The following is a 56,032-nucleotide window of genomic DNA, read 5'->3' on the forward strand; positions in this document are numbered from 1 at the left end:
AAACCGTTCGGGCGCCACTCCACGGAGTACTGCGGAACAACGGGATTTCTGCGTTCCGCGAAGCTGTCGTGATGAATCCACGCAAAATGCGCGACGTCGATAAAGCCTTCGGTTTGCCGCCCGGCGGAGGCGTGGATATCGATAGAAGGCGGGAGGATTTGCTGATACCCCTCGGTGTTCCACGCAGGGAACTCGGGCAGCGGCAGCTCGCCGCCACCAAGCGACACCCACACGAGCCCATACGCTTCTTGCGCGGCGTATGTCGTCAGGCACAGGCGCTCGGGAATCGGGCCTTCCGGCTGCGAGGGAATGAAGCTGCATTTGCCGCTCGCGCCATATTCGAGCCCATGATAGGGACAAACGAGATTCGCGCCGTTCATCCAGCCACGGCTCAGCGGCGCGCCACGGTGAGGACACACATCGCGCGCCGCGACGATCCGCCCTTCCGAGCGGAACAGAACGAGCGGTTCGTCGAGCAACGTGACACCGAGCGGCTTATCGCTCAGGTCGTGCGCGAAGGCAACGGGGTGCCAGTAGCGGTGCAAGATTTCCCAGTCGCGGGAATCGAAAGTGCAGTTGCGGGGCATGACGGCCGACCCTGCACGGGTCAGCGCCACCACTTGGGGTTTGCTCATGCGTGTCTCCTGAATCGTGTGAATTCGTCGCGGCGTGCTGACCGCTCTGCCGGTCACGCCGTGTACACAACGATATTCAGTTGAGCGCGTCTCTCCCATCCCTCGCCGGCGATGTAGTCCATGCTCCGATCAACATGGACTCACCGCCATCCAGACTCCCGGGACCGCAGCCGAAGCGTGCGTACCGATGTAAAGCTCGTCAAGGCGCGGCGTCACTTGCCGTCTTTCACCGGTGCGTCGTGAATCGCCTCGAGCGGCTTATGCTGCTCGTCGCCAACGCCAGGAAAGAACGCATTCCACACCGCGCGTACGCCGACCGCTGCCGTCGCTGCCGCGTCAATTGTCTCGACGTCGGCAGACCTGGCCGGATCTGAACTCAGGCCGCGCCAGTGCGTGAAGACGAGTAGCGGCTTTTCGGTCCATTCGCCAGCGGCGAAATTCGCGAATGCCGTATCCCCGCTTACAAGGCGGACCTCATACCATCCCTCGCGAACCGGCGCATACCGGGCCAACGGAAACCATCGGGTCGATTGAATTTGCATGAGCTCCTCCCCCAATCGCGTAGATCGTCACGAATCAATCCGCATTCCACGTGCCTGAATGTTGGGCCCTTCGTTCTCTGGATAGCGTCTTGCGGGGCGGCACACCCTCCACGGCGTCAACGTCATTTCGCAGCGCGGCAACAATCAGACCGTTAGTCGCAAAAGCCATCAACGGATCGCAAGCAGTGAATGCGCTGAGGAATCGGAAGTCATCCGCGACGGCTTCACGAAAGGCGCGTGGCATGCCCAGTCGTCGCCGTCAATCCACTCCCCCACCACGTCACGCCCACGCAGCAACATGTTCGACGCTGTCGAACGATTTCATCCACCAGTTCGAACGGCAATCGCGCGTTGCTCGCCCACCATTACGTCAGTGAGACGCGCTCAGTCTCGCAGTGCGCGCGACCCACGCGGGTTTGAACTACTGCTTCATCTCCGATCGACCTTCTCTTCTGCTTTACAAAGGAAACCTCAATGATCAAGTTTTACTTCCACCCGTCGCCGAATCCCATGAAAGCGGCCCTTCTGCTCGAAGAGCTGGAATTGCCGTTCGAGCTGATCGCCGTCGACACGTTCAAGGGCGAGCAACATCTGCCGGCATTCCGCAACGTCAATCCGAACGGCAAGGTGCCCGCCATCACCGACGAGGACGCGACCGTTTTCGATTCGCATGCCATCTTGCTGCACCTCGCCACGAAGCACGGCAAGTTCGTTCCCGCCGATGCTGCCGGGCGCGGCGAAATGCTCTCGTGGCTGATGTTCGTGGCAACGGGGCTCTCGCCGTTCTCCGGTCAGGCCGTGCATTTCCAGCACCACACGCCGGAGCCCTTGCCCTATGCGCGCAACCGCTACCTGAAGGAAGTCGAGCGTCACTATCGCGTGCTCGACGAACGGCTCGCCAGAACACGGTATCTGGCAGGTGAGCACTACTCGATTGCGGATATGGCGCTGTGGGGCTGGGCCATGTTCGCCGGCTACATTCTTGGCGAAAAAGGACTGAGTGACTACGCCAACGTCAAACGCCTCGTCGACGAAATCGGCAACCGCCCCGCCGCCGCACGTGCGCTCGCACTGAAGGAACGGCTCACGCTGAAGACCGACTTCGACGAAGAAACGCGTCGCGCGCTGTTCCCCCAAAACGTCTGACGCTTTCCAGACGCATCGCGGCGCTGCCCGCGATGCGTCTCTCTAACGAGGAGCCCGGCTCATGAGTACCGCACAATCGCCGCAGCCAACGGCTGCACCCGCACTACGTCTAAACAATTTCGCGCTCGCCGTTGCGAATCTCGACGCCATGGTTGCCTGGTATGTCGACGTACTTGGCCTCGCCATCGCAGCGAAGGGGCACTTCGATGCCGTAGGCGCGGACTACGCCATGCTCGACGGCATGGGCTTCCGGCTCGAACTCGTTTCGCGAATTGGCACGCCCAAGGTCGCGGCAAAGCGCACACCGCCGCCGCAGCACCTGGACGAAACGGGTTGGAAAGCGCTGGTGCTGGAGAGCGCCGATCTTGCGGGTACGACTGCCACACTCGCGAAGCGCGACGTGGAAATCGTCTGGGCGCACGCGCCACTCACGCCCGCCATTTCCTCGACGATGATCCGCGACCCCGAAGGGAACCTCATTCACATTCTGGGCCAAAGGCAATAGCGCACCATGATCACTCGGAGTAGTCCTCAGGATTTTCTCTGGCCGGGCTCTGATAAAGAATCATCACGATCGGAATGCGGGGCTCGGCCGTGGCATCGTTGCGCCGCCCTGTCACCTCGCCTGCAACCGAGGTCGTGTACTCCGCAACCACTTCGCCAAACGTGTTGCGCTGAATCGCCACCTTCTGCCCCACCTTGACCTTCTCGTTGAGCTTGACCAGCAGTTCGACGAAGCCGCCGTGCGTCGTCAGGATCGTATGAGCGCTATTGCCCACAAAGATCCCGGAGTCGCGCCCGGTGCGTCCCATTGCACCGGGAACGACGCCATAACGCTTGAGCACATTCATCGTGCCTTCGACAAACAATGGAATCAGGTCGAAATCGAACACGCGCGCAGCGCCAATCTCGGGCGTAATAGCCGGGATCCCCACATCGATCAGCGCGTTGGCCAGCAACGTGGGATACGCAGGATTGTCGAAAATCTGGGCGATGGGAAAAAGCTCCGCCATTGCGCGCGGCTCGGTGAGTTCCATTCTGGCCAGATTGAATGAAGTCAGGTCCATGCCCGTCGTGCCAGTATGAAAATCCAATGCGTAGTCGGCGTTCGGCCGCAGGAGCCGGTTGAACAGCAGGCCCGCGTGACGGCTCGGCGCGCTGGCGCCATTCTCATTGCCAGGCCATTCGCGGTTGATGTCGATGAGGTCGACGCCTCTGCCCGAATTGGGCCATCTGCGCTCCATCGCTTCTAGCGCGGGGCGCGATACGTCGAGCACAGCCAGTACGGTCCCGGACATTTGCGCCGGATCGAGCTGGCCAATCACGGTTTGTATCATATGCACCGGACTCATTTCGTCGCCATGCACGCCGCTAATCAGCGCGACGCGCTTGCCCGGCTTCGCGCCGCAAACGACGATGACCGACACATACCAGTCCTGCCCGGTCGGCATCTGCACGCCCTGGAAATAGAACATATGCTTCTTGCCGCGTTCCAGGTCACTGACGTCGAGCGCGCTGATGACCTTCTTTCCCTGGATCACATCCCCGGTGTAACGCGTCCCACCGCTGCGGCCGGGCGGCGAAGTCGTGCCTTGGGCGTTCGCGACGCCGCTTTGCCCGGCCAGTGCAGTCGTTGCGCCAACCAGCGCAACCGCTGTCTTGATGAAATCGCGCCGGGCAATACCATCCTTCGATTCACTCTGCATGGCATGGACTCCGTACATTGCAAGTGGAGAGAAGCGCAATCCATCTCTTGTCGATTGCGCTTCCTGGACATGACGAATCCAAACGTTCTGAAGTGGCTCTTTTCGCAACTACGCTGTTCCCAACATCAGCGTAATCCAGTCCGCGAAGACTTGCACTGACGGCTGGACTGGATGCCTGCCGTACGCAATCAGGCAGCAAGAATCGGAGTGCCGGCGTCGAGGCGCCGCCCTATCGTGTCCACACAAGCGCACCGTAGACGAGATCGTGGGACGAAGCAGGGTGCGCTCGAATCGCTTCATTGACTGGAGTCCTATCATGTTGCCGTTTCTCTCGCTTCACGCACTCGCGGCTCAACGCGGCGATGGACTGCGCCCTGAGCTCAGGGCCTTGTTTGAACGCCATGTGCGGGCAGCGACGGGTCTTGCCGCTGCCATCGAGCCTGTCGAAACAGAGTCGTGTGCTCACGCAGCAAACGCGGTCGCCGGCGCTCCTGTGACGGCGTGCGAGGCTGATGGGTCATCGGCGAGCGTCGCAGCGTAGCGTTAAACGCATGGCACGCGGCATCATCCGGCGTTTCACGCGTCGCGATGCCATGCGTGCCTATTTCGTGTGAATCGTGTGATCTTCGAATGCGGCGACGATATGCTCGATCATCGCTGTGATGCGCGCGGTATGCCGAAGGTCTTGATGCGTGACGAGCCAGATTTCATAGACAGCCCCACGTGGGGGCTCCGGCCATAGCTGCACGAGTCCGTCATGTTCGGCCAGATGGATCGGAAGCTCGCCAATGCCGATGCCGGCCTTGACCGCGCTGCGCAGCATGAGGCTCGTATTGAAGGTCGAGACGATGCGCCCCGCGTGTATCGGTTCGCCTGCCAGAGTCTGCAATCGATGACCCGTCCAGTTTCCCTGATAGACGACGAGATCGTGACCCGCGAATGCGGAGCCCGCAACAGGCGTGCCGTGCTGCTCGATGTACGCATGCGAGGCAAAGAGCGCCATCGGCCACCGGGCGAGGCGCCGCGCGACCAGATCGGGGTTATCCGGGCGCACTGAGCGGACCGCGATATCGGCTTCACGCTTTGCCAGGCTAAGCATGCGTGTGGACGTGTCCAGCAGCACGCGCACTTCCGGATGAACAGCATGCAACCGCTCGATGGCGGGAAGCAGGAATTCCAGCGCGATAGAGTCGGTGCTCGTGACGCGTACGTCTCCCGCAAGCCGCGTATCGGTGCCTTGAGTTCGTCTGACGAGTTCGTGCGCGGCGTGCTCCATTTTTTCCGCCGATTTCAGCGCGGCCTCGCCGGCCGTGGTCAACGCATATCCGTCGGAGGTGCGCAGAAAGAGCGTGGCGCGCAGCGCGTGCTCCAGTGCCGCGATTCGTCTGCCGACCGTCGCCTGATCGAGATTGAGCGTTCTGGCCGCCCCACGAAGCGTTTTTTCGCGCTCGACCGCAAGAAACACGCGCGCGTCGTCCCAGTTCATCGCCTCACCCTCCTGATGCAAATTTGCATCCCACGGTGCGAATAATGCTGCGCGAATTCATCAAAGTCGAGCCCTATACTGGCTTCAAGAGTTGCTCGTTCACTGGTCCGCCCGGATCAAACGAGCCTCATCCATAGAAGGGGTCGTATCCATGTCTGCGTCAACTTTTCGCGTCCCGTCGTCGATGACGGCCATCGAGATCAAACAACCCGGCGGCCCTGAGGTGCTGGTGCCGACTACGCGCCCGGTGCCGGTGCCGGCCGCCGACGAGGTTCTCATTCGCATCCATGCCGCAGCCGTCAACGGTCCGGACGTGTTCCAGCGCAAGGGGCTGTATGATCCGCCCCCCGGCGCGTCGGACATTCCGGGGCTCGAAGTGGCGGGTCAAGTGGTTGCCATTGGCGCGGACGTGACTGAATTGCGCATCGGCGAACTGGTCTGTGCGTTGATTCCCGGCGGGGGCTATGCGGAGTATGCAGTCGCGCACGCCTGCAATACCATGCGCATTCCTAACGGTCTGACGCTGGTGGAAGCGGGAGCCATGCCGGAAACGTTCATGACGGTATGGCTGAACCTGTTCCAGCGCGGCAAGTTCGCTGCTGGCGAAACCGTGCTGATCCACGGCGGCGCATCAGGAATCGGTACGACGGCGACCATGTTGGCCAAGGCGTTTGGCGCTTCGAAAATCATCACGACCGTGGGCTCGCAGGCGCACCGTGAGGCCAGCCTCGCGTTGGGCGCGGACGTAGCGATTGACTATCGCGAGAGCGATTTCGTGGCCGAAACGAAACGGTCGACCGATGAGCGAGGCGTCGACGTGATCCTCGACATCATTGCGGGCGACTACGTGGGCAGAAACTATGAAGCCGCCGCCATGGACGGCCGGATCGTCCAGGTAGGCGTGATCAAGGGACCGGCGAAGGAACTCAACCTCGTGCCGATGCTGACAAAGCGCCTCACGCATATGGGCTCGACCTTGCGCTCGCGCACAGCCGCGGACAAGGCGACCATCATCAGCGAACTGGAAAGGCACGTCTGGCCGCTCATCGAGCGCGGCACCGTCAAGCCGGTCGTCTACCAGACGTTTGCGCTTGCCGATGCTCGCGGCGCGCATGAGCTGATCGACTCCGGCACGCACTTTGGCAAGATCGTGCTCACGACAGGCGCCGACCTCATCGGTTGAAACCTCGATGACCGGCGAACCGGACGTGCTGCGAGCCAATTGACTTCAGATGCTGGCCTGGTTGACTCGCTTCATCAGCTCCTCGGCGCTTTCCTTGCGCTCGCTGTAGCGATCAACCAGATACGGACCGATATCACGCGTGAGCAGCGTGAACTTCACCAGCTCTTCCATGACGTCCACGACGCGGTCGAAATACGCCGAGGGTTTCATGCGGCCGGCGTCGTCGAATTCCATGAACGCCTTCGCCACCGACGACTGGTTCGGGATGGTCAGCATGCGCATCCAGCGCCCGAGCACGCGCATCTGGTTGACCGCATTGAACGACTGCGAGCCGCCGCTGACCTGCATCACCGCGAGCGTCTTGCCCTGCGTCGGCCGCACTGCCCCGACAGACAGCGGAATCCAGTCTATCTGCGACTTCATGATGCCGGTCATCGCACCGTGACGCTCCGGCGAGCACCAGACCATGCCTTCCGACCACAGCGCCAGGTCTCGCAGTTCGGCCACCTTGGGGTGCGTGTCCGGCGCATCGTCCGGCAGCGGCAGGCCGCTCGGATTGAACGTGCGGACTTCGGCGCCCATCGCCGTAAGCAGTCGTGCGGCCTCCTCGCTCAGCAGGCGGCTGAACGAGCGCTCGCGCAGCGAGCCGTAGAGCAGCAGGATGCGCGGCGCATGCACAGAGGCTTTCGCGGCCTGCAGCCGCTTGATATCGGGGACGCGGAACAGCACCGGATCGACCTGCGGGAGGTCGGTCGTCAGGTCACTCGCCAGCTCAGACACACTTGTTCTCCTTGAATCTTCAGGCGCACTCGTACCAGTGCTTCGACCGGTTGACAATGCGCACGACGAGCAGCATGACCGGCACTTCGATCAGCACGCCCACGACGGTCGCGAGCGCGGCGCCCGAGTTGAAACCAAACAGGCCGATTGCCGTGGCGACGGCCAGTTCGAAGAAGTTCGACGCGCCGATCAGTGCAGACGGGCAGGCAATGTTGTGCTTTTCGCCGACCGCGCGATTGAGCCCGTACGCCAGCGCCGAATTGAAGAACACCTGGATCAGGATCGGCACCGCGAGCAGCACGATGACGAGCGGCTGCTTCAGAATGGCCTCGCCCTGGAACGCGAACAGCAGCACGAGCGTTGCGAGCAGCGCGGTGATCGACCACGGACCGATCTTCGCCATGGCGGCGTCGAAGGCCGCCTGCCCTTTGGCGAGCAGCGCGTGGCGCACGATCTGCGCGAGGATCACGGGAATGACGATGTAAAGCACGACCGAGGTGAGCAGCGTCGCCCACGGCACCGTGATCGCCGACATGCCGAGCAGGAGGCCGACGAGCGGCGCAAACGCGACGACCATGATGCTGTCGTTCAGCGCCACCTGCGAGAGCGTGAAGAGCGGATCGCCGCCGGTGAGCCGGCTCCAGACAAAGACCATCGCCGTACACGGGGCCGCCGCAAGCAGGATCAGACCGGCGACGTAACTGTCGAGCTGCCCGGCGGGCAGCAGCGGCGCGAACAGGTGCTTGATGAAGAGCCATGCGAGCAGTGCCATCGTGAATGGCTTGACCAGCCAGTTCACGAAAAGCGTGACGCCAATGCCCTTCACGTGCTGACGCACTTCATGCAGCGCGCCGAAATCGACCTTGACGAGCATCGGGACGATCATCACCCAGATCAGCAGGCCGACCGGCAGATTGACGTGCGCATACTCCATCCGGCCGATCGTCTGGAAGACGCCGGGCAGCACCTGGCCGAGCAGAATGCCCGCGATAATGCACAGCGCGACCCATACACTCAGGTAACGCTCGAAGAAACTGATGGCCGGCTTCGGAGCCGTCTTGCGCGAAGCGGCGACGTTGGGGGCGCTCATGGGACAACTCGATAAAGAAGTGATTAGCTCTGCAGGATGTCGTCGAGCGCCTGCTGAAGCTCGACATTGTCCAGGCGCTCGAGGGGAAGCTCGAGCAACTGCAACATGCGATAGCCGATGGCCTGGCGCGTAAGCTCGAACGCCTGGCGCTTGCCTTCATCGCCGCCCGGTGCATTCGACGGATCGGCGTAGCCCCAGTGCACCTTGACCGGGCTGCCGGGCCAGAACGGGCACGCCTCGGCGGCCGCGCTGTCGCACACCGTAATGACGATACGCATGGGCGGCGCGCCGTCCTGCGCGAACTCGTCCCAGCTCTTGCTGCGATAGCCCTGTGTGTCGATGCCCGCGCGCGTCAATGCTTCGAGCGCGAACGGATTGATGCGGCCGCTCGGCGCGCTGCCCGCGCTGAACGCACGCACGTCCTTGCCGAGTTTGCGCGCCCAGTGGTTCAGCATGCCCTCCGAGAGCACGCTGCGCGCGGAATTGTGCGTGCAGAGAATGAGTACGTTCTTGGTCATGGCGAATTGCCTGTGCAAATCAACAGCAGGTTGTCAATCGTGTCGGCCGCGATGCGCATTCAGCAGCAGGCCGAACCAGCGGGCTTCACGGGAACACCAACGGGCTTGCCACGCGGGCCGCAGCACGCCGGCGCGCTTGACGGTTGCGCGCCCTGGCGGCTCTCGCCGTAGACCGCGGCGCTGTCGAGCGTATGAAAGTGCTCCCAGGCGATCCCTTGCGGATCGACGATCCAGTGCTTGTCGCTGCGCGCATAGCAGCAGGTGGTTTCGCCCTGGTCGAGCAGCGCCATGTCCGCGGCCTGCGCACGCTGGGCGAGTTCGGCCAGCTCGGCTGGGTCGTCGACCTGGAAACCCAGGTGGTCCACGCCGGTTTTCGCGCCGCGTGTGGATATCGCAAAGTTCACGCGGGGATCGTCCAGCATCCATTTCGCGTAGTCCGCCTCGACGCGCGTGGGCTCAGCGCCGAACAGCTTCGAATAGAACATGACACTGGCTGCGATATCGTCAACGTGGACGTGGATATGAAACCGCTTCATGAGGGTTCTCCATCAGCATTGGCATGAACCGGCGCCCTGATCCAGACAAGGCTGCCCTTGGCAACAGTTCTCGGTCAGAAAGCCGAGGACTGCGTTCATCTGCTCATAGGCAGCCCGGTAGATCAGGCTGCGCCCCTCGCGCTCCTGCGTGACCAGCCCGGCGTGCATCAACTCCTTCAGGTGAAAGGAGAGCGTCGCGTTAGGAATATCGAGCTGCGCCGCGATCACGCCCGGCGTCAATCCGCCCGGGCCGGCGACGACCAGCATGCGGAACACGCGCAGGCGCAATTCGTGGGCGAGCGCCGCGAGGGCACGGATGATGTCTTTCTCTTCCATATTTCCAATATATTCGAAATGATGAGTCGACGCAAGCGCCCTCGCCCGATGCAACGCCGACCTGATTCTCGAACGATGCGGCGCTGGCAACGCTGCGCGGTGCATCCACCGGCCAAATATTCCTTCCCCGACTTCAGCCAACTGGTGGGCAAAACCCCCGCAAATCCGGTATAAATGCTCCCTGCCAGTGAACCCGCCTTCGAGTGGGTTTTTTGTTGCTCAGCAAAATCCAATCCAGGCACGTTGAAATTTGGGGGACTGTTCCATGAAGAAACCAGCACTCGCACAGTTGGCACTCGCTGCCATTGCAATCGGCGTGACCGGCGCGGCACACGCCGCCGATGTCAACGTAGGCATCAACGTGGGTACCCCTGTCGTGGTCGCCCCGCCGCCTCCCGCTGTCGTCATTACGCCGGGCTGGCATGGCGACCGCTATTGGGACGGCCACCGCTACTGGGAACGTGACGATTGGGAAAAGCACCATCACCATGACAAGGGCTGGCACTGCCCGCCCGGACACGCCAAGAAAGGCGAGTGCTGATCGGGCTACCCGCCTCGAAAGCACAAAGCACTTTCAGCGCACAGATCCGGCCGCCTTTATTTTTGCTTCCCGCCGCGGCCGGTCATTGAGGATCTGGTGACGCATATGGTCAGTCATCTTCTTCCAGGCCCGGATCTCGTCCCGGGTACGAAAGCAGCCGGTACAAAGCCCGCTTTTGCCGTGGAACGCGCACACGTCGATGCAAGGTGATTTCACAGCCATCGTTCACACCGCCGCGCGCAGCGGATTCACTTCGACCGTGACATGAGACAGGCTCCGGAAGCGGCGAAGCGCGCCATGATAGAAGTCCGGGCCGCGTGAAGCCTGGTCCGTTGCGACCGACACAACGGCACTCAGGTGCCCGGGCCCCACACGCCAGACGTGAAGGTCGAGCACCCGGTCGCCGTTGTCTTCGATCAGGTTGCGCACGCCCTCGGCCGTGCGCTGATCCGAATTCATGTCCAGCAGAATGGCTCCGGTGTCGCGCAGGAGACTCCACGACCAGTTCGCGATCACCACCGCGCCCACAATGCCCGCAAGCGGGTCCATCCATAGCCACCCGAACGCGCGGGCAAGCAGCAGTCCGATAATCGCCAGCACGGAAACCGCTGCATCGGCAATCACGTGGGCATACGCCGCGCGGATGTTGTGGTCGCGTGCCGCCGCAGCGTGTGCGTCGTCATGGTCATGCTCTTCAAACTCGATTGCATGCTCGCCATCGGGAAGCTGAACGATGACCTTGAAGGCATGGGGTTCCGGTATGTCGTCCTTCGATTCCAGATAGCCGTCGCGGGCCACGAACTCGAACGTCTGCCGCTGCCCGTTTTCACGAATTGTCGTCATGCGCACGTCTGCGGGATCGCACGTGAGCGCCTGCGTGTGGAGACGGAATACCGGGGGCACACCGTCCTCGAAAATCGAAACGCTGAAGCGCCCTGCTGCCGTGACGATCTCGCGCGCTTCTTCATGTTCGTGACCGTCGTGGCCGTGGCCGTGCGCATGGCTATGCCCATGATCGTGGCCGTGACCATGACTGTGCCCGTGATGACCGCCGCTGAGCAGCCAGACACTGGCAAGATTGACGAGCAGGCCAACAACGGCAATGGGTATCGCCTCACCGAAATGGATTGGGACCGGTGCGAACAGGCGGCACACCGCCTCGTAACCAATCAGGAGTGCGATCATTGCAAGCACGATGGCGCTGGTGAAACCGGCGAGGTCGCCCAGCTTGCCGGTCCCGAAAACGAAGCGTGGGTCGCGGGCGTGGCGGCGCGCATAGGTGTAGGCAAGCGCCGCGATCAGCATCGCCCCCGCGTGCGTCGACATATGCAGTCCGTCCGCCACGAGCGCGAGCGAGCCGAACAGGCTTCCGCCCACGATCTCGGCGACCATCATGGCGCTACAGAGCGCGATCACCATCCAGGTCCGGCGTTCGTTGTCCTCGTGGGCGTTGCCGAGAAATATATGGTCGTGCCCGGCCCCGAAGGCCGCATCTTCAAACCTGCTCATCACGTCTTTCACTTGAAGTAACTGTGAACCACTTCGATTAACTGTTCCGTGCCGCTGCCGTGCTCGTCGGCCGGTTCGGCGTCCACGAGATGCGTGCGGATATGGTCCTCGAGCACCACCGCAAGCAGTCCGTTCATCGCGCCCCGCGAGCTGGTGATGAGCTGAAGCACATCCATGCAGCCACGCTCCTCTTCCAGGGCCCGCTCAATCGCCTCAATCTGCCCCTTGATCCTGCGAACCCGGTTGAGCAGCTTCTGTTTCTCGCGAATGGTATGACTCAAGGCGGCTCCTTATAGGGTAGGGGGGTATACTAGCACGGCAGTCGCCGCATCGCTGAAGTCCGTGGCGACGGGCGTCCTTGCTTCGTCGCCGGCGGCTCGCATCGAGCGCACCATGCCGCCAATTCGAAACAAGTGTAATCATCTGTTAACGTCAGGCAGGAAGGCCTCTTTTGCGGCCTGAAATGCATCTGCGCTTTGGTACGATCCGGCCTTTCGTCCATTGCGCAGCCACCGTGAATCACCCCTATGTGTCGCTATTTCGTGAACTCTGCGCACGCTGGGTGAACCGTGCCCGCTCGCTAGCCGCCACGGCCGGCGCGAAGGCACGCCGCGTTTTTCGCGCGGCGCTGCACGGTATTTGCCACCCGACACGCCGTGGCATCGTCCTGACGCTCGCTGCATTGCCGGTGCTTTCGCTGGCCTACACGGCAGCGCTCATTCCATTCACCCCGCGCCTCGGTGACATCCGCAAGGCCCGCGTCGATCGTCCCGCGCTGATCCTCTCCGCCGACGGCAACGTGCTCGCCGAGTTCAAGCCGGTCAATCGCGAATGGGTCACGCTCAACCAGATTTCGCCGCATGTGGTGGACGCCCTGATCGCGACCGAGGATCACCGCTTTTACGAGCATCACGGCATTGACCTTCAGCGCGTTGCGGGGGCCGCGGTCCATACGTTCACGGGCAGTCGCCAGGGCGGCTCCACCCTCACCCAGCAGCTCGCACGCAACCTGTATCCGGATGAAATCGGCCGCGCGCCAACGTTGACGCGCAAGCTCAAGGAAGCGATCACCGCGTTCAAGATCGAGTCCGTCTACAGCAAAGACCAGATCCTCGAGACGTACCTGAACACGGTGCCCTTTCTGTACAACGCATACGGCGTGGAGATGGCCGCGCGAACGTACTTCGGCAAACCAGCCGCCGATCTCGATGTCCTCGAGAGTGCGACGCTCGTTGGCATGCTCAAGGCGAACAGCGCATACAACCCGGTGCTCAATCCTGATCGCGCGCTGGAGCGCCGCAACACGGTGCTCGCGCAGATGGTGAAGTACGGCAAGCTCGATGCGCACGCGTACGCCTGGCTAAAACACCAGCCGATCAACGTCAATTTCGAGCCTCAGTCCGAACAGGTTGGCGCGGCCCCGCACTTCTCAGCCCAGTTGCGCAAGTGGCTGACTGCCTGGGCGGATAGCAATGGCTACAACATCTATTCCGATGGACTCGTCGTGCGAACGACCATCGATTCCCGGCTTCAGGCGATGGCCACGCAGGCGGTTGCGTGGCAAACCAGCCAGCTGCAGTCGATCGCCAACGGCGCGTGGAACGAGCGGACCGGCTGCTGGCCGGGTAACGCGCTGTTCCAGTCGTTCATGAGGCAGACGCCGGAGTATCGTTCGGCGCGCGACGCAGGCCTGGCGGATGCGGACGCCATCAGGAAACTCGCGACGGACGCGTCGTTTGTCGAAGGCCTCTGTCACAGCAAGACGCAGATTCAGGCCGGGTTCGTCGCGATGGATCCGCGCAACGGCGACATCAAGGCGTGGGTCGGCAGCCGCGATTTTCACGACGAGCCGTTCGACCATGTGCAGCAGGCGCGGCGGCAGCCGGGTTCCACTTTCAAAGCGTTCGTCTACGGCGCCGCCTTTGCGGATGGCGCGCAGCCAGGCGACACGATCGTCGACCGCAACGTCGCGATCCCGCTGAAGGGCACTGCGGTATGGAAGCCGACCGATCCGGAGCCGCCAACCGGCCGGCCGATGTCGCTGCGTGACGCCTTCGCCTTTTCACGTAACCGCGTGACAGCCCAGCTCATGCAGCGCGAAGGCCCTGCGAAAGTCGCTACGCTTGCGCGCGAGATGGGCATACGCGAGAGCGCACTGGACCCCGTGCCGTCGCTTGCGCTGGGCACGAGCCCCGTCACGCTCAAGGAGATGGTTTCGGCGTATTGCACGATCGCCGACCGGGGAGCCTATGTCGAGCCGCGCATGGTCACACGCATCGAGGACCGCAGCGGCAACGTGCTCGCCGACTTCCCTGCCGCACGGCCGCAGCAGGCGCTGCCCGCCCCTGCCGCACTGAAGCTGGTCGATGTGATGCGCGACGTCGTCAACCGCGGCACCGGCAGCGACATCCGGACACGCTTCGGGATTCACGCCGACGTTGGCGGCAAAACGGGCACGACACAGGACAGCACCGATAGCTGGTTCATCCTGATCCACCCCCAGCTGGTCGCCGGCGCCTGGGTCGGATTCGACGACGCGCGCGTGACGTTGCGCAACGACTACTGGGGTGAAGGTGCGCACAGCGCCCTGCCGGTGGTGGGCGCCTTCTACGACATGGCGCTGCGCGCACGGGCTATCGACTCTCACGCGCAGCTTGCGCCAGGAAACAATACGCCGCCGCGCGCAGCCCATGCGCGCAAGCGCCACCATTTCCTCTTCTGGAACTTCTGAGTCGAGGCGACCGCCCCCGTTAAGGCTGCTTTTCGAGTTTCACGATGGTCAGCGTGCCATTGACGTTTTCGACTCGCACCTTGACCTTGTCGCCCTCGTGAACCTGCTTGACCATGCTTCCATCCTTCGCCTTGAATGCCATGGTCATCGGGGGCATGCCGACGTTCTCCAGGGCGCCGTGCTTCAGGGTGACCATTCCCGTAGCGGCGTCGATCTTCCTGACCTCGGCTTCGGTTAGCGCGGAATTCGAAGCGACCTTCGTGACCGCGGGCTTCGCGGCGGACATGTTCATGCCCGCCATATCGTCACCAGCAAATGCAGGGGCCGCGAGAACAGCAGCAACGGCAGCGACAGCAAGAATCATCTTTTTCATTGTGTTTCCCTGGTTTGGGTAGAAGGCACTTTCGTGCCGGAAGGTTCTGCGTGGGTAAAAGGAACCTCGTTGCGTTGCCTCATTCGGCGACGCTGCAGGAGGAACCAGGCTGCGGGAATAACGAACATCGAGAGAATGGGCGCGGTGACCATTCCGCCGACCATCGGAGCGGCGATACGCTGCATGACCTCCGAGCCGGCGCCGTGTCCGACCATGATGGGAATGAGCCCTGCAAGGACCACCGCTACCGTCATGGCCTTCGGCCGCACACGCAAGACCGCGCCTTCGCGAATCGCGTCGAGCAATGTGGCCTCGGTCATGGCCTCCCCAAGCTCGAGCCGCCGGTTCAGTGCGCCCTTCAGGTACAGCAGCATGACGACGCCGAACTCGGCCGCAACACCCGCGAGCGCAATGAAACCGACCGATGTGGCGACGGACACCGCGTGGCCCAGTATCCAGATGAGCCAGAAGCCGCCGACGAGCGCGAACGGCACCGTCGACATGAGCAGTAGCGCATCGGCCGCCGAGTTAAACGTCAGGAAGAGCAGCACGAAGATGACGACAAGCGTCACCGGAATAACCGTGCGCAATGTCGCCGCTGCACGTTCGAGATACTCGAACTGCCCTGACCATGCGATCGAATATCCGGGCGGAAGCGGCACCTTTTCTGCGACGGCGCGTTGCATCGCCTTGACTGCCGATTCCAGGTCCACGTTCCGGATATCGACGTAGACGTAGCCGGAAAGCCGTGCATTTTCACTGCGTATCATGGGCGGTCCGTCGGCGATCCGGATGTCCGCCACGTCGCCAAGCTGGATCTGTGCGCCCCGGTCGGTCAGAACCGGCAACTGCCGCAGCTTTTCCAGCGAATCGCGAACCTCGCGCGGATAGCGGATGTTGATCGGGAAGCGCTCGCGCCCCGCAATGACTTCGCCGACGTTGTCGCCGCCCACCGCCGTGGAAACCACCGACTGGATATCGCCGACGGAAAGGCCATAACGCGCCGCTGCCTGCCGGTTGATGTCGACGTCGATGTATCGGCCGCCGTTCAGTCGTTCCGCAAGCGCTGAAGTCACGCCCGGAGCCCCCTTCACCGCCGCCTCGACCTGCCCTGCCACCTTGTCGATTTCATTCAGGTCGGGCCCGGAAATCTTTACGCCGACCGGCGTTTTGATACCGGTGGACAGCATGTCGAGGCGATTGCGGATGGGCGGCACCCAGACGTTCGACAGCCCCGGCACCTTCACGGTCTTGTCGAGTTCATCGACGAGCTTCTCCGGCGTCATACCGGGACGCCACTGGCTGCGCGGCTTGAACTGGATGGTGGTTTCGAACATCTCGAGCGGTGCCGGGTCGGTTGCCGTGTCGGCGCGGCCCGACTTGCCGAACACGGTCGCGACTTCCGGTACCGTCTTGATGAGCCGATCGGTCTGCTGCAAAAGCTCGGATGCCTTGTCTGCCGAAATGCCCGGAAGCGCCGTTGGCATGTACAACAGGTCACCCTCGTCGAGCGGCGGCATGAATTCGCCACCGAGTCGCGAGAGCGGAATGGCGCTCAGCAAAAGCGCAACGACCGCAAACCCAATCGCAATCCACGGGCGGCGCAGCGTGGCTTCGAGCATCGGCCGGTACAGTCGAATGAGCGCGCGATTGATGGGGTTCGCGCTCTCATGCGGAATGCGCCCGCGAATGAGATAGCCCATCAGTACCGGCACCAGCGTGACCGAAAGACTCGCAGCGGCAGCAATGGTGTAAGTCTTCGTGAAGGCGAGCGGAGAAAAGAGCTTGCCTTCCTGCCCCTCCAGCGAAAATACCGGAACGAACGAGAGCGTGATGATAAGCAGTGAGAAGAATAGCGCCGGTCCGACTTCCGCCGCCGACGTAGCGATGAGTTCCCAACGCTGTGCAGCCGTCATGGGCCTGCCGGGATGCGCATGCTCGTACGCCTCGAGATGCTTGTGGGCGTTCTCGATCATCACGATGGCCGCATCGATCATCGCGCCGATGGCGATGGCGATCCCGCCCAGCGACATCAGATTCGCATTCACACCCTGATAGCGCATGACGATAAAAGCCGCCAGCACGCCCAGCGGCAGCGACAGGATGGCCACGAACGCGCTGCGCAAATGAAAGAGGAACACGGCGCAGACCAGACCGACGATGATGAACTCTTCGATGAGCTTGTCTTTCAGGTTGTCCACGGCGCGTTCGATGAGCTGCGAGCGGTCGTATGTCGTGACGACCTCCACACCCGCGGGCAGCGAGCGCTTCAGGTCAGCGAGCTTCGCCTTCACCGCATCGATGGTCGTCAACGCGTTTTTGCCTGAGCGCATGACGATGACCCCGCCCGCGACTTCGCCCTCCCCGTTCAGCTCGGCAATCCCACGGCGCATCTCGGGTCCGATCTGGATGCGGGCGACATCGCCAAGCAGAACCGGTGTGCCCGCGTCATTGGTGCGAAGCACGACATTGCGAAAATCGTCGAGCGAGCGCAGGTAGCCCGACGAGCGGACCATGTACTCCGATTCCGCCAGTTCGACCACTGAGCCGCCGGACGCCTGGTTCGCCTTGCCGAGGGCATCCGCTACCATGGCCTGGGTAATGCCGTAAGCGCGCAGCTTGTCGGGATCGAGCACCACCTGATACTGGCGCACCATCCCGCCAATGCTCGCCACTTCCGACACGTCCGGCACGGACTTCAGCTCGAATTTCAGGAACCAGTCGTTGAGCGCGCGCAGTTCTCCGAGGTCGTGCTGACCCGTGCGGTCGACCAGTGCGTACTCATAGACCCAGCCCACCCCCGTCGCGTCGGGCCCGAGTGAAACCGTCGCGCCTGGTGGAAGGCGGCTCTGAACCTGATTCAGGTATTCGAGCACACGCGAGCGGGCCCAGTATTGATCGGTCTTGTCGTCGAACAGCACGTAGACAAACGCGTCGCCGAATGACGAATACGCGCGGATCGTTTTCGCGCCTGGCACACCGAGCAAAGTCGTCGTGAGCGGGTACGTCACCTGGTCCTCGACGACCTGGGGCGCCTTGCCCGGATACGACGCCTTGATGATGACCTGCGTGTCCGACAGGTCCGGCAACGCGTCGAGTGGTGTCTCCTTGAGCGAGTAGACGCCCCATGCCGTGACGAGCACAGTGGCCAGCAGAACCAGGAACCGGTTGTGAATGGACCAGCGTATGAGACGCGCGATCATTTGGCGTCTCCCACGGGTTCGACCTTCGTGAGCTGGTAGCCGTCGTCCGATTGTCTGAAGACGAAGTGGACTGTCTGGCCGGGTTTGACGTCGGGAAATGCGCCGGATGACGGCTTGTTGAACGCCATCGTCATCGCGCCCCAGCCCAGCGCCTGCACCGGTTGATGCGAGAACGTGATGTCGAGAGCGCTGACCTTTTCCACCTTGCCGGTGGTCTCATATGTCTTTGCGGCAGCGCTGGGTATGGACGCCGGCATGATCGCGCTCGCGCCAGCCGCGCCTTCGATTCTCGGCAGGACCGATTTCAGACTGGCTTCCGAGTCGATCAGGAACTGGCCGGAAGCGACGACCGTCTCGCCATCGCTCAAGCCACTCATGACTTCCGTGTCGCTGCCGACGTCGTTGCCAACCGTCACGTCTGCAGGTTGCAGGCGGCCGTCCGCGTTCTTGACGATCACGACCGACCGCTTGCCGGTCGTGATGACAGCTTCAGAAGGCACAAGCAGTCGCGAAACCGTTTTTTGCGCATCGACGCGCACGCGCATCAGCATGCCGGGCGTGAGTCTGAGCGCGGTGTTATCGATTTCGAGCCGCGCCTGAAGCGTGCGGCTCGTGGTGCTGATGCCGGGCAGGATTTCGCGAATCTGCCCTTTGAAGTGCTGTGTCGGGTCGCCACTGAACGTCGCGTCAACGCGCATGCCGGGCTGCACGCGCAACGCCAGGTTCTCGGGAATCTCGACGATGAGCCAAAGCTTCGATAGACCCGCGACCTTCGCAAGCGTCTGACCGGGCGCGACCTGCGCACCGTCGCGCACGTTCAACTCACTTAGGACACCTGTCTCTGGCGAAGCGAGGACAATGTGCGTCTGCGCCTTGCCCGTGCGGTCGAGACTCGCCATGACGCCATCCGGAATCGACAGCGCGCGCATACGCGCACGCGACGCTTCCAGCAAACTGTTGTCCATCCCGCCGCGCTTGAGCGCGAGGTATTCCTCCTGCGGCGCGAGCCAGTCGGGCACGAAAACCGAAGCGATGGGGGCGCCCTTCGCAACCCGTTGCATCGGCGCACTGGCGTACAGGCGGTCGATGTAGCCCGTAACGCGCGTCTGCACGACATCGGCCTGCGATTCGTCGAATTGCGTGGTGCCGACGGCATCGAATCCTTCCGTCGTTTCCTCGCGGCGCACGGTGGCGTAGCGAATACCGAGGTTCTGCTGAAGTCCCGGGTTGATTGCGATACCGGATGAGCCGCCCCCTTCGTCCGCATACACAGGCTCGAGTTGCATGTCCATGAATGGCGACTTGCCGGGCTTGTCGAAGTGCTGGTTCGGCACCATCGGGTCGTGCCAGTAAAGCACTTTCCTGCCGGTTTTCGGGTCAGTCGGGTTGCCGGAAGCCGAAGCGGCGATCGTGTTTTCACCCGAAGCCGACGCGTGTCGTACGCCGACGAAATACCCAGTGCCAAGAAGCGCTGCGGCGGCAAAGAGTGCCAATATCGCGCGTACCAAAGGTTTTTGAGTCATTGCTTTCTCCTTCATTCGGCAGTGGCCATCGTCGTTGGCACAACCTGGTATTCAAGCTGGGCCCACGTCTGCGAAACCTCGCGCTTGAGGTCGAGCACCTGAATCTGCGCGTCGAGTTGCGCCCGCCGGGCCGCAAACGTATCGGCGAGCGAACCGGTACCCGCCGTGTAAGCGGCGACTGCGAGTTCGACGCGCTGATCGGCGGCTGGCAACAGGGACTGCGTGAGATTCGCGATGCGTTCGCGGCCGCTGGCGAGGGTTGCCGACTCAGTGCGAATGTCGGCTTGCACCTGCCGGAGCGTGTCTTCGTACATCAAGTGGGCCCTGGTCGCGAGTTCGGCCTTCTCCGATACGTCGCGGTCCTCGCGATCCTTCCGGTTGATGGGCAACGGAATACGCACCCCGACCGACACCATGTTCGAGTACGCGCCACCGCGTTGCTGGTACGCGACTTCCCAGGTCCAGTTAGGGCTGCGCTCGCTGCTGGCGACAGCCGTGCCGGCGTCGGCGACGGCAATGTCATCGGCCGCTGCGACGAGCGCCGGTTGCACGAGCCGGAGTTCGTCCGGTGGCAAGGAAGAGACATACGACTCGGGCGCGGGCGGCTCGCCGGTCACATCGGTCGCGGGTGTCGCCGTCCAGCGCGAGAGAACAATGAGCGCGCTCTGGTAGGTTTGCTGCGCCTTGAGCGCCTGGTCTTGCGTTTGCGCCAGCATGGCCTGGGCTTGGACGACATCGGCGGCCGTCGCCCTCGCTCCCCGGTATGACGCCTTCGTTGCAGCAAGTTCGTGAGTCATATGGCCCAGCAATGCCTGCTGGAGCGCCAGGGCGCGCTTCGCATAGACGGCGCTGAGCCATGCGATGGCGGTCTGCTGGCGAACGTTGGCGAGTTGCGCGAGATAGCCGGCCTGCTCGCGGTTCACCACCTCGCTGGCGAGGTCGGAACGAAGGCGGCGCTTTTCCCGCGAGACCCATTCCTGCTCGATGCCAATGCGCCGCATCGTCATGAAGTCCTGGCCGATGGTGAATCGCTGCGAGCCATTGATCGGCAGGTTGTCGACGCCGGCCGCGAGCACCGGGTCCGGCAACTGCCCTGCCCGGACCGCAGCTTCGGAACTCGCGTGGACCGACGCTTGCGCGGCCTGCATGGCCGCAGAGTGGCCGGTTGCAGCCTGCAATGCCGCTTCAAGCGTGAAAGGGGCTTCCTGGGCGTTCGCAGCGAAGCCAGGCAGCAGCAGCGCGGCGCAAATCGGGAGCGCGCGCAGGGACGCACGCCGGCATCGCGGCGTGCCAATAGTGAAAGGCATGTTCTAACCCCAACGGGGGAGTCCCAATGGAACTCCACGTCCTGGACACAGGACGACCTCGCCGCAAACGCGGCGAACCAGTCAATCGAGGGTTAGATAGCTTGGGGAGGTCGCCAGAGACCGGCCGGCACGTGGGCGGCGAACGACTCGGCGTAATGGAAGACGACTTGCCTTGCGACAGCCATGGGATGGCTAACGCTCGCCTGCGCGGGAGGGTAATAGATGCTCGCGAACTGACACTGGGCCGTGGCCTTGCAGAAGCCGCCCTTGGCCTTGCTCGCCGGCGACGACTTCATCATGTCGCAGCCGGACATCGCGGCAGATGCGGCGCCGTCGTGCATCGGCATCGACTGCTGCATCGGACATTCGCCGGCCATGCCAGTGGCTGCCAGCCCGCTCAGGGGCAGCATCGCGCACAGCAGCAAGACGAGAAGGGTCCGAAGAATTTTCATGGCAGTGAGTATCGCCGGGCGATTCTATCGTGTTTGCGTTCAATTTGTCCGAATGTCCGGTCGCACTGACCTTTCGGCGCCGCGCGCCCTGCCCCGGCCTCCGGCAAACGAAAGCGCGCTTCACATTGTGAAATGTCTCGCGAATTTCTCGGTCGACGCATTTTCGCATCGTGAAAACATGTTCTGCAGCGCAAAAACTGTCGACTATCTCATTGATAAATAAAGAATAAATAAGTCATGTGTCTTATATAAGACCTTGCTGCGACGCATCACGAAGCCCCTACAATTGAGTCATCCAGTTCGCTTCGACAGACGCAGCGGCACGCTGAACCGGTTATTCAAACGCGCTTCACTCTTCAGAAACTCAGGAGATTCTCATGGCCCAATATCAAGACGACATCAAGGCAATTGCTGGCTTGAAAGAGCAACAAGGCAGCGCCTGGAACGCGATCAATCCCGAATCGGCCGCACGCATGCGTGCGCAGAACAAGTTCAAGACGGGTCTGGACATCGCGAAGTACACCGCGAAGATCATGCGCGCCGACATGGCCGCCTACGACGCCGATCCTTCGAAGTACACGCAGTCGCTGGGCTGCTGGCACGGCTTCATCGGCCAGCAGAAGATGATCTCCATCAAGAAGCACTTCAACAGCACCGAGCGCCGTTACCTCTATCTGTCCGGCTGGATGGTGGCCGCGCTGCGCTCCGAGTTCGGCCCGCTGCCGGACCAGTCGATGCACGAGAAGACCTCGGTCAGCGCCCTGATTCGCGAGCTGTACACGTTCCTGCGCCAGGCCGACGCCCGTGAACTCGGCGGCCTGTTCCGCCAGCTCGACGCGGCAGAAGGCGCCGCCAAGGCCGCGATCCAGGAGAAGATCGACAACCACGTCACCCACGTCGTGCCGATCATCGCCGACATCGACGCCGGTTTCGGCAACGCGGAAGCCACCTACCTGCTCGCCAAGCAGTTCATCGAAGCCGGCGCATGCTGCATCCAGATCGAAAACCAGGTGTCCGACGAAAAGCAGTGCGGCCACCAGGACGGCAAGGTCACCGTGCCGCACGAGGACTTCCTCGCCAAAGTCCGCGCGATCCGCTACGCCTTCCTTGAACTGGGCGTGGACGACGGCATCATTGTGTGCCGTACCGACTCGCTCGGCGCGGGCCTGACCAAGCAGATCGCCGTGACCCACACGCCGGGCGACCTGGGCGACCAGTACAACTCGTTCCTCGATTGCGAGGAACTGTCGGCCGACGCACTGGGCAATGGCGACGTCATCATCAAGCGCGACGGCAAGCTGCTGCGTCCGAAGCGTCTGCCGAGCAACCTGTTCCAGTTCCGCGCCGGCACGGGCGAAGCACGCTGCGTGCTGGACTGCGTCACGGCCCTGCAAAACGGCGCCGACCTGCTGTGGATCGAAACGGAAAAGCCGCATATCGCCCAGATCGCGGGCATGGTCAACGAGATTCGCAAGGTCATTCCGAACGCCAAGCTGGTGTACAACAACAGCCCGTCGTTCAACTGGACGCTGAACTTCCGTCAGCAGGCGTATGACGCGATGAAGGCCGCAGGCAAGGACGTGTCGGCATACGACCGCGCCCAGCTGATGAGCGTGGAATATGACCAGAGCGAACTGGCAGCCATTGCCGACGAAAAGATCCGGACCTTCCAGGCCGACGCGGCGCGCGAAGCCGGCATCTTCCACCACCTGATCACGCTGCCGACGTACCACACCGCCGCGCTGTCGACCGACAACCTGGCCAAGGAATACTTCGGCGACCAGGGCATGCTCGGTTATGTGGCTGGCGTGCAGCGCAAGGAAATCCGTCAGGGCATCGCCTGCGTCAAGCACCAGAACATGTCCGGCTCGGACATCGGCGACGACCACAAGGAGTACTTCAGCGGCGAAGCAGCGCTGAAAGCCGCAGGGAAAGACAACACGATGAACCAGTTCTGAAGCCCGCAATCCTTCAGGCAAAACGCCAGCCCATTGAGGCTGGCGTTTTTTATTTGTCCGGCATTTCGCTGCAAACGAGCCTGAGCAGGCCCGTCTGCCGTTCAGCCGTCAGTGCATGCCAGTGCGCTTACTCGGCAGCGGTGCGCGCCGGCTTCGCCGAATGCTTCTTGTGGTGATGGTGGTGAGCGCCCTTGTGCTTGGCATTCTTGTGCGGCGCATTCTCACGAACCGCGTGCGCGTCCTGTTCGACGACGGGCTGCTGCGCCTGAGCGTCCCGTGCATGTTGCTCGATCTGCGAAGCGACATTGGCGTCGTGGGTCGTGACGATGCCGTTTTGCGGCGTCTGTGCCGATGCTGCGCCTGCGACGAACAACGAAGCGAGCAGCGCAAAGGAGATTTTCTTCATGGTCGGTTTCTTCACGTTATTGATGATCGCGAGCCGTCCAGCAAATAATGCCGCGGCGCGCGACCGGATTATCCACCGACGCGCGAATGAAAAGTGTCAAGGAAATTCAGACGATCGAACTTTGCTCCAAAGCGGCTACCAATCTCATTGATTCCGCACGTGAGGCAAAGTCAAAAAAGGAATCCCGAGTTGCCCTTTTCGTCGTCAGTCGTGTGATCCGTCGGCCCCGGAATACGCGAGCGTCATTTTTCCAAAGCGTTCTATCCGGACCTGCTTCGAATGTGCGTAGGGCAAGCCGAGCGCCTTCGCCGCCGCCCATGACAGATCGATGATCCGCCCTGCGATGAACGGCCCTCGATCGTTGATGCGCACGACGACCGACCTGCCCGTAGCCAGCGACGTGACACGCACCCAGGTGCCAAGCGGCAGCGTGCGATGGGCCGCCGTCAACGCGCCGCCGTTGTAGCGTTCGCCGCTCGCCGTCCGGCGCCCCTGGAACTTCGACGCGTACCACGACGCCTCGCCTGACTGCAGCGCGCTGCCTGTCGCCCGGGAATGGCTTGCCAGTATCGTTGCGTCCGCATCGTCAGCCGTGTCGTTCTCAGCCAATGGCGCGCTGGACGAGGATGCAGGGTCGGCGAGCGTGTTCTTTGTCACCGGATGATCGCGCGGAAGCTGCGCGCACGCGGCAACCAGGCCGCAAATTCCCAGTATTCCCAGATAGCGAAGCGATATCACGATAGAAGTCCGTCAACGAAAGGACGTTCTAACGGTCTCAAAAAAATTGGCGTTGACGATATGCCTCCACTCAATCGGATCTTTAACCATTACTTGCACTTCACATGCGGAAATCGTTTCGAAAGTATTTATTCTTCGACATATATTGACATTTCGAAAGGGGTCCGAATCATTTCCCTGGAAATCGCTGAGGAGCTAAACTCGACGCCCTGCTGAAAAAATGTCGCGACAAACCGGAGCCACGCGCCGCTCGCGCCATCGTGCACCGGCCAGGCGGTGTGATGCTAGGATTGCCGCTTGCCCATCGACTCATGCCCCGGAGCGCGCCCGTGCACGCCGACTTCCCACGCATCAACCCGCTTCGCCTGCTCGACGATCTCAAGACGTTGCGCAGCTTCGGCGCCACTGGCCCCGGCGTGGTCCGCCTCGCGCTTTCGCCCATCGATCTGGAGGCGCGCCGCTGGCTCGCCGCGCGCATGAGCGACGCAGGGCTGGACGCGACCATCGACGGCGTCGGCACCGTGTTCGGACGTTCGCGCAAACCGGGGCCCGCGCTCGTGATCGGCTCGCACACCGACACCCAGCCGACCGGCGGCTGGCTCGACGGCGCGCTCGGCGTGATCTATGGCATCGAAATCGCGCGCGCCCTGGGCGAATGCGCTGCAACGCGCGACTTCGCGGTCGACGTTGCGTCGTGGATCGACGAAGAAGGGACGTTTTCAGGTTTCCTTGGCAGCCGAAGCTTCGTGGGCGAAGCAATCGACACTTCATTGCACAGCGCGCGCAATCAAGAAGGTCTACTGCTCGGCGACGCACTCGCGCAGGCCGGCCTCGCGAATCTGCCGCGCGTCACGCTCGATCGCACGCGGCAACGCGCGTATCTCGAACCGCATATCGAGCAAGGCGGGCGGCTTGAAGCATCGGCGAAATCGATTGGCATCGTGACGACGATCGTCGGCATTCGCGAGTTTCAGTTGTGCTTCACCGGGCAGCGCAATCACGCAGGCACGACGCCGATGTCGATCCGGCGCGACGCGGGGGCGGCGCTGGTCGCGTTCATCGCGCGTATTGACGACACGTTTGGCCGGCTGGCGGACGCGGATACGGTGTGGACCGTCGGGCGCATCGATCTCGATCCGGGTTCGTTCAGTGTCGTGCCAGGCAAGGCGCTGATGAACCTGCAGTTCCGCGATGCGAATCCTGAGCGCCTGCATGCAATGGAACGTGCGCTTGTTGCGTTAGTCGATGACTGGAACACGCAACACGCCGTGCATGCGGAGCTGATCGTATGCGAGGGTGCCGAGGAACCGGTCACGATGGATCGTGAGTTGCAGCAGCGACTCGAAGAAGCGGCCGAAGCACTCGCGCCCGGACAGTGGACGGATATGCCAAGCGGCGCGTCGCATGACGCACAGGTCATCGCGCCTCACATTCCTGCCTGCATGCTGTTCGTGCCGAGCATCGGCGGCGTCAGTCACGATTTCATCGAGGACACCGAGGAGAAACATATCGTCCTCGGCTGCGAGGTGGCGGCGCGAGCGGCGGCGGGAATCGTGGCGGCTTTGCGGCGCTGATTCAGGGGTTGTGTACGCGTGCGTCGTTGGCCACCCCGCCCTCCACTCGCGCAACAACGCTCTGGTAGTCGGCGGGCGTATCCATGTCGACGCAAAAGCGATCGTGCGCCGCCTCGTGGAGAAACACCTCGGCGCTGTGCTCGGCGATCAACTTGCGGCAGCCCGGATTCACGCGGCCGCCCACGACTTCGGGGCAATAACTCGACGCGAACACCACAGGATTGCCTCTAGCGCCCTGGTACATCGGCACCAGGATCGATCCGCACGGCATCGACGCATAGGCCTCGATCAGCTCGCGATAGTCGGCCGCCTCGAGCAGCACCTGGTCGGCGAGGCAAATCATCACGGCGTCGCAGGGCGCCTGCAGCGCAGCAACGCCGCTCGCGACCGAAGTCATCTGTCCTTCGCGGTAGCGTGGGTTGCTCTGGAAGCGCACGTCGATGCCCTCGAGCGCTTCGAACACGGCTCGGCCGTTGAATCCGGTCACGACGACAATCTCCTCGGGCTGTGCCGCAACGATTGCGCGCACCACGCGCCGCACGGCTGGCTCGCCGCCCACCGGCAGCAACAGCTTGTGGCGGCCCGCCATGCGCGTGGACAGGCCCGCCGCGAGCACGACAGCCGAAAATGTCGCACGGCTCATCGCGCCTCCTTGTGGAGATCGTCCGGGCAACCGGCAGCGCCTGGTACGGCGCTCAGATAACGCTCGGGTGCGCGCTCGAACTCGGCCTTGCAACAGTCGCAGCAGAAGTACACCTTGTGGCCGCCATATTCGACCACATGTTTCGCGTTCGCCATCTCGACGCTCATCCCGCACACGGGGTTCACGTAGCGCCCCGCCTGTGCCTGCTGCACGGGTGGCGCGCCGAGCGCCTCGCACGGCGGCAAGGGTGGTACGGTTTCGGTGGCGATCGTGGCCGTCGGCGGCTCGGCCTGCGCGCGCGCTGCCGCCTCGGCCATCTCATGCCGCAGCGCGACCAGTCCCGCCACGGCGCCAAGCGCAATCTCCTGCGGCGTGTGCGCATGGATCGCCGGCCCAGCGGGTGCATGCAGCGCCGCGAGCCGCCCTTCGTCGATGCCGCGCAGTCGCATTGCGTCGCGCAGCCGTTCGGCCTTTTTGTGGCTCGCGATCAGGAGCACCGCCACGGCGGCGCTGCGCAACGCGGCTTCGAGCGCATCCTCGTCGCGCTCGCCTTGCGTCGCGATCAGCACGAACGACGTGCCGGCGCGGTCCAGCGCCGCGGCGTCGAAGCCCGCTTGCCCGGCGCGCGCAACCTCGGCCGCCAGGCTCGCGCGAAACCCGACGCGACGTGCGAGCACACAGGCCTCGTGTGCGGCGGGCGTCGCGCCGAGCACGGCCACGAGCGGCGCGGGCACGGTGGGCTGGATGAAGAGCTCCAGCGCGCCGTTGCTCGCGCACGGCATGGCATGCGCCTCGACTTCGGCGTCGGCTGGCCCCGGTTCGTTGCTGATCCGCACGCGCCGCGGCTGCCCCGTACGCATCGACTGGCGTGCGGCCTCGATGACGATCGTCTGCGAGCAGCCCCCGCCGACCCAGCCATGCAGCGCGCCGCTCGCCTCCACGAGCGCCTGGGCGCCGACGCACGTCGAGGTTGGCGGCGCCGCACGGATCACGGTGACGACCGCGAACGGCGCGCCTGCATCGATCAGCCGCTGCTCGAGCTGCAGCAAATCCGCGGCGTCAGGAAGGGTCTCGCTCGATTCGGCATGAACATTCATTGCAGCGCCTCGAGAATTTGAGGAAAGATCCGTTCGAGCCCCGCGAGGTCGCGGGCGCCGGCGAACAGGTCGAGATGCGGCAGCGCGGCCTGCATGCCCGCGCTGACTGGCTGGAATCCGGAACGCTCGGCGAGCGGGTTGAGCCAGACGAGCGAATGGCAGCGCCGCCGGATCGCGGCGAGCGACTCGCCGAGCTGTGTCACGTCGCCGGCGTCGTAGCCGTCGCTGACGATCACGACCGCGGTGCGCGCATGCAGCAGGCGCGGCGCGTAATGCTCGTTAAAACCGGCGAGACTCTCGCCGATGCGCGTCCCGCCCGCCCAGCCCTCGGAGATCTGGTGCAGGCGCTCCTGGGCGCGGCGCGGATCGGGGTCGCGCAGCGCTTCGTCGACGCAGACGAGCCGCGTATGGAAAACGAAGCTGTGCACGTCGGGCAACCGCCCGCTCAGCACGCGCGCGAGCCGCAGGAAAAAGAAGCTGTAGAGGCTCATCGAGCGGCTCACGTCGAGCAGCATGATGATGCGCGGGCGCTGCCTGCGCTTGCGCCGCCAGCCTAGTTCGACCGGCAGCCCGCCGCGCGAGACGCTGCGGCGCAGGGTCCAGCGCAGATCGATCGTGCGCCCGAGGCTCGCGCGCTGCTCGCGGCGCATCTGGATGCCGCGCAGGCGCAGGGCGAAGCGGCGGATGGCGTCGTCGATGGCGAAAAGTTCGCTGCGGTCGTTCAGGTGGCGGAAATCCGCGTGGGTTAGCGACGCTGTGTGCGTCGCGCCTTCGTTCGCGGCTGCGCCCTCTTGCGCCGCGCCGCCGCCGCTGCCTGCGAGCGAAATCGGCGTGCCCTCGCTCGCATCGCGCGGCCCACTGGCTGCGTCGTCGCACGCAAGCGGCCCCGCGCCGCCAGCACGGGTTTCGGCGAGCTTGCGCCGGTTCGGCGCAAGGAAATACGCGTCGAACAAATCGTCGAAGCGGCGCCACTCCTGCGCGCGCGAGCACAGCAGCGCACGCAGGCTCCAGCGCAGCACATCGCGCTCGGTCTGTCCCATGCGTTGCACCACTTCGAGCATGGCGGCAACGTCAGCGTTCGTTACGCAGAACGCATTCGTGCGCAGCCAGCCCGCGAAGCCCGCATAGCGCGCAACGAGGTGATCGGCGAGATCGTGCGGCACTTCGCCTGGCCGGGTGCTGTCGATTCCGGTCAGCATGACGCCACCAGTTTTTCAACCACCGGCCGCGTGAGACTGGCCTGATCCTCGCGCGTTTTTACGAGCGCCGCGAGCGAATCCATCACGCGGTCCACCCCGTCTTCGTCGAGCGCACTCACGCCAAGGCGCAGCAGCGCGGCCACCCAGTCGAGCGTTTCCGCGAGGCCCGGTTTGCGGCGCAGGGCCATTTCGCGCACTGCATGCACGAATTCGACGATCTGCGCCGCCAGCGCCTCCGGCACTTCGGGCACCTGGGTCCGCACGATCATGAGTTCGCGCTGGAACGACGGATAGTCGACGTACTGGTAAAGGCAGCGGCGGCGTAGCGCATCGGAGATCTCGCGCGTGCCGTTCGAGGTCAGGATCACATAGGGCCGCTCGCTCGCGCGGATCACGCCAAGCTCGGGAATCGAAAGCTGAAAATCCGAAAGCAGCTCGAGCAGGTAGGCCTCGAACGCCTCGTCGGTGCGGTCGATTTCGTCGATCAGCAGCACGGGCGCGGGCGTAGTCGTAATGGCTTCGAGCAGTGGGCGCTTGAGCAGATAGCGCTCGGAGAAAATGTCCTGTTCCTTGTCGCGCAGCGGCCGCGCGTCCTGCTCGAAGAGCTTGATGGCCAGCAGCTGGTGAACATAGTTCCACTCGTAAAGCGCCGCGTGCGCGTCGAGTCCTTCGTAGCATTGCAGGCGGATCAGCGGGGCGTCGAGCAGGCGCGCCAGTGCCTTCGCGACCTCCGTCTTGCCCACGCCCGCTTCACCCTCCAGCAGCAGCGGGCGGCGCATTTCCATCGTGAGCAGCAGCGCCGCCGCGAAGCTGCGCTCCACGATGAACCGGTGGGCCGCCAGCTGCGCCTGCAGCGCGAGGACGTCCGGCATGCGGTCGATCGACGTCATGGCGTCCCTCAGTGGCCCTCAGCGGCCCTGCGCCTTGCGTGTGAAGTGAGCGCGCAGCCAGTCGCGCACGATGGCCCACATGAACGCGATGCCGTTCAGCTCGGCGGCTTGCGCGGGCGGCGCCGCGGCCGCTCGTGCAACCGGAGCCATTGCCGTCGCCTCGTCGGGCGCAGTGGCCCCGCCAACCGCGTCCGCTTCAGCGCCCGGCGCATCAGGCGCACCCTGCGGCGGCGCCATGGCGCTCAGCCGAGCCGAAAAGTTCGCGACAAACTGCTTGAGCAACTGCTCCGACACCGGCCCCATGAGCCGGCCGCCCAGCGCGGCGGCCTTGCCGCTCATCGTCACCTCGCTCTTGCCGGTCAGCGTGCAGGTCTCGCCCGTGGGTTCCACACTGGCCGTGAGATCCATCGTCGCCGCCGAGCTGCCGGTCGAATCCGTGCCTTTGCCGAGCAGATGCAGGCTGCGCGCCGCGGCGTCGAGCGCGAGCACCTCGATGTCGCCCTTGAACGACATCGTCGCCGGCCCGAGCCGCACCGTGATGGTTCCTTTGTAGTGCGTGTCGTCCACACGCTCGGTGATCTTCGCGCCTGGCATGCAGCCGGCCACCGCCTCGATATCCTGCATCAGCGCCCAGGCGCGGTCCGCGCTCGCATCGAGCGGAAATGCCTTGTCGAGTACGACTTTCATTCCGGATTCCTCATCATCAATCGTTTCGACTCAGGCGGGCCGCGTCAATCCGAGTTCGCGGCACTGCTGCCACACGCGGTACGCGTTGTGCGGCATGTTCATGTGCGTCACGCCGAGATGCGCGAAGGCATCGACCACCGCTGACGTGAAGCACGGAATCGAGCCCACGTGCGGCGATTCGGCCACGCCCTTTGCGCCGATCGGGTGATGCGGCGAAGGCGTCACCGTGAAGTCCGTCTCCCAATGCGGCGTTTCCACGGCCGTCGGCACGAAGTAGTCGAGCAGCGTCGCGCCGAGCAGATTGCCCGCTTCGTCATACGGCAGTTCCTGGCCCAGCGCCACCGCAAAACCTTCGGTCAGGCCGCCATGTATCTGCCCTTCGATGATCATCGGGTTGATCCGCGTGCCGCAGTCGTCGAGCGCGTAGAAGCGGCGCACGCGGATCTCGCCGGTATAGCGGTTGATGTCGAGCACGCACACGTAGGCGCCGAACGGAAACGTAAAGTTGGGCGGATCGTAATAGTCGACGGCCTCGAGGCCCATCTCCAGCCCTTCGGGAACGTTGTTATACGCCGCCCACGCCACTTCCTTCACGGTCTTGAACTGGTCGGGCGAGCCCTTCAGCACGAAGCGATCCAGATCGAATTCAACATCGTCCGGGCTCGCTTCGAGCAGATGCGCGGCGATACGGCGCGCCTTCTCGCGAATCTTGCGCGAAGCGCGCGCGACCGCGGCGCCCGCAACCGGCGTCGAGCGCGAGCCATAGGTGCCGAGCCCGTACGGCGCCGTGGCGGTATCGCCCTCTTCCACGGTGATTTTCGAGGCCGGAATGCCCGCCTCCGACGCAATGATTTGCGCGTAGGTGGTCTGGTGCCCCTGGCCCTGCGTGATCGTGCCCATGCGCGCGATGGCCGAGCCGTCCGGATGCACGCGGATCTCGCAGGAATCGAACATGCCCACGCCAAGGATGTCGCACATTTTCGACGGCCCCGCCCCGACGATCTCGGTGAAGTTCACGAGGCCGATGCCCATGAGCCACTCCGCATCCGGGTCTGCGCGGCGTTGCGCCTGCTCCGCGCGCAGCGCGTCGTAATCGACAGCGGCCAGCACCTTTTTCAGCGCCGTTTCGTAGTCGCCCGAATCGTATTCGAGGCCAAGCGGCGTCGTGTACGGGAACTGCTCCTTCGCAATGAAATTGCGCAAGCGGATCTCGGCCTTGTCGATGCCGAGCTTTTGCGCCAGCACATCGACCATCCGCTCGATCAGGTAGACGGCCTCGGTCACGCGGAACGAACAGCGGTACGCAACCCCGCCCGGAAACTTGTTCGTGTACACGCCGTCGACGCTGACGAACGCATTCGGGATCGCATACGAGCCCGTGCAGACGTGGAACATGCCTGCGGGCCACTTGGTCGGGTCGGCGCACGCGTCAAACGCGCCGTGGTCGGCCACCACATTCACACGCAGCGCCTTGATGCGGCCGTCCTTGTCGGCGGCCAGTTCGCCGGTCATGTGATAGTCGCGCGCGAATGCGGTGCTCGAGAGATTCTCGTTGCGCGACTCGATCCACTTGACCGGACGCCCGAGCACGATGGACGCGACAATCGACGTCACGTAGCCCGGATACACGCCGACCTTGTTGCCGAAGCCGCCGCCGATATCGGGCGAGATGATGCGGATATTCGACTCCGGAATCGACGAGAGCAGCCCGACCACGGTGCGCACGACATGAGGCGCCTGCGAGGTGATGTAGACCGTGAGATCGCCACGCACCTTGTCGAACGACGCGACGCAGCCGCAGGTTTCGAGCGGGCACGGATGCACGCGCGGATACGCGATATCCTGCTTGACCGTGACCTCCGCGTTCTCGAACATGCGGTCCGTCTTGTCGCGGTCGCCCATCGTCCACGTGAAAATATGATTAGGATGCCTTCGCGCTCCATGTGCGCCGGTATCCTTGTCGCGGATGTCCTCGCGAATCACGGGCGCGTCGGGCTCCAGCGCCTTCATGGGATCGACGAGCGCGGGCAATTCCTCGTACTCGACTTCGACGAGTTCGGCCGCATCGGCCGCAACGTAGCGGTCGTCCGCCACCACGAACGCGACTTCCTGGTTCTGGAAGCAGACTTTTTCGTCGGCGAGCACGGCCTGCACGTCGCCTGCGAGCGTCGGCATCCAGTGCAGCTTGAGCGGCTTGAGGTCGTCCGCCGTGAGCACGGCGTGCACGCCCGGATGCGCGAGCGCGCGCGACTTGTCGATGCGCTTCACGCGCGCGTGGGCATAGGGACTGCGCACCATCACGCCGAACAGCATGCCCGGCATCTTGATGTCGTCCACGTAGCTGCCCTTGCCCTGGATGAAACGCGGGTCCTCGCGGCGCTTGCGCGAGCAGCCCATGCCTTCGAGCGCGGCGAGACGCTCGAGATTGGCGTCGAGATTGCCCATGACGTGTCTCCCGGCGCTCAGTGCGCTTGTGCCGCGCCCGCTTCGATGAGCGGATGCGAGGTTTCAACCGCTTCGCCGCGCAGCTTGCGCGCCGCGTACTGCACGGCCTTCACGATGTTCTGATAGCCCGTGCAGCGGCACAGGTTCCCCGCCATCCAGTAGCGGATTTCCGCTTCGGTCGGATCGGGGTTCTCCTGCAGCAGGCGGTACGCGCGCATCAGCATGCCCGGCGTGCAGAAGCCGCATTGCAGCCCGTGCTCCTGCATGAAGCCCTCCTGCAGCGCATGCAGCGTGCCGCCTTGCGCGAGCCCTTCGACCGTGCGCACTTCCGCGCCCTGAGCCTGCACGGTGAGCAGCGTGCAGGACTTCACGGACATGCCGTTGAAATCGACCGTGCAAGCGCCGCAATGCGACGTCTCGCAACCGATATGCGGCCCGGTGTGCTGGCATTTTTCGCGCAGCGTGTGAATCAGCAGTTCGCGCGGCTCGACGACGACGTCGACCTCGCTGCCGTTGAGGCTGAACGACACCATGGTTTTGCTGGCCATTTCGCGTTCTCCGTGAGTCAGGGGCGTGCCGGGTTCGTGGCCCGCTCGTAAGCGGTAGTGAGCGCCCTGCGGGTCATTTCGCCCGCCATTGCGCGCTTGTAGTCGGCGTCGCCGCGCAGATCCTCCACCGGATCGCAAGCCGCCATGGCGAGCCGCGCGGCTTCGTCGAGCGCGCGTGCGTCGAACGGCTTGCCGATGAGCGCCTGCTCGGCGTCCACCGCGCGGATCACCGTGTCGCCGACATTCGTCAGAGCAATGCGCGCATGCTCGACATTGCCGCCGGCCAGGCGCAACGTCACAGCCGCCGCAGCGGTTGCGAAGTCGCCGGTCTTGCGCTTGAGCTTCGCATAGCAGTAGCCGGTGCCGGGCGGCGGCACGGGAATGCGGATGCCCGTCATGATCTCGCCCGGCTCGAGCAGCGTCGCATAGGTGCCGACGAAGAAGCCGTCCGCGCTCACCACGCGCTCGCCCGCCGCGCCCTGCAGCACGAACGACGCGTCGAGCGCGATCATCAACGCGGGATGGTCATTGCCAGGATCGCCGTGCGAGAGATCGCCGCCCAGCGTGCCGCGATAGCGCACCTGCGGGTCGGCAATCTGCCGCGCGCCCTCGACAATCAGCGGGCAGCGCGCCTGCAGCACCGCCGACCAGATCAGCTCGTTCTCGGTTGTCATCGCGCCGATCCACAGCGCGCCGTTTTCCTCGCGGATGCCCTTGAGTTCGGCGAGCCGCCCGAGATCGATCAGATGATCGGGCTGCGCGAAGCGCAGCTTCATCATCGGCAGCAGGCTATGGCCGCCCGCGAGCAGCTTGGCCGTTTCGCCGTGCGTGCCGAGCAGCGCGAACGCCTCGGACAAGGTTTGTGGAGCGTGGTATTCGAATGGGCGGGGAATCACACTAGTCTCCTTGTTGGCATCGTCCTGCAGTTCAGGATTTCACAATGCAACGCAGCAATTCAACGGGATTTCGCGAACGGCGTTCTGGTTGCGCCGGGTGCCGGAAAACTTGCGCGAAAAGGGGAAAGGACATAAAACGGAGGCAGCGTCCCGCCGCCGCAAATGCCGCGCACAACGCCGCGGCCGCATCGGGGAGAACCCTGGATGAAACCGTTCGAGCACGCCATGCCGACCACCGACGCGCGCCGCGCCGAGTCTTTTCAGCACCGCCTGGAGCAGTTCAATCCGGGTGTGGTGTGGCTCGACGCGCAGGGGCGCGTCAGCGCGTTCAACGACGTCGCGCTGCAAATTCTCGGCCCCGCGGGCGAGCAGTCGCTGGGCGTTGCCCAGGACAAGCTGTTCGGCATTGACGTCGTGCAGCTGCACCCGGCAAAAAGCCGCGACAAGCTGCGCTTCCTGCTGCAGTCGCGCGACGCCGGCGGCTGCCCCGTGAAGTCGCCGCCGCCGGTCGCGATGATGATCAACATTCCCGACCGCCTTCTCATGCTCAAGGTCTCGCGCATGTCGGACATGAACGGCACGTGCGGCACCTGCATGATCTTTTACGACCTCACCGACCTGACGACCGAGCCCTCCTCCGAGTCGCATGCCGGCGCGCCCACGCCGCCGCGGCGGCTCTTCAAGATTCCGGTGTACCGCAAGAACCGCGTGATCCTGATCGACCTGAAGGACATCGTGCGTTTTCAGGGCGACGGCCACTACACGACGATCGTCACGAAGGACGATCGCTACCTCTCCAACCTCTCGCTCGCCGACCTCGAGCTGCGGCTCGACAGCAACTCGTTTGTGCGCGTGCATCGCAGCCATATCGTCAACCTGCCGTACGCCGTGGAACTCGTCAAAGCCGAAGACAGCGTGAACCTCGTGATGGACGACGGCGAACGCAGCGTCGTGCCGGTGAGCCGGTCTCGCGCCGCACAATTGAAAGAGTGGCTGGGCGTGGTTTGAACGCCAGCGCCGATCGTTTCACGCCAGCCGGCCAGACGCATTCGTCCTAGAATCAATATCAGGGGGGGCGAGGCGTGATGAATCGCGAAGTGGTCACTGGGCTACTGTGCGGCGCACTGCTTGCCGGCTGTGTGTCGGCCGGCGTCGAGGTGAGGCCCGAGCAGATGGCGAACTTCCGGCACGGCGTGACAACCTTGCAAGACGTGACAGCCGTGCTCGGCCCGCCGTCGGTCGAGACCGCGCTGGACGACGGCTCGACGCTGCTCGTCTACACCTATGTCACGTCACGTCCGCACCCGGAAAGCTATATCCCGTTCATCGGCTCGCTCGTCGCTGGCGCGGATACACATTCGTCTGCGGCGGTGTTCCTGTTCGATTCGCGGGGGCTGCTCAAAAGCGCCAACACCACGAGTTCGAACGTCGGCACGGGCATGACCGCCGCCCACACCGCGCAGCCCAGAGCGAGCGCGCCAGTCTCCGAGGCGCCCGTTGTGACCAAAAGTGTCGCGCCGCCCGTCGTTCAAACCGTCGAGCCGACGCCGGAAGAAGACCTCGAGCCTGCGTCGCAACTGCCCAGAGAACCTCAACCGGAAAATGGCATTCAGCCGGCGCCCGCCGAATAGCCATCGCCCTTCGCGCACGAATGCGCATCGGATCGCACGCGTACGTGCGCTAGAGCACACTTGGCAAGTCACCGCGAGAATACGCTAGGAGTCCAAAATTAGAATCAGCGAACGCCAAAGCGACCCCGCAGCGGAGGACAACATGTCGAACTTGCCCTGGCTTTCGCAATATCCCGCCGGCGTCGCGGCAGACGTCAACCTCAATGACTACCCCTCGATGGCAGCCCTCCTGGAGCACGCCGTCGCCCGCTTTGGCGACCGTGTCGCCTTTCATCAGTTCGGTGTGGATCTCACCTATCGTCAGCTGGAAGAGGACTCCGCGCGCCTCGCCGCCTGGTTCCAGAAAGACCTTGGTCTCCAGCCCGGGGACCGCATTGCACTGATGTTGCCGAACTCCCTGCAACACCCCATCGCAATGTTTGCCGCGCTGCGTGCCGGGCTCACCGTGGTCAACGTGAATCCGCTCTACACCGCACCGGAACTGGCGAATTTGATCGGGGATTCCGGTGCGCGTGCGATCGTGGTCATGGAAGTTTCCGCGGCCACGCTCGAGCAGGCGCTCGTCCACGCCGCCATCGAACACGTGATCGTCGCGCGCGTGGCGGAGATGCAGCGCTTCCCGAGATCCATCCTCGTCGATTATGTCGTGCGAAAAAAGAAAAAGCTCGTTCCGCACTGGACGATTCCCGGTGCGATCGCCTTCAAGACCGCCATGACCGCCCGCCCCGCCACGGACTTCACGAAGCCGGCGCTGAACCGCGAGACAAGGGCGTTCCTGCAATACACCGGCGGCACGACCGGCGAACCCAAAGGGGCCGTGCTCACGCACGGCAACGTGCTCGCCGACGTGCTGATCTTTGCCGCGTGGGTCCAACCGGTGTTTCGCGAGAGCGGCGAAATCACGCTCATCGCCCTGCCCCTGTACCACGTGGCCGCTCTGGTGTGCCAATGCCTCGTTTCGTTGCATCTGGGCACCCGCTGCGTTCTGGTCATGAACCCACGCGATATTCCTTCGCTCGTGAAGGACTTTGTCACGCATCGGCCAACCGTGTTCGGCGGCCTCAACACGCTATTCACGGCGCTGATGAACAACGAGAATTTTCGCGCGCTCGACTTCTCCTCGTTGCGCAGCACCTTCGGGGGAGGCACCGCGACCCAGCCTGCCGTTGCCGAGCGCTGGCAGAAAGTGACGGGCTGCCCGGTGGTGGAAGCCTACGGGCTATCTGAAGCCGCCGGCGCGGTGACGGCCAATCCCGTCACGCAAACGGCCTTCGAAGGCACGATCGGCGTGCCGCTGCCATCCATGCGCATTGAAATCCGCGACGAACGCGGCGCGGCCGTCTGCGCCGGCATGCCGGGCGAAATCTGCGTTGCAGGACCGGTAATCATGCAGGGCTACTTCAACCGGCCGGAGGAAACGGCCCAGGCGATCGGCACCGATGGATTCTTCTCGACCGGCGATATCGGGATCATGGACGAGCGCGGTGTGATCCGGATTGTCGACCGCAAGCGGGACATGATTCTGGTCTCCGGTTTCAACGTCTACCCGAACGAGGTGGAGGGCGTGCTGTTTCGGCATCCCGGCATTCTGGAAGTCGCGGTCGTGGGTGTGGTGGATGAGCAATCTGGTGAGACGCCTGTCGCCTTCGTGGTGAAAAAAGAACCCAGGCTGACCGAGGCGGACGTGATCGAGTTTGCGCGCACCAGTCTCACCGCTTACAAAGTGCCGAAGCACGTGGTCTTCGTGAACGATTTGCCGAAAACGCCGGTTGGGAAAGTGCTGCGGCGGCAGTTGCGAGACCGGCTGGCCGTGTAGCGCGGCGTTGCTATTCAGCGGTGGCATAATCCAGACGAACGGGCAGTCGTGCCCCCTGACCACTGCTGCAAGAACTGCGTGCTCCAGTCTCATGGACCAAACCAACGACTTCATCGTGCGCACCATGTCGGCCGACGAGGTGGCCATGTCGGTGGAATGGGCCGCCGCAGAGGGATGGAATCCCGGCAGGCACGACCCGCCCTGTTTCAGGGAAGCAGACCCGGACGGCTTCTTCGTCGGCGTCTGGCGCGGCGAGCCGGTTGCCTGCATTTGCGCCGTCGCCTATGACGACAGCTTTGGCTTCATCGGCCTTTACATCGTGAAACCCGGTTTTCGCGGCAAAGGCTTCGGCCTGCGGACCTGGCAGCATGGCATGCGTTACCTGGGAGACCGCAACATCGGCCTCGACGGCGTCGTTGCCCAGCAGGCGAACTACCGGAAGTCCGGGTTCCAGCTCGCGTACCGCAACATCCGCTATCAGGGCCTCGTGAGCGGCATCGGTTGCGCGCATGTGGCGGCGGTGGCCGACGTGCCGTTCGCGCAGTTGCTTGCCTACGATCGCTCCTGTTTTCCCGCGCAGCGTGAGCGCTTCCTCTCGGCCTGGATCGCGCAGCCGGATGCCGTTGCGCTCGCAACCATCGACGCGGGCCGGGTCGCCGGATACGGCGTCGTGCGCCGCTGCCAGGCGGGCTGCAAGATCGGCCCGCTGTTCGCCGACGATGCTGACGTCGCCACGCGCCTCTTTCGCGCGCTTGCGGCACGCATGCCCGGCGAGGTCATCGTGTTCGACGTACCGCAGACGAATCCCGCGGCCGTCGCGCTGGCTGAGCGGCACGGCATGGCGAGCGTCTTCGAAACCGCGCGAATGTACACGAAAGGCGCGCCCGCGATTGCGATGGATCGGGTGTTCGGGGTGACGTCGTTCGAACTGGGATGAGGCTGCTAAAGCGCAAGCCGCTGGACATAGCCCGTCAGCTCGAGATAGCCGCGTCCGACCGGTTTTGCAGCCGGTTTTGCCACGCTTGCGCCCGCCTCGAAGGCCGTCACGGCGCCCTCCCAATACACCGCGCCGGTCGTCACGCGGCTGTCGAATTCCTGATCGTCCATGAGCGGCACGAGCGTCAGATGCCGGTCCTGCGCATCGACGCGCATCGCCACCGGATACTCCGCGCCGGTATGCGGCGAACGCCACCGGCGCAGCGGCGTGAAACGAATGCTATCGGGCGATAGCGCATGCGTGCTTCCATCGGCGGCGCGCAGCGTGCCGCCTGCCCAGAACTTGCGGCCTGCCTTGTCGCGAATCTGCAAGGCCATCAGCGCGCCGCCGTCGTCGAAATTGATGCCGATCCAATCCCAGCCAACGGCGGCGTCGGCTAGCGGCGCCGACGACCATTCGTGGTCGAGCCACGCCAGCCCGCGCACGGGCTCCCCTTTGCCGCGCGCATCAACACTGCGTTCGAGCACGCCTTCGACCTGCAGCCACGGCTGGCTGTAGTAGTAGCTGGCCTCCTCCGGCAGCGGGCCTTTGCGGCTATAGCCGCCTGCACCGTTGACGAGCACCGGCTGTGCCGGCGCCAACGTAAAGGCGAAGGCGAAGCCGGGCGTGGCCACGTTCAGGCGGTAGCGGCCGTTAGCATTGCGTTCGAGCGACCAGTCGTCGATGTGAACGGCCGTGTCCGTCTCGCTCGCTTCGGCCAGTCCAAAGCCGCGGCGCGCGACGCGCTGGTCGTGCTGCAAGCTGGCCGCGCGCGGATCGCTCAGCGCCACGTTGGCGAACAGCAATTGATCCGGCGCGAAGCGGCTCGGGTTCGCCTCATCGAGCGCGGGGCGCGAGCGGAAGAATGTCGCTTCGAAACCCAGCGATGCACCGGCATGCGTTTGCAGCCAGCCCGTCACGTACCACCATTCGTTGCGAAAGCTCGAATGCGCGCCATAGTCGCGCGGGAACACAAGCGGCTGTCCGCTCGTGACCGGCGGATATTGCGGCAGGCTCGCCCGCGCGGCGTTCTGCGTCAGGGCGGCCAGCGGCCAAAAAAGGAACGTGCGCCGTCTCATCGCGTCACCAGTCGTCGCGTACGGCGCGCACCGCGTCCACCGACATTGCCGCGCGCGAACTCAGGAGCGCCGTGAGCGCGGCGGCGAGGACGACCGCCAACGCCAGCGCGGCGAGCAGCCCCCACGGCATGTGCACGCTCATCGTCCAGTGAAACGACTGCGGGTTGACGACATGCACGAGCACCATCGCGAGACCCAGGCCCAGCGTCAGCCCGGCGAGCACGCCGAGCAGCGCCACGAGCGCACCCTCCATCGCGAGCATGACGCCGATCTGGCGGCGCGTCACGCCGATGTGCCGCAGCATGCCGAACTCGCGCGTGCGCGCAAGCGCCTGCGAGCCGAAGCTCGCGCCAACGCCGAACAGTCCGATGATCACCGCCACCGCCTCCAGCAGATACGTCACGGCGAAGCTGCGATCGAAGATCCGCAGGCTCGCCGCGCGAATCTCGCCGGGCTGCGCGAACTCCAGACGCTGCCCGCCGCGTACGCCCTCGCGCAAGCGCGCGATCGCTTGCGCCGGCGCCACGCCCGGTGCGAGCCATAAGGCGGCGTCGCTCACGCGGGTGTCGCCAGTCAGGCGGCGATAGTCGCTTGCGTCGATCACGATGGCGCCGAACTGGCGTGCGTAATCGCGCCAGATGCCGGCCACCGTGAACGGGAGGCGCCGCCCCGCCAGCGGCAACGTCATGCGCTGGCCCGGATGCATCCCATACAGATCTGCGGCCGCCTCGCTGACCCACACGGGCGGCGGGTCGCCGGGCTGCGGCGCGAGCGGCGCGCTCGTCAGCGGCAGACGCGCGGCGGGATTGCGCGAATCGATGGGCCGCGCGAGCAGGCTCACAGGTGGCAGGCGAGCGTCGAGCGAGATTTGCGTCGCGCGAAGAAACTCCGCGCGCGCCACGCCTGACGTGGCCGCGATGGCCGCCTGATCGCCCGGCGAGAGGAATGCGCTGTCGCCGCCGGGCGCAGCGCGCAGGTAAAGCGGCGCGGGCAGCAGCAACTGCAGCCAGTCGTCGACCGCGACGCGAAAGCTCGACACCATGATCGCCATCGCCGTCATCAGGCTGAAGCTCGTGACGATGCCCGCCAGGCCGATCGTCGCGCGGCCGGGGGCATTGGCGAGCTGCGCGAGCACAAGCTGCGGCACGACATGATTCGAGCGCGGCAGCACGGCGAACACCGCACGCGCGACGGCCGGCATCGCGAGCACGCCGCCCAGCAGCAACAACGCGATCGCGAGATAGCCGAACACCGGCAAGCCGGCCACGGGCGGCAACAGCGCCGCCACGAGCCCGGCGGCGAGCGCGAGCAGCGCCGCCATGACGGTGCGCTTCGTGCGCAAGCGTGCGGCCGGCGCTTCCTCGTCGCCCGCCTTCAGCGCCCGCGCGGGCCGCGCCCTCGCCGCTTCGAGCGCCGGCGCGAGACTGCCGAGCACCGATGCGGCCACACCCAGCGCAAAAAATATCGCGGCGGGCAGCGCATCGAAATACAAGCGCGGCTGCACCCCTTCGAAATAGCCGCCGCCCAGATCGCCGCCCGCATAACGGAGCACGGCGGCCGCGAGCGCGAAGCCGATGGCGAGCCCCGCGGCGGCGCCGAGCACGCCGAGGATCGCACCCTCCGTGACGACGAGCCATAGCACGCCCCGCCGCGTCACGCCGATCGCGCGCAGCAGCGCAAACTGCGCGCGGCGCCGCAGCACGGCGAGCGCCTGCATCGTGAAGACGAGGAATGCGCCCGTGAACAGCGCGACGAGCGCAAGCACGTTGAGATTGGCGCGATAGGCGCGCGAAAGCATCGATGTGCGGTGCGCGTTGTCGCGCGGCGTGACGGCGGAGACACCCGCGGGCAATCGCGGCGCGATCGAACGCGCGAACGCTTCGGCGTCGACGCCCGGCTTGAGCTTGATGTCGATGCGTTCGAGCGTGCCGAGCCGCTGCAAGCGCCATTGCGCGGCGCCGATGTCCATCACGCCGACGCGCACCGCATCGCCCGACGCAGGCAACACGCCCGCAATGCGCAGCGCGACCGAAGCGAGCCCGACTTGCACCGTGAGTGTGTCGCCGGGCTTGAGCGCGAGCCAGGTCAGCGCGGCGGGCGAGAGAAACACCGTGTCGGGGTCGAGCAGATCGAGGGTGCTCGCCTTCGCGCCATTCGCGTGACTGGCGCGATCCGCTCGATCCACGCGCCCGACGAGATTCGGCGTGACGTAGCCTGCGCGAAAGACATCGACGCCCAGCAGCTTCAACGACTCGTCGCGTCCCGCGACGCGCGCGTCGACCTCGACCACGGGGCTGGCCGCCGCGACCTCGGGCAAACGCGCAATACGCGGATACAGCGCCTCATCGAAGCCCGCGCGCGGGCCGCGCAGTTCGAGATCGGCGTTGCCCATCAGCGAGTTGACCGTGGCCGACAACTCGTTGAGCGCCGCGCGATTGATCAACTGCACGGCGTAGCCCATCGCGACGCCCGCGGCGATCGCGAGAATGCCGATCAACGTGCGCAGCGGATGCGCGCGCATTTCCCCGCCGATGAGCGCCGCACCGACTCCGCCAGCGGGCATGCCATGGCCTGGGCAGCGCGATGCACGCGCTGCGTCGGAGTCGCGCGACGCGCGCTCGGCGCCGAGCCAGCGCATCGCCTACGTGCCGCCTGCGCGCGGCGTGTACGGCTCGAGCCCGTCGGGCGTGAGCCGCAGCACGCGGTCGGCGGCAGCCGCCACGGCGGCCGAATGCGTCGCGAGCAGCACGCCTGCGCCGTTCTGTTGCGCCAGATCGCGCAGCAGCGCGAGCACGCGCATCGCCGTGTCGTGATCGAGATTGCCGGTGGGCTCGTCGGCCAGCACGAGCCGCGGCTGATGCACGAGCGCACGTGCGATCGCCACGCGCTGCAATTCGCCGCCCGACAACTCGCGCGGCAACGCATGCTCGCGCCCGCCGAGCCCAACCGCCTGCAGCACGAGTGACACGCGCGCCGGCACGTCTTTCGCGCGCGAGCCGTTCAGCAACAGCGGCAGCGCGATGTTCTGCGCCGCCGAGAGATTCGGCAGCACATGAAACGCCTGGAACACGAAACCCATTTTCTGGCGGCGCTGCAGGGTCGCAGCGTCGTCGTCGAGCGTGGCGAGGTCGTTGCCGTCGAAGACGATGTGCCCCGCATCCGGCCGGTCGAGTCCGGCCGCGAGATTGAGCAGCGTCGATTTGCCCGCGCCCGATTCGCCCATGATCGCGACGCACTCTCCCGAGCCCAGTTCGAGATTCACGCCGCGCAGCACGTTGCGCGGCGTGGTGCCGTCGTAGTGCTTCGACACATTGGCGAGCGTCAGCATAGCGGCCCGGCTAGCGCGCCTATTCGGCGAGCCCCATGCCGTGCTGCGGCGAGGTCGTGGTCGAGCCGGGACGGCGCAGCATCTTGTCGACCTCGCCCGCGTGCAGCTCCTCGACCTGGATCATCTGGCGCGCGTACTCTTCGAGCGCAACCGAGCGGTCCGCCACGAGCGAGAGCAGCTCGCGGTACAGACCGAGCGCGATCTGTTCGGCTTCGAGCGATTCGCGCAGGATGGAGCCGATATCGAACGTATGGGAATCGAGCAGCGGACCGATTTCGAGCGACGGATACGCGCCGAGCGTCGTGATCCATTCGCCGGCCTGCTGCGCATGCAGGAGCGATTCGTCGGCCTGCTGCCGCAGCCAGGAGACGATCGGAATGCGGCCGAATCCGAACACCAGGAACGAATAGTGCGTGTACCGCACCACGCCCGCCAGCTCGGATTCGAGGATCTTGTTCAGCACGGCGACGACCGGCTCCTTTTCGATCTCAGTCATGTTGCCTCCCATGCAAGGCAAGTAAGCGGTGGGGGTGGCTCATCACGGCTCCTTCTCGCAGAAATCGGGCGGAAAAGCACGTGCAATCGTGTACAAGCAGTGTACAAGCGTGCCAACGGGTTCGATTGTTGCACTTATCGCGGCTTGGTGCTGCGCCTGGTGCCACGCCTGGCGTCACGTTCGGCGCGGCAATCGACAAGCCGCGCCTCGAGCAGGTGCGCCAGTGCGCGCCCCCCTTCGCGCATGATCGAATCGTGATTCCAGCGGAATACCAGCCGCGCGAGCGGCGCGAACGCGACCGCGCTCATCCACGCACTGGCCGTCCTGACCTGCCAGTCGTAGCGCACCATCGTGCGGTTGCCGTCGGCTGCGAAATGCCAGCGCCCCACGCCCTCCAGCGCGCCGCTGGCTTCACCCTCGAGCGCCACGAGCGGCGTAACGCGCGTCACACGCACGTCGATGATCACGCGATAGGGCAACGCACCCTTCCAGGTGTAGCGATGCACCGCGCCGAGACCGTCTGCCCCGCCCGCCTGCAACTCGCGCACCGCTTCGACACTCTTCCACCACTTCGGCCAGGTCATCGAATCGTGGATCGCGTCCCAAACCGGCTGCAGCGGCGCCTCGATGCACCACAAGGTGGTCAGACGGAATTCCGCCATCGTTCGCTTCCTCCTGGTTTGCAATACGGCCAGGTCTGCATTGCGGGGGGCGAAGCCGTGCTCCAGAATGACGCATCATCCACGTTGGAGTATAGGAGGCGGCGATGGCGCTCCCAGACCGCGATTACGTGGCCGTCGCGCAGGCACGCTTCGATGCGCTCGCAAACTATCAGGTCACGCTGAAATCGACATCGGCGCGAGCGGAAACGGTCGAGGTACTTTATGGTTACCGCAAGCCGGGTTTCGTTCGGATGGACTTCATCCGGCCGCATGCGGGCGCGACACTCACCTTCAGCCCTGAATCGGGCAAGGTCAAGCTCTGGCCGTTCGGCATCGACACGTTTCCGCGGCTCACGCTGAGCCCCGACAATCACATGATCCAGAGCCCGCAGGGGCATCGCGTGGACGAGTCCGATATCGGCGCCCTGCTCGCCAATGTCCGTGCGCTCCAACAGCATGGCGACACACAAAACGTCGGCGCTAAGACGATCGGCGCGCGCGAAGCGGCGCATGTGATCGTGGCGTGCCGGCCAGGATACCGGGCGAGCGGCGTGTTCCGCTATGAATTGTGGTTCGATATGAGCCACGGGCTGCCCATCAAGGTCGTGAGCGAGGGGGAGTCGCGCGAACCGATCGAAACGGTGCTGATGGAGAACCTGCGCATCGACGTGCCGGATGCGCAGCTCAGGCCGTTTGCCTAGGCGCGCGAGCGGCGAATGGCATCGGCCAAGCCAGCCGAATCATCAGCTTAATCCATGCGCAAACACACGAACCTGGAATAGCCCAACCTGTTAGGATGCCAAATAACCGGCGAACCCAAGCGGGCACGACAATTAAGCTATCGCCGGAAAACCGACGTCTCATCCCCAATCGTTGCTAACGCAGTTAAAGGCGAATCCGTCGACGGAATCGACCGCGGGCGCCCCGCTCGCGCAGTCATCTCCGCTGCCTGGATCGAAGGGACATGGCATGTTCAGAAACCTCGTTGATTTCGCAAGGCAGGTGCGACGCAGCGAAGACTTTAAAAATGCGCTCAATACGCCAGGCCGCCTTGCCCTCCATGCCAAGCAACGCCTTAATCGCGGCCACTTCGTTATCGAGATCCGGGCGAGTTCGGGCTTCTTTTCCGTCATGCAGATTGTCCTGTGTATCCTCCTGTACTGCGACGAAAAGCGTCTGACGCCCGTCATTTCCGCGCGTGGCGGCAGTTATGGCGACCCGCAAGGCAAAATCGACTGGCTAGCCGAATGCTTTGAAAACCTCGCACTGCCTGCCATGCCGCAAGCGCAGCGCTCTGGTTTGCGAACGTCGGTCGTGCGCGATCTCGGCGATCTGGGTTTTCGCCGTTACGAAGCCGGCCTCGGGCTGCAGCGGGCGAGCACACTATTCCTCTCGAACTACCGGCCAAGCGAGTCGATCCGGGAGGAAGTCGCGCGCATCAGCGAACGGCTCGATATCGGTGCATCGACACTGGGCGTCCACTTTCGCGGCACGGATAAAAAGTTCGAAGCCCATACGATCGAATGGAGTGCGTTTTGCCATAAGGTCGAGAAAACGCTTGCGGAAGATCGCCATCTCACCCGCATCTTCGTCTCCAGCGACGAGCAGGCGTTTCTTGACTTCTTCCTGAAGTGGGGCTTCGCGGTGCCCGTGAACGTCGCGCCTGCCGCGCTTCTCGCGAGCGGTGAAAAACCCGTGCACTTCAGCGGTCATCCCGGACTCGCCATCGCCCGCGAAGCCCTGGTCACGAGCCTGCTTCTGGCCAATTGCGGGCATTTGATCAAGACGCCCTCCTATTTGTCGGCGTGGTCCAAAATCTTCAATCCTGCGCTGCGGGTCACGCTTGCCGTGGCACCGCGCGAGAACGCATTCTGGTTTCCCGATAGCCAGATCTGGAGCGAGCAGCACGGGCGCGAAAGTGAGAGCGGCCTGGTCAATCCGGAAATCGAAATCGCGCCGTTCGAGTCGCCTTTCACGGGAACAACCGGGACGGCTGCAAACACGGGGACCTTACCCCGACCCTTCGACGCTTGAAGGCACAGTATTTCTCACGCCGCGCTTTTCGCCACTCTCGCCTTCAACGCCTCGATCACCGCCCGCACCTTGCCCGACGGATAGCTCGTCGGCGCAAACACGGCCTGCACGTTCGAAGGCACGCCGGACCATTCGGGCAGCAACCGCACGAGGGTGCCGGACGCCACATCGGCGCGCGTCGAGAAGTCGGTCAGCGCGGCAAAGCCACCGCCCGCGAGCACCGCGGCGCGAGCCGAGGTAGCCGTGTTCACGCTCATGGCGTTCACGCAGCGCACGCGGCGCACGGCCTTGTCGCGGGTGACGCGGCCCGCGGCGAGCCGCCCGGCGTCGCGCGTCAACTCGAGCGTCGACGGATGCCGCAGCACCGTCATCGCGATATGCGGCAAGGACGCCAGTGCCTTCAGCGAACCCGGCATGCCGTGCCGCGCGACGAACGCGGGGCTCGCGACCAGCCAGCGCACGTAGCTGCCGAGTTTCACCGAACGGTAGTTCGAGTCCGGCAAATTGCCCAGCCGCACCGCCAGATCGATGCCCTCGCCGATCAGATCGACATAGTGGTCGGCACAGACCAGTTCGATTTCGAGTTCCGGATACGCGCCGCGTAAATCGACGAGCGCGGGCGCCACGACCTGTGCGCCGTAGTCAACCGGCGCGCTCACCCGCAGCGTGCCGCGCGCGGGCGATGCCTCGCCCGACGCCGCCGAAAGGGCCTCTTCCGTCATCTGCAGGATGCGGCAACTGGCGTCGTAAAACGCGCGGCCCGCGTCGGTCACGGAAAGTCGCCGCGTGGTGCGCGCGATCAGGCTCGCACCAATCTCGCGTTCGAGCCGCTGCATATGCGCGCTGACCATCGTCTTGGCGATGCCAAGCCGCTCGGCCGCCGCCGTCAGCGACCCCGCTTCGACCACGGCGACGAACACCGCCAGCCGGTTCAGATTGACGTCGCGCACATCGGTCATCGGCGATTGTCCACTTTCGATAGAAAATGATTACAAGCTTAGCAGTCTTCTCGCGCACGCAGTCATTGCCTAATCTGCAAACTCCCTGCCGCTTCTTTCCGAAGCGCTTTCGTTATGGAGAATGCCGATGCCTGCTGCCCGTCCCGCCACGCCGATCCGCCTGTACACCACGCTGCTGTCCGGTCACGGGCACCGCGTGCGGCTGTTCCTCTCCCTGCTCGATCTGCCGTTCGAGATCGTGCCGGTGGATCTCGCCGCAGGCGAGCATCGCCAGAGCGCGTATCTGGAGCTCAATCCATTCGGCCAGGTGCCGACCATCGTCGACGGTGACACGGTGCTGTTCGATTCGAACGCGATTCTCGTGTATCTGGCCAAGCGTTACGGCGATCCGTCGTGGCTGCCGGACGACGCACTCGGCGCGGCAAACGTGCAACGCTGGCTGTCGCTTGCCGCCGGCCCTATCGCATACGGCCCGTGCGCCGCGCGTCTCGTCCATGTGTTCAAGCGCGATCTCGATCTGGCGCGCGCACAGGAAACCGCTGCGACGCTGCTCCCGCTGCTCGATACCGAACTCGCGCACAAGCCATTCGCGGCAGGCAGTCACGTAACGATCGCCGATATCGCCGCGCATACCTACATCGCGCATGCGCCTGAAGGCGGCGTGTCGCTCGAGCCGTATGCGCATCTGCGTGCATGGCTCGAACGCGTCGCCGCGTTGCCGGGCTTCGTGCCAATGCCATCGACGCAAGCGGGCCTGCTAGCGGCCTGAACGGCGCGCGCGCGTCACCAACCCGAGACCGTCATGAATGCACTGCCTGAACTGAACCCCTATCACGCGATCGGCCCGTTTCACGACGGCGAACGTGAGGCGCAATCGCGGGCGGGCGTCGCCGACATCGCGCTCGCGTACGGCTCGCGCGGTATTCGCGACCAGATGCCGGACCAGCATCGTGCGTTCTTCGCGATGCTGCCGTTCATGGTGTTCGGCGGCGTCGATGCAAACAGTCAGCCCTGGGCGACGATGCGCGCGAACACGGCGGGCTTCGTATCGACGCCGGACAGCCGCACGCTGCGCATCGACGGCGGCGCGTTGCCGGGCGACCCGCTCGCGGGAAGCTGGGTGCCGGGCGCGCGAATCGGCGGGCTCGGCATCCAGCCGCACACACGGCGGCGCAACCGCGTGAATGGCGTGATCGAAGCGGTAGACGGCGACGTGGTCACGCTCGCGGTCAAGCAAAGCTTCGGCAACTGCCCGAAGTACATCAACGGCCGCGAGCCGACGTTCGTCGGCAACGTGCCGCCGAACGCGTCGGTCGAACACGCGGATTCACTCTCGGAAGACGACCGCGCCCTGATTGCCCGCGCCGACGCATTTTTTATCGCGAGCGCCAATCTCGACGATGCAGCCGCAGCCGGGCGCGGCGTGGATGTCTCGCATCGCGGCGGCGCGCCCGGCTTCGTGCGGATCGACGACGCGCGCACGCTGACCGCGCCCGACTTCAGCGGCAACAATTTTTTCAACACGATCGGCAACCTGCTGCGCGAGCCACGCGCGGGGCTGCTGTTCGTCGACTTCGAGCGCGGCGATCTGCTCTATCTCGCCGTGCGCGCCGAGGTGATCTGGGACGGCCCGGAGGTCGCGCAATTCCCGATGGCGCAGCGGCTGCTTCGCTTTCATCTGCACGAGGTGCGGCGCGTGCGAGGCGCGTTGCCGCTGCGCTGGTCGGCGGTCGACTATGCGCCGCAGTTCGAGCAGGTGTTAGCCGCTGCGCCGAAAAAAACCGACGCACCCTCATGGCGCACGCTGCGCGTGGCCGACGTGCACGACGAATCTCCAACGATCCGTTCATTCTCTTTCGAACCGGTGGACAGTCGGCCACTCGCACCATTCGAAGCCGGGCAATACCTTCCGCTGCGCATCGCCGCGCCTGGATCGGACAAGCCGTTCATGCGCACATATACGCTCTCTGCGGCGCACGATGCCGCGCGTCCGGCGCGCTACCGGATCAGCGTGAAGCGCGACGGCGCGGCGTCGCGCTGGCTGCATGAACACGCGCGCATCGGCTCGCTGATCGACTCTCTGGCGCCACGCGGGTCGTTCAAGCTCGATGCAAGCAGCCCGCGCGCGATCGTGCTGGCCGCAGCGGGCATCGGCATCACGCCGATGCTGGCCATGCTCGACGCGGCGCTCGCGCTCGAACCGCAGCGCCGTATCCATGTGTTCCACGGTACGCGCGGTGAGCACGAAAGACCGTTCGCCGCGGTACTGCGCGAGATCGAACGTGCGCATCCGAACGTGTCGGTGCATCTGTACGACAGCGCCGCGCAGCACGACGCGCCCGATGGCGAGAGGCTCGCGGGCCGCGTGAACGTGAATGCCTTGCGCCGCTTCCTGCCGTTCGACGACTACGACTTCTATCTGTGCGGCCCCGAAGCATTCATGCGCGACTTGTACGATGGGTTGCGCGCGCTGAATATTGCCGACGAGCGCATCCGGTTCGAGGCATTCGGTCCGTCGAGCATGAAGCGGACGTCGCCTGAGCAACCTCCCGTTGCGGGAGACGCGACGAAAGGCGGTCCGGTGACATTTGCCCGCACAGGGAAAAAGGTGCATTGGGAGCCGCAGCAGGGTTCGCTGCTCGATGCAGCCGAGCGCTGCGGCACGAACGCGGCGTCCAACTGCCGCTCCGGCATGTGCGGAACCTGCGCCGCGCGCGTGCTGGAAGGCGGCGTGGAATACGACGAACCGCCGGAATTCGACGTCGAGCCAGGCTACGCGCTGATCTGCGTCGGGCATCCGGCGGCGGGCGGCGTGACGCTGGATCTCTAACCGCTGTTCGCTACACGCCGTGATTTGCGTCAATGAGACCCGAGGCCTGCAGTTCCTCCAGGTCGGGGAGCGTCGAGGAAAACGCCGTGTATTGCATCGCTTGCTGCGTGAGCGCGGCTAGTTGCGGGAACGATTCGCTGTGGAATAGCCGCGGCAAGACCACCGAGGCACTTTGGAACGCCACGACTGCCATGATGTCGGCCTGCGAGATGCGCGAGCCGAGCAACCATGGGTCCGCATGCGCCGCTTCCAGCACGCACAAGCCGCTCTGCAGCTGTTCCCGATAACCGGCCTGCAGGTGAGCGAGCCGGTGGGCCTCGGGACGCAGCATCAGCTCGTCGCAATAGCGGGCCACCTTGTCGTAACAGGCGCAACCGTAGCCGACGAGCTGCATCGCGTGCACGCGCTCCGGGCCGCTCGCCGGCATCAAGCGCTGGTCGGCCGGCACGATGCTGTCCAGATAGTCGACGATCGCGTGGCTGTCGATGAGCACCTGGCCGTCGTCCAGCTGCAGTGCGGGCACGCGCACCATCGGATTGAACACCCTCACGCGTTCCGGTTCCCGATAGGCGTGATAAGCCAGATGTTCGAACGGAATCTGCAGCAGGTTTAGCGTGATCCCCACCCGCCGCGTGTAGCCGGATATCCACGGGCCCACCAGTTTCATCGGCAATCTCCAGCGGTGCGCGTTGGACAGCGCAGAAAGCCGAGTTTAGCGGCTTTGCACGGGAGACGCCGTTGCCGTGGAGGAGCCGCGGCGGGCCCGTGGCACCGTCGGCAGCGGCAGTTTAGACTTCGCGCTGGGCGTGCTGGCCTCGCCCGGATCCGACGAGGTGAGGACATGGATATCGTGGTAGCCATGAAAGTATTCGCGCGAGTGGTGGAGACCAATAGCTTCACGCGCGCGGCGGAGACGCTGGACATGCCCCGCGCGCGCGTGACAGTGATCGTCCAAAGCCTCGAAGCGCACCTCAAAACACGCCTGCTGCAACGCACAACCCGCAGTATCAACCTGACGCCAGACGGTGCGGCCTGCTACGAGCGTTGTGTGCGCGTGCTTGCGGACATCGACGATATCGAAAGCTCCTTCCTCGGCAAGCAGCGTTCCCCGCGCGGCAAGCTGCGTGTGGACATGCCCGGCGCGCTCGGCCGCCTCATCGTCATGCCCGCGCTGGGCGATTTTCACGAGCGGTATCCGGAAATCGACCTGATGCTCGGCTTGGGCGACAAACCGCTCGATCTCGTCCAGGAAGGCATCGATTGCGTGGTGCGCATTGGCACCCTGCAGGATTCGTCGCTCGTCGCGCGTCGTGTCGGTGTGTATCAGGCCGTCACGGTTGCCAGCCCGGCGTATCTCGACAAGGCAGGCACCCCGCAAACCCTGGCCGAGCTGGCCAGTCACCGCGCGGTGAATTACTACTGGCCCCGCACCGGCCGCATCATGCCTCTCACGTTCCAAGCCGATGGCGGCGAACTGACCGAGGTGAAAATGTCCGGCTCGATCGCCGTGAACGACGCCGAGGCGTATCTGGGCGGCGCGCTAAGCGGGCTCGGGATCGCTCAGGGCGCGCGCTTCATCGCGCTGCCCTACCTCGAATCGGGCGCATTGGTCGAAATCCTTTCGCCATGGAAGCCGCCGACGCTGCCCATTTCCGCTGTTTATCCGCACAGCCGCCATCTCTCCGCCACCGTGCGCGCGTTTATCGACTGGATCGCCGAGCTGTTCCGCACGAACCCGTTGATGTCCAGCACCCCGGAAGCCGAAGCGCGGTGCCGCCCGACGAGCGTCGACGCCCAGGACGCCCGGGATGCCGTTGGCGCCAACCTCACTGGGGACGAAACGCTACCCCTTGGCTGAGGCGAAAATAATCAGGCACAAATACCGTGCATTGTTCTCCTTTCCGATAACACTGTTGAACCGAACGCGAGATTTATCGGGCCGGCGTTAGCCACCACAATCGGATCATGGTTCGTTTGGCGAGTGACCCCCGCACCGGTGTGCCGACGCAACGCCGGCGCAGCGCCAATGCGGCGCGCGCAGGTGTCGCGGCATTTTTTTGCATGGGGCTCGGTTAAATTTAATTCGCCATCCTAACGTTTAACTCGTTGCAATCAGGAGCACAATCATGAAACTCAGCGGCAATACCGTATTCATCACGGGCGGCACCTCGGGCATCGGGCGCGCACTGGCAGAAGCCCTCCATCGCCGTGGCAACAAGGTCATCGTCGCGGGGCGGCGCAAGTCTCTGCTCGACGAGATCGCGAGGCTCAATCCCGGCATCGATACCGTCGAACTCGATATCGGCAACGCCACGCAGATTCGCGAAGTCGCCGCGCAATTGATCACGCGTTATCCGTCGCTGAATGTCGTGATCAACAACGCCGGCATCATGCCATTCGACGACGCCGGCGGCGCACTCGACGACGCACAGGCCGTGCGGCTCGTGAACACCAACCTGCTCGGGCCCGTACGCGTCAGCGCCGCGTTCGTCGAGCATCTGAAGCGACAGTCCGGGTCGTACATCATCAACAACAGTTCCGTGCTCGCGTATGTGCCGCTCGCGGCCACGGCGCTGTACTCCGCGACCAAGGCAGCGATTCACTCGTACACGCTTTCTCAGCGCTTCGCACTGCGCGATACGAGCGTGAAGGTGCTCGAGATCGCGCCGCCCTGGGTCGATACGGACCTCGTTCACAAGAGCGGCGACCCGCGCGCCATGCCGCTCGACGCCTTCATCGCCGAAACGCTGAAGCTGCTGGAAACCGCGACGACGGAGGTCGTGGTCGATGCGGCGAAGCCGATGCGCGACAACGCCGGACCCAACGAACACGCTTTCGTCGAACAGTTCAACCAGTTCGTCGTCGATAACCCGATTCCCGTTGAATGAGAGGCGCCTGACCATGACCACCGCAACTGAAGCGAAAAACACGGCGTTCGTGCTCGAAGCGCTCGAAACGCTGTTCAACAAGAAGGACTACGAGAAGGCCGCGCAGTTCTGGTCCGATGCCTACGTACAGCACAGCCGGCACGTTCCCGCCGGACGCGACGGGCTCTTCGGCCTCGTAAGTTCGATGGGCGATATTCGATTCGAGTACGACATGGTGATCGCCAAAGACGACTTCGTCTGGGTGCACAGCCGCTACACCAGTTCTGCCACGCCTGCCGCGCTGATCGCCGTGGATATCCTGCGCATCGAAGACGGCAAGCTCGTCGAGCATTGGGACGTGCTGCAGGACGAACCGAAGCGCAGCGAGTCCGCCGGCGGCTACCCGATGTTCGGCAACGCATTCCCGGGCGAGCAATAACGCGCACGGCAACCGCTGCAGCCAAGGAATAGACAATGAGTACTTTGCTCGAACGCGCCGTAGAGGCACACGGAGGAATCGAAAAGTGGAAGACGCTGCGCACCGCTTCGGCCACCCTCGATATTGGCGGCGCCGTATGGCACCTCAAAGGCCAGCCGGACATGTTCCGCAATATCGCACTGGTGGCGAGCCTTGCACGGCAGCACGTCTCGATCATGTCGCCCCAATCCGGCTGGCAAGGCACATTCACGCCGGATGCCGTGCGCGTCGAGTCGCTCGAGGGTCACGCCGCCGAAGAGCGGCGCGCACCGCGAGATTGTTATCGCGGCCATGTTCAGGAGACCTCATGGGATCGTTTGCACGCGCTTTACTTTACCGGCTACGCGCTCTGGACTTATCTGACGATCCCGTTTCTCTACACATACCCCGGTTTCCATACGGAAGAGCTGCCTGAATGGGAAGAAAACGGCGAAGTCTGGCGACGGTTGAAGGCCACGTTTCCAGACTCGATTGCCAGTCACACGCGCGAGCAGATTTCGTACTTCGGCGCGGACGGTCTGCTGCGCCGCCACGACTATACCGTCGACGTGATGGGCGGCGCACCTGGCGCCAACTATGCGTCGGACTATCGCGAGGCGAACGGCGTGATGGTGCCAATGTCGCGGCGCGTGTTTGCCTACGACAAGGCGAGGCGCAAGGTTGGCGAGCCGTTGCTCGTGTCGATCGACTTTCGCACGATCGAGTTCGGCTCCGGCTAAACGAGCGCGGCAAACCGCTTCGGGATTACCATTGCACCGTGCATACCGGCATAGCGCGTCAACCGCAAGCTAACCGAAACATCGCTGCAGGAGGTCACCCCCATGTCCAGCCCATCGCCTGCCCGTATCGCCATTCTCGACGACTATCAGAACATCGCGCTCGACATGGCGGACTGGTCGCCGTTGAAAGGCCGCGCGGAGATCACCGTTTTCAACGACCATGTCGCGCAAACCGGGCAGGTCATCGAGCGCTTCACACCGTTCGACGTGCTATGCGTGATGCGCGAGCGCACGCCGCTCACGCGCGAGATTATCGAGCGCCTGCCCAATCTCAAGCTGATTGCCTCGACGGGCCCGGCCAACGCCTCGATCGACATGGACGCGGCGGCGGATCACGGCATCCAGGTTGCCGGCACCGGATATTGGTCCACCCACACGATCGAATTCACGTGGGCCTTGATTCTGGCCATGGCCCGCAATCTGACCGTCGAGAACCGGTCCGTGCGCGAGGGCGGCTGGCAGACCATGCTCGGCACGGAACTATCGGGCAAGACCCTTGGCCTGCTCGGGCTGGGCCGTGTCGGTTCAGCGGTCGGGGTGATCGGCCAGGCGTTCAGGATGAACGTCATTGCCTGGAGCCAGAACCTGACGGCCGAGCGTGCGGAGTCCAAAGGCGTCCAGTTGGTCGACAAGGAGACGCTGTTCTCGACCTCCGACTTTCTCTCGATCCACGTTCGCCTGAGCGAGCGCACGCGGGGCCTGGTCGGCGCGGCGGAACTCGCGAAAATGAAGCCCACGAGCCGCATCGTCAATACGTCGCGCGGCCCGATCGTCGATATCGCAGCGCTGCTCGCGGCGGTGAAAAGCGCAAAGATCGCAGGCGCGGCCCTCGATGTGTACGACACCGAACCGCTGGCCCCAGACGACCCGTTGCGCAGAACGGAGAACGTGCTCGTCACGCCGCATATCGGCTACGTGACGCGCGAGATGTACCAGACGTTCTACGGCGATACCGTACGCAACATCGTCGCGTGGCTCGACCAGGCCTGACAGCCCGCCAGGCGGCATTCGCGCCGATTATTGACCGGATTGGAATGCCGCTTTCAGCGCACCCCTCTTTCTCCCTCCCCGGACGTTGCCTACAGTAGCTTCAGGTTCCGCGGGCAAGCAAGCCGGCACGACCGGCCAGCTTGCCGCCCGCTCCCTGAAAAGGACACGTTCATGAGTCAGGAAACGCTCTACTTCGACGACCTCAAGGTCGGCGACACCTTCACCACGGGCACGCATGAAGTCGGTTCAGCCGACATCAAACGCTTCGCCGCGGAGTTCGATCCGCAGCCGTTCCATCTCGACGATGAAGCGGCCCGCAACACGATGTTCGGCTCACTCGCCGCGAGCGGCTGGCATACGGCGGCGATGACGATGCGTCTGCTCGTCGACGACGGTCCGAAGCTGGCCAACGGTGTGCTCGGCGCCGGC

55 protein-coding genes (2 of these 55 only partly in view) are annotated in these 56,032 nt (G+C 64.2%); 21 read left to right on the top strand and 34 right to left on the bottom strand.

Features of this window, described 5'->3' with window-relative positions:
- Together U5A57_RS11685 and U5A57_RS11690 are read right to left on the bottom strand one after the other, a co-directional pair.
- Window positions 1-635, bottom strand: the 5' portion of a protein-coding gene (locus U5A57_RS11685; protein WP_321910960.1) for an aromatic ring-hydroxylating dioxygenase subunit alpha. It extends 421 nt beyond the left edge of the window; only the first 635 of its 1,056 coding nucleotides appear in the window; its start codon is at window positions 633-635; its stop codon lies beyond the left edge, outside the window.
- Between the two features lie 212 nt (window positions 636-847).
- Window positions 848-1,177 (bottom strand): hypothetical protein, encoded by a 330-nt coding sequence (locus U5A57_RS11690; RefSeq protein ID WP_321910962.1) that lies wholly within the window; start codon window positions 1,175-1,177, stop codon window positions 848-850.
- A 474-nt stretch (window positions 1,178-1,651) separates the two neighbouring features.
- Between U5A57_RS11690 and U5A57_RS11695 the strand changes: the two genes are divergently transcribed.
- Entirely contained in the window at window positions 1,652-2,323 is a 672-nt protein-coding gene (locus U5A57_RS11695; protein ID WP_321910963.1) for a glutathione S-transferase family protein, read from the top strand.
- Between the two features lie 61 nt (window positions 2,324-2,384).
- Window positions 2,385-2,828: a VOC family protein gene (locus U5A57_RS11700; protein ID WP_321910965.1), complete on the top strand. Its 444-nt coding sequence runs from the start codon at window positions 2,385-2,387 to the stop codon at window positions 2,826-2,828.
- 10 nt (window positions 2,829-2,838) lie between these two features.
- Here U5A57_RS11700 and U5A57_RS11705 read toward each other — a convergent pair whose 3' ends face one another.
- Window positions 2,839-4,137: a succinylglutamate desuccinylase/aspartoacylase family protein gene (locus U5A57_RS11705; protein WP_321910967.1), complete on the bottom strand. Its 1,299-nt coding sequence runs from the start codon at window positions 4,135-4,137 to the stop codon at window positions 2,839-2,841.
- 493 nt (window positions 4,138-4,630) lie between these two features.
- Entirely contained in the window at window positions 4,631-5,515 is an 885-nt protein-coding gene (locus U5A57_RS11710; protein WP_321910968.1) for a LysR family transcriptional regulator, read from the bottom strand.
- 151 nt (window positions 5,516-5,666) lie between these two features.
- On the opposite strand from U5A57_RS11710, the gene U5A57_RS11715 reads away from it, so the two are divergent.
- Window positions 5,667-6,698 (top strand): NAD(P)H-quinone oxidoreductase, encoded by a 1,032-nt coding sequence (locus U5A57_RS11715; RefSeq protein ID WP_321910969.1) that lies wholly within the window; start codon window positions 5,667-5,669, stop codon window positions 6,696-6,698.
- 45 nt (window positions 6,699-6,743) lie between these two features.
- Here the strand turns inward: U5A57_RS11715 and arsH are convergent, their stop codons facing one another.
- Genes arsH through U5A57_RS11740 form a run of 5 tightly spaced genes read right to left on the bottom strand, consistent with a single transcriptional unit; the run spans window position 6,744 to window position 9,958 of the window.
- The gene (gene arsH, locus U5A57_RS11720; RefSeq protein ID WP_321910970.1) at window positions 6,744-7,478 is read right to left on the bottom strand and encodes an arsenical resistance protein ArsH; all 735 of its coding nucleotides are present in this window, start codon (window positions 7,476-7,478) and stop codon (window positions 6,744-6,746) included.
- A gap of 19 nt (window positions 7,479-7,497) precedes the next feature.
- Complete coding sequence (gene arsB, locus U5A57_RS11725) at window positions 7,498-8,568, bottom strand: ACR3 family arsenite efflux transporter (protein ID WP_321910972.1); 1,071 nt, start codon at window positions 8,566-8,568, stop codon at window positions 7,498-7,500.
- 23 nt (window positions 8,569-8,591) lie between these two features.
- Window positions 8,592-9,086, bottom strand: a complete 495-nt coding sequence (locus U5A57_RS11730) for an arsenate reductase ArsC (RefSeq protein WP_321910973.1) — start codon at window positions 9,084-9,086, stop codon at window positions 8,592-8,594.
- 59 nt (window positions 9,087-9,145) lie between these two features.
- The gene (locus tag U5A57_RS11735) at window positions 9,146-9,622 is read right to left on the bottom strand and encodes an ArsI/CadI family heavy metal resistance metalloenzyme (RefSeq protein ID WP_321910975.1); all 477 of its coding nucleotides are present in this window, start codon (window positions 9,620-9,622) and stop codon (window positions 9,146-9,148) included.
- Window positions 9,623-9,634: 12 nt separating this feature from the next.
- On the bottom strand, window positions 9,635-9,958 hold the full coding sequence (locus U5A57_RS11740) for a metalloregulator ArsR/SmtB family transcription factor (protein WP_321910977.1): 324 nt from the start codon (window positions 9,956-9,958) through the stop codon (window positions 9,635-9,637).
- 265 nt (window positions 9,959-10,223) lie between these two features.
- Here U5A57_RS11740 and U5A57_RS11745 point away from each other — a divergent pair, with 265 nt between their 5' ends.
- Window positions 10,224-10,499, top strand: a complete 276-nt coding sequence (locus tag U5A57_RS11745) for a hypothetical protein (RefSeq protein WP_321910979.1) — start codon at window positions 10,224-10,226, stop codon at window positions 10,497-10,499.
- Between the two features lie 33 nt (window positions 10,500-10,532).
- Here U5A57_RS11745 and U5A57_RS11750 read toward each other — a convergent pair whose 3' ends face one another.
- Genes U5A57_RS11750 through U5A57_RS11760 form a run of 3 tightly spaced genes read right to left on the bottom strand, consistent with a single transcriptional unit; the run spans window position 10,533 to window position 12,289 of the window.
- Entirely contained in the window at window positions 10,533-10,721 is a 189-nt protein-coding gene (locus U5A57_RS11750) for a DUF1289 domain-containing protein (protein ID WP_321910981.1), read from the bottom strand.
- Between the two features lie 3 nt (window positions 10,722-10,724).
- The gene (dmeF, locus tag U5A57_RS11755; RefSeq protein ID WP_321910983.1) at window positions 10,725-12,008 is read right to left on the bottom strand and encodes a CDF family Co(II)/Ni(II) efflux transporter DmeF; all 1,284 of its coding nucleotides are present in this window, start codon (window positions 12,006-12,008) and stop codon (window positions 10,725-10,727) included.
- Window positions 12,009-12,016: 8 nt separating this feature from the next.
- Complete coding sequence (locus U5A57_RS11760; RefSeq protein WP_233886791.1) at window positions 12,017-12,289, bottom strand: metal/formaldehyde-sensitive transcriptional repressor; 273 nt, start codon at window positions 12,287-12,289, stop codon at window positions 12,017-12,019.
- Between the two features lie 182 nt (window positions 12,290-12,471).
- Between U5A57_RS11760 and U5A57_RS11765 the strand changes: the two genes are divergently transcribed.
- Window positions 12,472-14,739 carry a penicillin-binding protein 1A gene (locus tag U5A57_RS11765; protein WP_415774611.1) on the top strand — a complete coding sequence of 756 codons (2,268 nt, stop codon included), beginning with the start codon at window positions 12,472-12,474 and terminating at the stop codon, window positions 14,737-14,739.
- Between the two features lie 19 nt (window positions 14,740-14,758).
- On the opposite strand, the gene U5A57_RS11770 is transcribed toward U5A57_RS11765, so the two are convergent.
- From U5A57_RS11770 to U5A57_RS11790, 5 genes are all read right to left on the bottom strand, one after another.
- Complete coding sequence (locus U5A57_RS11770) at window positions 14,759-15,112, bottom strand: copper-binding protein (protein WP_321910987.1); 354 nt, start codon at window positions 15,110-15,112, stop codon at window positions 14,759-14,761.
- Window positions 15,109-18,315 carry an efflux RND transporter permease subunit gene (locus tag U5A57_RS11775; RefSeq protein ID WP_321910988.1) on the bottom strand — a complete coding sequence of 1,069 codons (3,207 nt, stop codon included), beginning with the start codon at window positions 18,313-18,315 and terminating at the stop codon, window positions 15,109-15,111. Before U5A57_RS11775 ends, U5A57_RS11770 begins: the two co-directional genes overlap by 4 nt.
- Window positions 18,312-19,838: an efflux RND transporter periplasmic adaptor subunit gene (locus U5A57_RS11780; protein ID WP_321910989.1), complete on the bottom strand. Its 1,527-nt coding sequence runs from the start codon at window positions 19,836-19,838 to the stop codon at window positions 18,312-18,314. The genes U5A57_RS11775 and U5A57_RS11780 overlap by 4 nt, the downstream gene beginning before the upstream one ends.
- 11 nt (window positions 19,839-19,849) lie before the next feature.
- Window positions 19,850-21,145, bottom strand: coding sequence for a TolC family protein (locus U5A57_RS11785; RefSeq protein ID WP_321910991.1), 1,296 nt, complete (start codon window positions 21,143-21,145; stop codon window positions 19,850-19,852).
- Window positions 21,146-21,237: 92 nt separating this feature from the next.
- Window positions 21,238-21,597, bottom strand: coding sequence for a hypothetical protein (locus tag U5A57_RS11790; protein ID WP_321910993.1), 360 nt, complete (start codon window positions 21,595-21,597; stop codon window positions 21,238-21,240).
- A 377-nt stretch (window positions 21,598-21,974) separates the two neighbouring features.
- Here U5A57_RS11790 and U5A57_RS11795 point away from each other — a divergent pair, with 377 nt between their 5' ends.
- Complete coding sequence (locus U5A57_RS11795) at window positions 21,975-23,555, top strand: isocitrate lyase (protein WP_321910994.1); 1,581 nt, start codon at window positions 21,975-21,977, stop codon at window positions 23,553-23,555.
- Window positions 23,556-23,682: 127 nt separating this feature from the next.
- Here the strand turns inward: U5A57_RS11795 and U5A57_RS11800 are convergent, their stop codons facing one another.
- A complete protein-coding gene (locus U5A57_RS11800; RefSeq protein ID WP_321910996.1) occupies window positions 23,683-23,961 on the bottom strand; it encodes a hypothetical protein in 279 nt (92 codons plus the stop codon).
- Window positions 23,962-24,165: 204 nt separating this feature from the next.
- Window positions 24,166-24,618, bottom strand: a complete 453-nt coding sequence (locus U5A57_RS11805) for a septal ring lytic transglycosylase RlpA family protein (RefSeq protein ID WP_415774608.1) — start codon at window positions 24,616-24,618, stop codon at window positions 24,166-24,168.
- Window positions 24,619-25,010: 392 nt separating this feature from the next.
- On the opposite strand from U5A57_RS11805, the gene U5A57_RS11810 reads away from it, so the two are divergent.
- The gene (locus U5A57_RS11810) at window positions 25,011-26,273 is read left to right on the top strand and encodes a Zn-dependent hydrolase (RefSeq protein WP_415774609.1); all 1,263 of its coding nucleotides are present in this window, start codon (window positions 25,011-25,013) and stop codon (window positions 26,271-26,273) included.
- Window position 26,274: 1 nt separating this feature from the next.
- Here U5A57_RS11810 and U5A57_RS11815 read toward each other — a convergent pair whose 3' ends face one another.
- Genes U5A57_RS11815 through U5A57_RS11850 form a run of 8 tightly spaced genes read right to left on the bottom strand, consistent with a single transcriptional unit; the run spans window position 26,275 to window position 34,678 of the window.
- On the bottom strand, window positions 26,275-26,916 hold the full coding sequence (locus tag U5A57_RS11815) for a nucleotidyltransferase family protein (RefSeq protein WP_321911002.1): 642 nt from the start codon (window positions 26,914-26,916) through the stop codon (window positions 26,275-26,277).
- Window positions 26,913-28,013 (bottom strand): XdhC family protein, encoded by a 1,101-nt coding sequence (locus U5A57_RS11820; RefSeq protein ID WP_321911003.1) that lies wholly within the window; start codon window positions 28,011-28,013, stop codon window positions 26,913-26,915. Before U5A57_RS11820 ends, U5A57_RS11815 begins: the two co-directional genes overlap by 4 nt.
- Complete coding sequence (locus U5A57_RS11825; RefSeq protein ID WP_321911005.1) at window positions 28,010-29,212, bottom strand: vWA domain-containing protein; 1,203 nt, start codon at window positions 29,210-29,212, stop codon at window positions 28,010-28,012. The genes U5A57_RS11820 and U5A57_RS11825 overlap by 4 nt, the downstream gene beginning before the upstream one ends.
- Window positions 29,206-30,102 (bottom strand): MoxR family ATPase, encoded by an 897-nt coding sequence (locus tag U5A57_RS11830; protein ID WP_321911006.1) that lies wholly within the window; start codon window positions 30,100-30,102, stop codon window positions 29,206-29,208. The genes U5A57_RS11825 and U5A57_RS11830 overlap by 7 nt, the downstream gene beginning before the upstream one ends.
- An 18-nt stretch (window positions 30,103-30,120) precedes the next feature.
- Complete coding sequence (locus tag U5A57_RS11835) at window positions 30,121-30,789, bottom strand: SRPBCC family protein (protein WP_321911007.1); 669 nt, start codon at window positions 30,787-30,789, stop codon at window positions 30,121-30,123.
- A gap of 30 nt (window positions 30,790-30,819) precedes the next feature.
- Entirely contained in the window at window positions 30,820-33,234 is a 2,415-nt protein-coding gene (locus tag U5A57_RS11840; RefSeq protein WP_321911009.1) for an aerobic carbon-monoxide dehydrogenase large subunit, read from the bottom strand.
- 17 nt (window positions 33,235-33,251) lie between these two features.
- Window positions 33,252-33,782 (bottom strand): (2Fe-2S)-binding protein, encoded by a 531-nt coding sequence (locus U5A57_RS11845; protein WP_321911010.1) that lies wholly within the window; start codon window positions 33,780-33,782, stop codon window positions 33,252-33,254.
- A gap of 17 nt (window positions 33,783-33,799) precedes the next feature.
- Window positions 33,800-34,678, bottom strand: coding sequence for a xanthine dehydrogenase family protein subunit M (locus U5A57_RS11850; RefSeq protein ID WP_321911012.1), 879 nt, complete (start codon window positions 34,676-34,678; stop codon window positions 33,800-33,802).
- Window positions 34,679-34,882: 204 nt separating this feature from the next.
- On the opposite strand from U5A57_RS11850, the gene U5A57_RS11855 reads away from it, so the two are divergent.
- The 4 genes from U5A57_RS11855 to U5A57_RS11870 all read left to right on the top strand — a co-directional run bounded on the left by U5A57_RS11855 (window position 34,883) and on the right by U5A57_RS11870 (window position 39,062).
- Entirely contained in the window at window positions 34,883-35,686 is an 804-nt protein-coding gene (locus tag U5A57_RS11855; RefSeq protein WP_321911014.1) for a LytTR family DNA-binding domain-containing protein, read from the top strand.
- Window positions 35,687-35,763: 77 nt separating this feature from the next.
- Window positions 35,764-36,309 (top strand): hypothetical protein, encoded by a 546-nt coding sequence (locus tag U5A57_RS11860; RefSeq protein ID WP_321911016.1) that lies wholly within the window; start codon window positions 35,764-35,766, stop codon window positions 36,307-36,309.
- A 142-nt stretch (window positions 36,310-36,451) separates the two neighbouring features.
- Window positions 36,452-38,125 carry an AMP-binding protein gene (locus U5A57_RS11865; protein WP_321911017.1) on the top strand — a complete coding sequence of 558 codons (1,674 nt, stop codon included), beginning with the start codon at window positions 36,452-36,454 and terminating at the stop codon, window positions 38,123-38,125.
- A 91-nt stretch (window positions 38,126-38,216) separates the two neighbouring features.
- Window positions 38,217-39,062: a GNAT family N-acetyltransferase gene (locus tag U5A57_RS11870; RefSeq protein ID WP_321911018.1), complete on the top strand. Its 846-nt coding sequence runs from the start codon at window positions 38,217-38,219 to the stop codon at window positions 39,060-39,062.
- 5 nt (window positions 39,063-39,067) lie between these two features.
- On the opposite strand, the gene U5A57_RS11875 is transcribed toward U5A57_RS11870, so the two are convergent.
- The 5 genes from U5A57_RS11875 to U5A57_RS11895 form a co-directional block, all read right to left on the bottom strand.
- Complete coding sequence (locus U5A57_RS11875) at window positions 39,068-40,180, bottom strand: lipocalin-like domain-containing protein (protein WP_321911019.1); 1,113 nt, start codon at window positions 40,178-40,180, stop codon at window positions 39,068-39,070.
- A 4-nt stretch (window positions 40,181-40,184) separates the two neighbouring features.
- On the bottom strand, window positions 40,185-42,743 hold the full coding sequence (locus tag U5A57_RS11880) for an FtsX-like permease family protein (RefSeq protein ID WP_321911020.1): 2,559 nt from the start codon (window positions 42,741-42,743) through the stop codon (window positions 40,185-40,187).
- Between the two features lie 78 nt (window positions 42,744-42,821).
- Entirely contained in the window at window positions 42,822-43,508 is a 687-nt protein-coding gene (locus U5A57_RS11885; protein WP_321911021.1) for an ABC transporter ATP-binding protein, read from the bottom strand.
- Window positions 43,509-43,527: 19 nt separating this feature from the next.
- Complete coding sequence (locus U5A57_RS11890; protein ID WP_321911023.1) at window positions 43,528-44,004, bottom strand: ferritin-like domain-containing protein; 477 nt, start codon at window positions 44,002-44,004, stop codon at window positions 43,528-43,530.
- A 134-nt stretch (window positions 44,005-44,138) separates the two neighbouring features.
- Window positions 44,139-44,666 carry an SRPBCC family protein gene (locus U5A57_RS11895; RefSeq protein ID WP_321911026.1) on the bottom strand — a complete coding sequence of 176 codons (528 nt, stop codon included), beginning with the start codon at window positions 44,664-44,666 and terminating at the stop codon, window positions 44,139-44,141.
- Window positions 44,667-44,770: 104 nt separating this feature from the next.
- On the opposite strand from U5A57_RS11895, the gene U5A57_RS11900 reads away from it, so the two are divergent.
- Window positions 44,771-45,367: a sigma-E factor regulatory protein RseB domain-containing protein gene (locus U5A57_RS11900; protein WP_321911028.1), complete on the top strand. Its 597-nt coding sequence runs from the start codon at window positions 44,771-44,773 to the stop codon at window positions 45,365-45,367.
- 268 nt (window positions 45,368-45,635) lie between these two features.
- Complete coding sequence (locus U5A57_RS11905; protein ID WP_321911030.1) at window positions 45,636-46,700, top strand: hypothetical protein; 1,065 nt, start codon at window positions 45,636-45,638, stop codon at window positions 46,698-46,700.
- 14 nt (window positions 46,701-46,714) lie between these two features.
- Here U5A57_RS11905 and U5A57_RS11910 read toward each other — a convergent pair whose 3' ends face one another.
- Complete coding sequence (locus U5A57_RS11910) at window positions 46,715-47,659, bottom strand: LysR family transcriptional regulator (protein ID WP_321911031.1); 945 nt, start codon at window positions 47,657-47,659, stop codon at window positions 46,715-46,717.
- 127 nt (window positions 47,660-47,786) lie between these two features.
- Between U5A57_RS11910 and U5A57_RS11915 the strand changes: the two genes are divergently transcribed.
- Together U5A57_RS11915 and U5A57_RS11920 are read left to right on the top strand one after the other, a co-directional pair.
- A complete protein-coding gene (locus U5A57_RS11915) occupies window positions 47,787-48,428 on the top strand; it encodes a glutathione S-transferase (RefSeq protein WP_321911032.1) in 642 nt (213 codons plus the stop codon).
- A 33-nt stretch (window positions 48,429-48,461) separates the two neighbouring features.
- Window positions 48,462-50,489 (top strand): pyridoxamine 5'-phosphate oxidase family protein, encoded by a 2,028-nt coding sequence (locus U5A57_RS11920; protein ID WP_321911034.1) that lies wholly within the window; start codon window positions 48,462-48,464, stop codon window positions 50,487-50,489.
- Window positions 50,490-50,499: 10 nt separating this feature from the next.
- Here U5A57_RS11920 and U5A57_RS11925 read toward each other — a convergent pair whose 3' ends face one another.
- Window positions 50,500-51,156: a glutathione S-transferase family protein gene (locus U5A57_RS11925; protein WP_321911037.1), complete on the bottom strand. Its 657-nt coding sequence runs from the start codon at window positions 51,154-51,156 to the stop codon at window positions 50,500-50,502.
- 174 nt (window positions 51,157-51,330) lie between these two features.
- Between U5A57_RS11925 and U5A57_RS11930 the strand changes: the two genes are divergently transcribed.
- The 6 genes from U5A57_RS11930 to U5A57_RS11955 all read left to right on the top strand — a co-directional run.
- Window positions 51,331-52,347: a LysR family transcriptional regulator gene (locus tag U5A57_RS11930; RefSeq protein WP_321911038.1), complete on the top strand. Its 1,017-nt coding sequence runs from the start codon at window positions 51,331-51,333 to the stop codon at window positions 52,345-52,347.
- Window positions 52,348-52,615: 268 nt separating this feature from the next.
- Entirely contained in the window at window positions 52,616-53,377 is a 762-nt protein-coding gene (locus U5A57_RS11935) for an SDR family oxidoreductase (protein ID WP_321911040.1), read from the top strand.
- A gap of 13 nt (window positions 53,378-53,390) precedes the next feature.
- Window positions 53,391-53,795, top strand: a complete 405-nt coding sequence (locus U5A57_RS11940; protein WP_321911042.1) for a nuclear transport factor 2 family protein — start codon at window positions 53,391-53,393, stop codon at window positions 53,793-53,795.
- A 35-nt stretch (window positions 53,796-53,830) separates the two neighbouring features.
- Window positions 53,831-54,553, top strand: coding sequence for a hypothetical protein (locus U5A57_RS11945; protein WP_321911044.1), 723 nt, complete (start codon window positions 53,831-53,833; stop codon window positions 54,551-54,553).
- Window positions 54,554-54,655: 102 nt separating this feature from the next.
- Window positions 54,656-55,603: a D-2-hydroxyacid dehydrogenase family protein gene (locus tag U5A57_RS11950; RefSeq protein ID WP_321911045.1), complete on the top strand. Its 948-nt coding sequence runs from the start codon at window positions 54,656-54,658 to the stop codon at window positions 55,601-55,603.
- 171 nt (window positions 55,604-55,774) lie between these two features.
- On the top strand, window positions 55,775-56,032 hold the 5' portion of the coding sequence (locus U5A57_RS11955; protein WP_321911046.1) for a MaoC family dehydratase. Its footprint extends 195 nt past the window's final position; the window shows 258 of its 453 coding nt (coding positions 1-258); the start codon lies at window positions 55,775-55,777; the stop codon falls past the right edge of the window.

This window comes from Paraburkholderia sp. J11-2, from assembly GCF_905220185.1.
Taxonomy (GTDB): domain Bacteria; phylum Pseudomonadota; class Gammaproteobacteria; order Burkholderiales; family Burkholderiaceae; genus Paraburkholderia.

What these genes read in the sequence shown, in the direction of transcription:
- U5A57_RS11780 (WP_321910989.1), bottom strand. Translation starts at nt 19,838, where the DNA reads ATGACTCAAAAACCTTTGGTACGCGCGATATTGGCACTCTTTGCCGCC.
- U5A57_RS11770 (WP_321910987.1), bottom strand. Translation starts at nt 15,112, where the DNA reads ATGAAAAAGATGATTCTTGCTGTCGCTGCCGTTGCTGCTGTTCTCGCG.
- U5A57_RS11795 (WP_321910994.1), top strand. Translation starts at nt 21,975, where the DNA reads ATGGCCCAATATCAAGACGACATCAAGGCAATTGCTGGCTTGAAAGAG.
- U5A57_RS11715 (WP_321910969.1), top strand. Translation starts at nt 5,667, where the DNA reads ATGTCTGCGTCAACTTTTCGCGTCCCGTCGTCGATGACGGCCATCGAG.
- U5A57_RS11880 (WP_321911020.1), bottom strand. Translation starts at nt 42,743, where the DNA reads ATGCCCGCTGGCGGAGTCGGTGCGGCGCTCATCGGCGGGGAAATGCGC.
- U5A57_RS11765 (WP_415774611.1), top strand. Translation starts at nt 12,472, where the DNA reads ATGCATCTGCGCTTTGGTACGATCCGGCCTTTCGTCCATTGCGCAGCC.
- U5A57_RS11840 (WP_321911009.1), bottom strand. Translation starts at nt 33,234, where the DNA reads ATGGGCAATCTCGACGCCAATCTCGAGCGTCTCGCCGCGCTCGAAGGC.
- U5A57_RS11830 (WP_321911006.1), bottom strand. Translation starts at nt 30,102, where the DNA reads ATGACGTCGATCGACCGCATGCCGGACGTCCTCGCGCTGCAGGCGCAG.
- U5A57_RS11870 (WP_321911018.1), top strand. Translation starts at nt 38,217, where the DNA reads ATGGACCAAACCAACGACTTCATCGTGCGCACCATGTCGGCCGACGAG.
- U5A57_RS11790 (WP_321910993.1), bottom strand. Translation starts at nt 21,597, where the DNA reads ATGAAAATTCTTCGGACCCTTCTCGTCTTGCTGCTGTGCGCGATGCTG.
- U5A57_RS11785 (WP_321910991.1), bottom strand. Translation starts at nt 21,145, where the DNA reads ATGCCTTTCACTATTGGCACGCCGCGATGCCGGCGTGCGTCCCTGCGC.
- U5A57_RS11920 (WP_321911034.1), top strand. Translation starts at nt 48,462, where the DNA reads ATGAATGCACTGCCTGAACTGAACCCCTATCACGCGATCGGCCCGTTT.
- U5A57_RS11930 (WP_321911038.1), top strand. Translation starts at nt 51,331, where the DNA reads ATGGATATCGTGGTAGCCATGAAAGTATTCGCGCGAGTGGTGGAGACC.
- U5A57_RS11935 (WP_321911040.1), top strand. Translation starts at nt 52,616, where the DNA reads ATGAAACTCAGCGGCAATACCGTATTCATCACGGGCGGCACCTCGGGC.
- U5A57_RS11845 (WP_321911010.1), bottom strand. Translation starts at nt 33,782, where the DNA reads ATGGCCAGCAAAACCATGGTGTCGTTCAGCCTCAACGGCAGCGAGGTC.
- U5A57_RS11900 (WP_321911028.1), top strand. Translation starts at nt 44,771, where the DNA reads ATGGCGCTCCCAGACCGCGATTACGTGGCCGTCGCGCAGGCACGCTTC.
- arsB (WP_321910972.1), bottom strand. Translation starts at nt 8,568, where the DNA reads ATGAGCGCCCCCAACGTCGCCGCTTCGCGCAAGACGGCTCCGAAGCCG.
- U5A57_RS11890 (WP_321911023.1), bottom strand. Translation starts at nt 44,004, where the DNA reads ATGACTGAGATCGAAAAGGAGCCGGTCGTCGCCGTGCTGAACAAGATC.
- U5A57_RS11945 (WP_321911044.1), top strand. Translation starts at nt 53,831, where the DNA reads ATGAGTACTTTGCTCGAACGCGCCGTAGAGGCACACGGAGGAATCGAA.
- U5A57_RS11875 (WP_321911019.1), bottom strand. Translation starts at nt 40,180, where the DNA reads ATGAGACGGCGCACGTTCCTTTTTTGGCCGCTGGCCGCCCTGACGCAG.
- U5A57_RS11860 (WP_321911016.1), top strand. Translation starts at nt 35,764, where the DNA reads ATGAATCGCGAAGTGGTCACTGGGCTACTGTGCGGCGCACTGCTTGCC.
- U5A57_RS11810 (WP_415774609.1), top strand. Translation starts at nt 25,011, where the DNA reads ATGCCCCGGAGCGCGCCCGTGCACGCCGACTTCCCACGCATCAACCCG.
- U5A57_RS11695 (WP_321910963.1), top strand. Translation starts at nt 1,652, where the DNA reads ATGATCAAGTTTTACTTCCACCCGTCGCCGAATCCCATGAAAGCGGCC.
- U5A57_RS11910 (WP_321911031.1), bottom strand. Translation starts at nt 47,659, where the DNA reads ATGACCGATGTGCGCGACGTCAATCTGAACCGGCTGGCGGTGTTCGTC.
- U5A57_RS11855 (WP_321911014.1), top strand. Translation starts at nt 34,883, where the DNA reads ATGAAACCGTTCGAGCACGCCATGCCGACCACCGACGCGCGCCGCGCC.
- U5A57_RS11905 (WP_321911030.1), top strand. Translation starts at nt 45,636, where the DNA reads ATGTTCAGAAACCTCGTTGATTTCGCAAGGCAGGTGCGACGCAGCGAA.
- U5A57_RS11865 (WP_321911017.1), top strand. Translation starts at nt 36,452, where the DNA reads ATGTCGAACTTGCCCTGGCTTTCGCAATATCCCGCCGGCGTCGCGGCA.
- U5A57_RS11700 (WP_321910965.1), top strand. Translation starts at nt 2,385, where the DNA reads ATGAGTACCGCACAATCGCCGCAGCCAACGGCTGCACCCGCACTACGT.
- U5A57_RS11735 (WP_321910975.1), bottom strand. Translation starts at nt 9,622, where the DNA reads ATGAAGCGGTTTCATATCCACGTCCACGTTGACGATATCGCAGCCAGT.
- U5A57_RS11895 (WP_321911026.1), bottom strand. Translation starts at nt 44,666, where the DNA reads ATGGCGGAATTCCGTCTGACCACCTTGTGGTGCATCGAGGCGCCGCTG.
- U5A57_RS11750 (WP_321910981.1), bottom strand. Translation starts at nt 10,721, where the DNA reads ATGGCTGTGAAATCACCTTGCATCGACGTGTGCGCGTTCCACGGCAAA.
- U5A57_RS11835 (WP_321911007.1), bottom strand. Translation starts at nt 30,789, where the DNA reads ATGAAAGTCGTACTCGACAAGGCATTTCCGCTCGATGCGAGCGCGGAC.
- U5A57_RS11745 (WP_321910979.1), top strand. Translation starts at nt 10,224, where the DNA reads ATGAAGAAACCAGCACTCGCACAGTTGGCACTCGCTGCCATTGCAATC.
- U5A57_RS11740 (WP_321910977.1), bottom strand. Translation starts at nt 9,958, where the DNA reads ATGGAAGAGAAAGACATCATCCGTGCCCTCGCGGCGCTCGCCCACGAA.
- U5A57_RS11690 (WP_321910962.1), bottom strand. Translation starts at nt 1,177, where the DNA reads ATGCAAATTCAATCGACCCGATGGTTTCCGTTGGCCCGGTATGCGCCG.
- U5A57_RS11915 (WP_321911032.1), top strand. Translation starts at nt 47,787, where the DNA reads ATGCCTGCTGCCCGTCCCGCCACGCCGATCCGCCTGTACACCACGCTG.
- U5A57_RS11820 (WP_321911003.1), bottom strand. Translation starts at nt 28,013, where the DNA reads ATGAATGTTCATGCCGAATCGAGCGAGACCCTTCCTGACGCCGCGGAT.
- dmeF (WP_321910983.1), bottom strand. Translation starts at nt 12,008, where the DNA reads ATGAGCAGGTTTGAAGATGCGGCCTTCGGGGCCGGGCACGACCATATA.
- U5A57_RS11710 (WP_321910968.1), bottom strand. Translation starts at nt 5,515, where the DNA reads ATGAACTGGGACGACGCGCGCGTGTTTCTTGCGGTCGAGCGCGAAAAA.
- U5A57_RS11940 (WP_321911042.1), top strand. Translation starts at nt 53,391, where the DNA reads ATGACCACCGCAACTGAAGCGAAAAACACGGCGTTCGTGCTCGAAGCG.
- U5A57_RS11730 (WP_321910973.1), bottom strand. Translation starts at nt 9,086, where the DNA reads ATGACCAAGAACGTACTCATTCTCTGCACGCACAATTCCGCGCGCAGC.
- U5A57_RS11800 (WP_321910996.1), bottom strand. Translation starts at nt 23,961, where the DNA reads ATGAAGAAAATCTCCTTTGCGCTGCTCGCTTCGTTGTTCGTCGCAGGC.
- U5A57_RS11925 (WP_321911037.1), bottom strand. Translation starts at nt 51,156, where the DNA reads ATGAAACTGGTGGGCCCGTGGATATCCGGCTACACGCGGCGGGTGGGG.
- U5A57_RS11815 (WP_321911002.1), bottom strand. Translation starts at nt 26,916, where the DNA reads ATGAGCCGTGCGACATTTTCGGCTGTCGTGCTCGCGGCGGGCCTGTCC.
- U5A57_RS11885 (WP_321911021.1), bottom strand. Translation starts at nt 43,508, where the DNA reads ATGCTGACGCTCGCCAATGTGTCGAAGCACTACGACGGCACCACGCCG.
- U5A57_RS11775 (WP_321910988.1), bottom strand. Translation starts at nt 18,315, where the DNA reads ATGATCGCGCGTCTCATACGCTGGTCCATTCACAACCGGTTCCTGGTT.
- U5A57_RS11950 (WP_321911045.1), top strand. Translation starts at nt 54,656, where the DNA reads ATGTCCAGCCCATCGCCTGCCCGTATCGCCATTCTCGACGACTATCAG.
- U5A57_RS11825 (WP_321911005.1), bottom strand. Translation starts at nt 29,212, where the DNA reads ATGCTGACCGGAATCGACAGCACCCGGCCAGGCGAAGTGCCGCACGAT.